Below are 55,327 nucleotides of genomic sequence, written 5' to 3' on the forward strand. Positions count from 1 at the left end.
AAATCATCCCGCAAGCTAATCGATGCTCCCATGTCACCTCCTCCAAATGAAGAACAACATAGAATCAGACTTTCAACCGATTGGGAATCCCAAATCTGAGTCAGCATCAGCGCACGCTGGTATAAGGGTTTTCAAGCAATTTAAGCGCCACAACATATTTGCACTATAGGCGCCTGCAATAATCAGTTGACGTTTTGGGCAAATTGATGTCGCTGACAGTCATGTGAGTAAGAGAGGAATGATCATAATGTCGACAGCACAAAAAAGCATTTTCATCACAGGCGCCGCGTCCGGCCTTGGTCGCGAAGTTGCGCGGTATTTTGCAAATGTGGGCTGGTTTGTCGGCCTGGCGGACATTGATGAAAAAGGTTTGGACCAAACCGCTGCCTTGTTACCAAAGGACGGTTATTCGCGTCACAAATTGGACGTCACTGACCGCGCGCAATGGAAAAAGGCGGTCGCCGCATTTGCCAAGCACACCAACGGCCAAATGACCGTTTTGTTCAACAATGCAGGGATCGGCGCTGGCGGCCCTATCCAGGACATGACCGACGAAGATATTGATCGCATGATCGCAATCAACCTGACGGGCGTGATCAGCGGCACGCGGGCGTGTTTCGACCTTTTGAAGAATACGCCGGACGCATGTGTGCTTTACACCAGCTCTGCTGCGGGTATTTACGGGTCGGCAGGCTTAAGCGTTTACAGCGCTACCAAGTTCGCGGTGCGTGGACTGGCCGAAGCGCATGACATTGAATGGCGTCCATATGGCATAAAATCTCGCAGCCTGATGCCCGGATTCATCGACACCAACATCATCGGCAATGTCGACGCCGGCAGCAACATGACGGGCAAGGAAAGACTTCAATCAGCTGGCGTTGAAGTCAGCCCCGTTTCAATCATTGGCCCTGCGGCGTGGGAAGCCATTCACGGCGACAAGGTGCATATGCCGGTTAACAAAATGGCGAGGCAACTGGCCTTTTCCGCGCGCTGGTTTCCAAACCGTTTGCGCAAGCAATTGGGCCTATTGGGCGGCCTTGGCGACGTTGTACAGACGAAGCCGTGATTGCGACCTAAGCCGTAATCGCGTCTATTTTGCTAGCAAGGTCAATATCGCGTTGCGACAGGCCATCCGCATCATGGGTGGTCAGCAAAATTTCAACGCGATTATAGACGTTGAACCATTCGGGATGATGATCCGCTTTTTCGGCCAAAATCGCTACGCGAGTCATGAAACCGAACGCTTCTGCAAAATCGGCAAAGCGCAATGTTCGGCGGATACCCTTGGCATCTGCGTCATATGTCCATTGCGGCAGCAATTGCATGGCGATATCGCGGGCGGCGTCTTCCAGTCTTGAAATGTGCATAACCTCATCCTGCTTTTGCAATTGAACGAATATCTGCCTAAGTCGCGATATGTCTTCCCGTCAAGCATCCTTGCCATCGCTTAGCCTTGACCATGTCGCCGTCATGCGCGGCAACCGCATGGTGCTGCGCGGTCTTTCGGTGGCGGCGCGCGCAGGTGACATCATCTGGATCAGGGGTGCCAATGGATGCGGAAAATCTACATTGCTGCGCCTTGTCGCCGGATTGCTGACAGCAACCTCTGGTGCAATCCATTCCAAAGGTCGCATGGCGCTCACGGACGAAAATCTGGCGCTGGATGGAAATGTCACCGTTAAGGACGCGCTCCGCTTTTGGGCTGATATGGACGGCGCATCGGCCGACGCACGCGAGGCGGCCCTAATCGATATGGATTTGCAAGACCTTGCTTATATTCCCGTGCGCTTTCTCTCCACAGGACAACGCAAGCGCGCTAGCATCGCGCGCGTCCTTGCCTCCCATGCAGATATTTGGTTGTTGGATGAACCCTATAACGGCCTCGACAGTGCAAGCTGCGTGCGGCTTGATCAGGCGATAATTGCGCGTGCGGCCTCGGGCGGAATTGTCCTTGTTGCCGCACATCAACCGCCGTCCATCAATGTTGCAACAAGCCTATTGCTCGACGGCCAAGGCGCAACCGCGTGAAGGCGTTTGTTGCTCTGGTCGCCCGTGAGGTGCGTTTGGCATGGACAGGCGGCGGTCTATGGCTTCCGGTGGTGTTTTACCTCGCTGTAGCGACATTATTCCCCTTTGTGACGGGCCCCGACAAGGCATTGCTGGCGCGCACAGGCGGCGGCATTTTGTGGATCGCTGCGCTGCTCGCGACGCTCCTGCCCATTGAACGGCTTATCCTACCCGACCGTCAATCCGGCGTGCTTGATCAGCTTGCTTTGCGGGGTTGGTCGGATGAGCTTGTCGCGACAGCCAAGATCGCAGGGCATATTGTAGCATTCGCTTTGCCATTGCTATTGGCAACGGTGGTTGGTTCTGCACTGATTGGCTTGCCAGAGGCGCAATTGGGTATCTTGCTCCTTGGCCTTGCTTTGGCTTTGCCCGCTTTGTCTGGCCTGTCGGTGATGATTGCAGCCCTCACCGCTGGCCTAAGCGGTGCAAGCGCGCTTGGCGGGTTGTTGTTGGTCCCCATCACCATTCCATTGCTGATCTTCGGCGCAGGCACCTTGGCCGAAGATCCCGGTAACGCGATGCAGTTGCTCGCGGCGACGTCTTTAGTCATTACGGCGCTGTCCCCCTTTGCCGCTGGCGCAGCCCTCCGCGCAGGCCGAACATAGGGTCAGCTTATCGCGCAGATATTTTCTTGGCGTAGCCGTCGGCGACCATAGCCTCTACCATGTCAAACAGCTTTTCCGGATCCTGCGCGCGCAGCACAGGTATTCCGGCCTCCACCCCTTCGGCAATGACGATTTCGCGCTTACCATCACGCACTGCCTCCCAAATGAGGCTTGCGACTCTATCTGGGTCAATACCATTGTCGATCGCTGCGTCGCTGACGCCCCGCACGGAACCATCGGCGTTGAGCGCGTTAAGTGAGACATTGGTTTTGACCGACCCTGGCGCGACGACAAGGACTTTTACACCCTGCCCCGCAACTTCGCTACGCAGCGCGTCGGCATAGCCGATCAAGCCATGTTTTGCCGCGCAATAGGCCGTGCGCATCGGAATTCCCGCCTTACCCGCCACGCTGGAGATCATCACGATCTGACTGCTACCGCGCGAAACCAAGTGCGATAACAACGCTTGCGTGAGCGCGATAGGCGCGAGCAAGTCAACATCGACAATCCGTTGATAGACCGAAAAATCGGTATCCAATGCAAGCGACCGTTGGGAGATGCCCGCATTGTTGACCAGCACGTCGACATGGCCCTGAAACGCGATAGCTTCGGCTACTTTGTGCGCCAAGCTATCATAATCCACCGTATCAAATGGCAAAATCAAACAGCGTTCCGCCGCATTTGTTTCGGTCGCAACGCGCTGTAGCTCCGCGACATTGCGCCCAGACAATATCGCATAGCCGCCGCTAGCAACAAACGCCTTGGCCAAGGCTTCGCCAATGCCAGACGATGCCCCTGTGATCCATGCGGTTTTGTTCGGTTGATCTGTCAATTTTGCTCTCCTTATCCTCCATTCCGTCAACGCAGGCTTGGCCGCTGTCAAGACATTCTGGCTTGCACTTTGTGAGCGACCGCACCACATGCGGAGAATGCTGATAGAAACTGAACTCACACCCAACCCTTCGACCATCAAATTCCTGCCCGGCCTTGTGGTCATGGACACAGGAACACGCGACTTTGCTTCGCCAGAAGAGGCAGAGGCTTCTCCCCTGGCGGAAGCGCTCTTCGCGCTTGGTGACGTTACTGGCGTATTTTTTGGCCATTCCTTTATTTCGGTAACGGCAGCGCCCGGCGTTGAATGGGCAAGCCTCAAGCCGGACGTGCTTGGTATATTGCTAGACCATTTCAGCGCCAACATGCCTTTGTTCAAGCCGGCCTCCGCTGGTTTCTCGGTCCCGTCAGGTGCAGCAGACTATCCGTTGGATGACCCTGCGGATGCCGATATTGTGGAGCAGATCAAGGAGCTGATCGAAACCCGCGTCCGCCCTGCTGTCGCCAATGACGGTGGTGATATCATCTATCGCGGCTTTCAGAAGGGCGTTGTGTTCCTGCAAATGCAGGGTGCCTGTGCCGGCTGCCCATCATCGTCTGCCACGCTGAAAAACGGTATCGAACAACTGCTGAAGCATTATGTGCCTGAAGTCAGTGAAGTGCGCGCAGCTTAACCTCCTATATTCCAAAGGTATATATCATGTCACACCCCCTGAACGATGCTGCCCTTGATCAGCTTTTTCGTGAAGCGCGCAGCTATAATGGCTATTTAGATACGCCAGTGTCGTCCGCACAGCTGGAACAGATTTGGGACCTGATGAAATTTGGCCCGACATCGGCCAATTGCCTGCCTGCGCGAATCATTTGGTGCAGCAGCGAAGAGGCTAAGCAGAAACTTGCCGCATGTTGCATGCCAAGCAATGGCGAGAAAATCCTTCAGGCCCCCGTGACCGCGATCATTGGCATGGATCTCGAATTCTACGAAAATCTGCCAGAGCTTTTCCCGCACGCCGACGCGCGCAGCTGGTTTGCCGGCAATGACGTCGCTATAGAAAAAACCGCCTTCCGCAACAGCAGCCTGCAGGGCGCATATTTCATGCTCGCGGCGCGCGCACTCGGGTTAGACACTGGCCCAATGTCAGGGTTCAATAATGACGCGGTGGACGAGGCGTTTTTTGCAACTACTAAAGTGCAATCGAACTTCATCTGCACCTTGGGCTATGGCGACAAAGCGAGCATTTTCGAGCGCAGCCCAAGGCCCGCGTTCGACCGCTTTAACAATATCCTCTGATCCAGCGGCCAACGAACGGTCATGCGGACATTGGTCATCGATACTGCGACACGCGCGTGCTCGGTCGCTTTGTTTGATGACGAGAATGTTATCGCCGCTGCGCATGAAATCATCGGGCGCGGCCATGCCGAACGCTTGCTTCCGCTGATCGCGGCTTTGCCCGATAATGGTAAGGCGGATCGGGTCATGGTAAATGTCGGACCGGGCAGTTTTACAGGTATTAGGGTCGGCGTGGCCGCCGCAAAGGCTTTGGGCTTGGCATGGCATATTGATGTGCATGGCTATGGTTGCCTCGCTTTGGTTGCCGCAATGGCGCGATCGCAGTTGGCGGAACCTGCACCAATAGACGTTGTCATGACTGGCGGCCATGGCGAGTATTTCTTTGAGGCATTTGATGCGCAAGGGCATTCGCTGGCCCCTGTGCGCTCCGTCCTGCCCGCCGATCTGTTGAGCCTTGCCACGGCCAAATTGGTGGCAGGCGACATTGAACCCCAGCGGGACGACCGCCACTGGCTGGATATGCTACCTGATGCGCGCCATTGGACGCATTTGCGGGCACAGCATCTGCTTGCGGCAACGCCAATTTACGGCAGGGCGCCGGACGCAAAGCCCACATCCCACACCAAATGATTGGAGTCGTCGAAGGCGGTGCCGGAGACATTGCGGCCATGATGACGATCATGAACGACGCATTCGACCCTCAATTTGGCGAGGCATGGACCGCCGCACAATGCCTATCCACTTTGGTGCTTCCCGATTGCCAATTATTGCTTGCTAAAGACGGTGAAGGCGTCTGCGGTTTTGCCATGAGCCGCTGGGTATTTGATCATCAAGAATTATTGATGATTGGCGTCGCCCGGCGACTTCAGGGCCAAAATATCGGAAAACTTTTGTTATCCGAAACAATCCATCGGGCGCGCGAGGCGGGACGAACCAAAATCTTCCTTGAAGTTCGCGATGGCAATAATGCGTACGATTTTTATCTTAAATCTGGGTTTACCACGATTGGGCGCCGGAAAAATTACTATAAAAATGCCGACGGCATAAGTCCCGATGCGATCACGATGCTATTGGAACTATAATGCAGCGTCGATGTTTGACCTTGAGTTGACGATTTTTTTTCGATGATGTACACAAACCTGAAATACAAAATAATAATAACTGGGTCTGGAGTTTTAAAATGTCACAAGAAGGTAACGAGTCTGCCGAACTGTTAATTACGCTTACTGCTGATATTGTCGCCGCACATGTCAGCAACAACAGCGTTGCAGTGTCGGATGTATCCACTTTAATCTCTAACGTACACGCCGCACTGTCCGGAATATCCGGACCTGCTATTGTCGTACAAGCAGCCTTGGAACCAGCCGTTCCTATCCGTAACTCTATCAAGCGTGATTACATCGTCTGTCTGGATGATGGTAAAAAGCTAAAAATGCTAAAACGTCACCTTATGACGCATTATGGCATGACGCCGGATGATTATCGCGCGAAGTGGGGATTACCCGCCGATTATCCGATGGTCGCCCCTGCTTATGCAGAGCAGCGCCGCGAATTGGCTAAGGCCATTGGCCTTGGACGCGCGCCGGGTTCAGGCCGAAAAAAGAAAGTGAGATAAGCCTTTTGCTTATCCGCAGAAAAATAAGGCCGGGACACCCCCGGCCTTTTTCTTTGACGAATCACGGGGCGGCACTAAACGTTACATCCAATGGATATCAAAATTGACATCGAAGCGCTCTGTAACGAACGGGGCCTGCGCATAACCGATCAGCGGCGCGTCATCGCGCGCGTGATTTCCGATGCAACCGACCATCCCGATGTGGAGGAGCTTTACCGACGTTCATCGGCCATTGACCCCAAAATCTCAATTGCCACCGTATATCGGACTGTTCGCTTATTTGAAGAAGCTGGCATATTGGATCGGCATGATTTTGGCGATGGCCGCGCGCGTTATGAGGCATCGCCCGAGGCGCATCACGACCATTTGATTGATGTCGAAACTGGCAAGGTCGTCGAATTTGTCGACCCAGAGCTTGAGGCATTGCAGAAAATCATAGCCGAACGCTTGGGTTATCGTTTGGTCGACCATCGTATGGAGCTTTATGGCGTCGCCATCGACCGCAAGGATTGAACGACGCAACCGGACAGCTTTTGTCACGGGCCAGTTCTTGTTTTTGACACGGTTGCTGCTGATGGCGGCCAGCCTGTCCGCAAGCTTGCTGTTGCATAATGTCTGGCGGATAATCCGCAAACCGTCGCCTTGGCCGCGCTTGTTTTTGCTTTCGATTAGCTGGACCAGCGGCATTGCGACCGCCACCACGGGTACCCGGATACGCAGCAATGTATTCTATGCCGCAAACCACCATAGCTGGATAGATATTCCCGTTATGTCTGGCGTGACGGGCTGCACCTTCGTGGCCAATGACGGCATTGAAAGCTGGCCACTGATTGGCTGGCTGTGCAAGATCAACAACACTATTTTCGTCAACCGCGAAAACCGCGCCAGCGTTAGCAATCAAGTCAATTATTTACGCGCGGCCATGACCGGCGACCAGCCGGTGACCATCTTTCCCGAAGGCACAACGCATGATGGATCGGGCCTATTGCCGTTCAAACCGTCTTTGTTCGCCGCTTTGGTTCCGCCGCCCGCTGGCATGCTCGTTCAGCCTGTCTATCTCAGCTATGGCCACCATACGCCCCGCGTGGCTTGGGTTGGCGACGAAAAAGTGACTGAGAATTTCTGGCGTTTGTTGTCTTATCTCAAACCGATAACCGCGACCCTGCATTTTCTGGAACCATTTGATCCGCTCCATTATCCGGACCGTAAAGCGATTTCCGCCGAAGTGCGGGCGCGTATTGGCGCTGCGATGGAGGGTGGCGGCAACGCGGCGCGCATAGTATAGGCGCGCATTATGAGCATGGATTCCCCAAAAACCTATTCAATCAAAAATTACGGCTGCCAGATGAACGTCTATGATGGCGAGCGCATGGCCGAGATGTTCGAAAGCCAGGGCATGTCGCCTGCGGATGACAAGGCGAATGCCGATCTTGTCGTCCTCAACACATGCCACATCCGCGAAAAAGCAGCGGAGAAGGTCTATTCCGAGATTGGACGTCTGCGCCGCAAAGATGGGACCAGCCCCGTCATCGCCGTCGCAGGTTGCGTCGCACAGGCCGAAGGCGGCGAGATTAGCCGCCGAGCGCCCGAAGTTGACATTGTTGTTGGTCCACAAGCCTATCACAACCTGCCCGAAATGGTGGCAGCGGTCGGACGCGGCGAACGTGTGGTTGACCTCGACCTGCCCGGCCTCGACAAATTTGGCAAGCTGCCGGCCCGCCGCAAACAGCCGCCATCGGCGTTTCTGACGGTGCAGGAAGGGTGCGACAAATTCTGCACTTATTGCGTCGTGCCCTATACCAGAGGCGCCGAAATCTCCCGCGGCTGGGCCGATCTCATCGATGAAGCCAAAGCGATAGTCGATGCGGGCGCGCGCGAAATCACCTTGCTTGGCCAGAATGTCAACGCATGGGACGGCGAAGATGACAAGGGCAAGCTGCAAGGCCTAGATGGCCTTATCCGCGCGCTCGACAAAATACCGGAGCTTCGTCGCATCCGTTACATGACGAGCCACCCGAACGACATGACCGAAGGGCTGATTGCCGCGCATGGTGACGTTGAAAAGCTGATGCCATTTCTGCATCTGCCCGTTCAGTCCGGATCAGATCGCATTTTAAAGGCAATGAACCGCAGCCACAGCCGCGACAGCTATATGCGTATCTTGGACCGCGTGCGCGCTGTGCGACCCGATATCGCCTTTTCCGGTGACTTTATTGTCGGCTTCCCAGGTGAGACTGACGCCGATTTTGAGGATACGTTAAGCCTCGTGCGTGAAGTTGGCCATGCGCAAGCTTATTCCTTCAAATATAGCCCACGCCCCGGCACACCTGCTGCCGACATGGCCGACCAAATACCCATGGAAATCATGGACGAACGGCTGCAACGGCTTCAGGCGCAAATCGTGGCGGACCAGACAGCATTCAATGATCGCACCATTGGCCGCACCACTGATGTCCTGTTGGAACGGCCCGGAAAATTCGCAGGGCAACTCATCGGCAAATCGCCTTGGCTCCAATCGGTACATGTCCTTGCGCCGGACCTTTCAATCGGCGATATTGTTACCGTAGAGATAACCGATTCTGGACCGCTTAGCTTGAAAGGTGAACCAACGATGAGAGCAGCCGCCTGAATGGCAAAAAAAGCCCAAGCGCAAGCCGGTGACTTGTCCCGGCTGGAAATGAGCTTCGATAAGCCGCATTTGATTAACGCGGTTTTTGGCGAATTTGACCGCAATCTGGTCACGATTGAAAACCGCCTCGGGGTTTACATCTCGGCCCGTGGCAATCGCGTACAGATTGAAGGTGAAGCTGGCGCCATTGGCCGCACCCGCGACGTTCTCAATGACATTTATTCCCGCCTATCGCGAGGACAGGATATGGATACCGAAGCTGTGCAATCCATCATCGCCATGACCGCTGAACCCACTTTAGAAGGCATAGTTCGCAAGGATGCAGCCGACGCGCCGGGCATCATGATCCGCACGCGCAAGAAGACTTTGGTGCCGCGTTCGGCGACACAAATTCCCTATATGGAGGCATTGGCCCGCGACGAGATTATCTTCGCGCTTGGGCCAGCAGGCACCGGCAAAACCTATCTGGCGGTGGCGCAGGCCGTGGCCATGTTGATTACTGGCGCGGTGCAACGGCTCATCCTCTCCCGTCCGGCGGTTGAGGCTGGCGAGCGGCTGGGTTTCTTGCCCGGCGATATGAAGGAAAAGGTCGATCCTTATCTGCGGCCGATTTACGATGCCTTATATGATTGCTTACCCGCCGAACAGGTCGAGCGGCGAATTGCCTCTGGCGAAATTGAAATCGCCCCCATCGCCTTCATGCGCGGGCGGACGTTGGCTGATGCCTTCATCATTTTGGATGAGGCGCAGAATACCACAGCGGCACAGATGAAGATGTTCCTGACCCGTTTTGGCATGAACAGCCGCATGGTCATTTGCGGAGATCCGCATCAGGTGGATATTCCCGGCGGGGAACGCATGTCGGGCTTGAATGATGCGGTGCAACGCCTTGACGGTGTCGATGGCATAAGAACCATCCGCTTCAACAGCAGCGATGTCGTGCGCCATCCACTCGTCGGCAAGATTGTAGACGCCTATGAGGGCGGGCATGGTTGATGTCGAACTCGACATGGGCGTAGTTTGGAGCAAAAGCGATTTCGGGAGTTGCGAAGTTGAAAAGGCAGTAGATGCCGCGATCCGCTTTGCAGCCATTGCTGAACTAGCTGATCCCGTTGTTCCCGTCAGCGTCAGCATCAAGCTTTCCGATGACGCAGAAGTCCAAGCGCTCAACCACGAATGGCGCGAAAAGGACAAGCCAACAAACGTGCTGTCCTTTCCTATGCTGGATGATGAGGAATTAGAGGCCTTGCTCACCGGCACCTATAATGCCCCCGAAATCATGCTCGGCGACATCATACTGGCTTATGAAACCTGCGCTGCCGAAGCGGCAGAAAAAGAGATCCCCATCGCTTATCATGCAACGCATTTGGTCATCCACGGCATGCTCCATTTGCTTGGCCATGACCATATCGAGGAGGACGAAGCGGAAATGATGGAGGCGCTTGAGGTAAAAGCGCTTGCATCTATGGGCCTTCACAATCCATATAATGATCAAATCGAACAATAAGAGGCCAGTACGCGTCCATTATGCCTGAGGGTGACAGTTTTAGCGGTTCGAAAACCGCAACCGACGACGATAACGACGGACGAATATGGCAGCGGCTGAAGACGATGTTCTTTGGCCGCGACCACGGGCCGACTTTGCGCGAACAGCTTGAAGAAGCGATTGCAGAGCATGAGGAAGATAGCGACGATAACGGGCAATCGGACGCCGATGGCGACTTGACCGCCGTCGAGCGCACGATGTTGCGCAATTTGCTCCATTTCAGCGAGCACCGCGTTGATGACGTCATGGTTCCGCGCAGCGACATTATCGCGATTGAAGAAAGCGCTGGCTTTGCCGATTGCATCGCCGCCTTCGCCGAGCATGGCCATAGCCGCCTGCCGGTATACCGCGACACGTTGGATAGCGTCATTGGCATGATTCATATCAAGGATGTGTTCGCTGTTCTGGCTTCAGGTCAGGACCGTCCCGACAGCCTCGAATCCTTCATTCGCCAGCCACGATTCGTGCCACAAAATATGAGCGTACTTGCCTTGCTCGACGAAATGCGCCGGACCCGCACCCATTTGGCCATCGTATTGGATGAATATTCGGGAACCGAGGGCCTGGTCACGATTGAAGATTTGGTCGAGGAAATCGTCGGCGAAATCGAAGACGAACATGATGACGAGCCCGAATTGCTGTTCACGCAAATGGCCCCCGAATTGTGGGAAGCCGACGCCCGCGCAGAGCTAGACGATCTGGCCGATGCCATCGACCCGAAGCTGGCGGAAGTGGATGAAGACGTCGATACACTTGGCGGGCTTGCCTTTGTCATTGCCGGCCAAGTCCCCGATATCGGCCAGATGTTGGTACATGAGGCCAGCGGCTGGACTTTGGAAATATTGGAAGCCGACGAAAAACGCGTCACCCGCATACGCCTCTACGCGCCTGCGTCTGATAGGGACGATTTCAGCGAATAAGCGCCGGGGAGACTGACCACATCCTTTTAGGTCGTCACCCTATCCTTTTAGGTCGTCCCCCTTTCCTTTTAGGTCGTCACCCTGAACTTGTTTCAGGGTCTATCGTGCGGCAAAGCCAGAGCAAGAATGGGTAATGGACCCTGAACCAAGTTCAGGGTGACGGAGTGTGACTTTTCAAAATCATACCCTGCCAGATCGTTCATGTTGAGTTTAGGCAGCGGGCATTGCACTTCTCTGGAACAAGGATCACCCCGCCAATTTCGCCGCCCTAGCCCGCCAGCTTTCCGCCATTGTCTCCAGCGCGGCAAGCGCCCGCAATTCTGATGTGGCGCCTTCCGAACGATGCCCGCCGCCAATCAACAGATGAAAGCTTCGGGCAATGGTCCAATCATGCCCAGCCGCGTGCACCTGTTCTATACAATCGCCCGGTGCGACTTCGCCTTCTTCAATCACACGGAAATAGCCACCGCAACGGCCAGTTTTTATGACTGCGCCTGATAGGCCATGCACATCGAAATGATGATCGAGTTTCCAGCATGGTTGCCGCCCCTGCGCGACTTCAACCACGGCGCGCCCAAGGCGAAACTGGTCGCCAATACGCAAATTGTCCTCCAAAAGTCCGCCTGCGCTAATATTCTCGCCAAATGCGCCTGCTTGGTCGAGCAGAGGATGAACGAAATTCTCCGCCGCAAAATGGGCAATCCATTTGGGATAATGTTCCGCTGGATAAAAATGCACCGCCTTGTCCGCGCCGCCATGTACCGTCGGGTCGGCCACTTGGTCCCCCACAAAGCCATGCTTGCCCAGAAAGACGGGTCGGTCCACCGCTGTGCGCGCGATAGCGCTCATCGTGCCGTCGGCGTGAAACGCTTTGGGTTGCCCTATCAGCAAAACATCGATCTGACTTGATATCATAATGGATGCATATCGCACCAAATGCACCATTCCCATTGGCATTTTGCGCTGTCGCCGATAAAAGCCAAGTTATGCAAACCAGCGACCTTCGCATTGCGCTCTTCAGTGGCAATTATAATTATGTCCGTGATGGCGCAAACCAGGCTTTGAATCGGCTTGTTGGCTATCTTTTGAGGCAAGGCGCATCGGTGCGTATTTATTCCCCAACGGTTGCGGAACCTGCTTTTGTTGCAACCGGCGACCTTGTGAGCGTCCCGTCCGTGCCAATACCCTTTCGTCCGGAATATCGCCTGCCCTTATCCTTGTCGGCAAAAGTCAGGCGCGATCTGGAGGCATTTGCCCCCAATGTCGTCCATATCGCAAGTCCGGACCGCGTTGCGCGTCAGGCGGTCAAATGGGCGCGACAACGCAACTTGGCCGTGCTGTCTTCCGTGCACACACGTTTCGAAACCTATTTTCGATATTATAATATGTCCTTCGCCGAACCCATGGTGGAGGCGTGGCTGCGCCGATTATACCGCCAATGCGACGCGTTGGTCGCGCCATCCGAGAGCTTTGCGCAAGTTTTGCGTGCGCAACGGATGAATTACGACATCGACATCTGGTCACGCGGCGTGGACCGGGAGATTTTCAATTCTGGCCGCCGCGACCTGGCATGGCGGCGCGCGCAAGGCATGGCTGACGAACCTGTTGTCATCGGCTTTCTGGGCCGCTTGGTCATGGAAAAGGGCTTAGACGTCTTTTCGGACGCGATTGACCAGTTACAGCGCCGCAATGTTCCCCATCAGGTCATGGTCATTGGCGAAGGTCCGGCGCGTGGCTGGTTTGAAAGCCGCTTGCCCCATGCCCGTTTTGTGGGTTTCCAAGGGGGGCAGGATCTGGGCCGCGCGGTGGCGTGCATGGATCTCTTGTTCAACCCTAGCGTGACCGAAACCTTTGGCAACGTCACGTTGGAGGCTATGGCCTGCGGCCTGCCTGTAGTTGCGGCCAATGCAGCAGGCAGCGAAAGCCTCGTGCAGGACAATGTGTCAGGCCGCCTAATCACGCCGGGCGCAATCCAGAAATTTGCCGACAGTTTGCAATTATATTGCACCGATGCCGACTTGCGCGCGCAGCATGGCGCAGCTGGCGAGCAACGATCGCTCGATTTCAGCTGGGATGCGATTAACCAGACCGTCGCCGACACCTATATCCGCCTCATCCGGCAACGTGCTGCGCGTGCGACCGCAGCGCATTAAGCCTGTGGCAAGCGGGCGGTCGCGTTCCGGAACTTGTCCGAAGCGATTATGCTTATGTCATCACGCACGGCGGAACGGGCGTTGCCCATGAGCGATCTTTTTGGCGACGGCCCCATTATGCCTGCATCTATGCCGGAAAATGCTCCGCTTGCGGACAAGCTTCGTCCCGCCAAATTGGACGAGGTGATAGGTCAGGAACATCTGACGGGCCCCAATGGCGCGATCGGTCATATGGTCGCTGCGGGCAAATTATCCTCAATGATCCTATGGGGACCACCGGGCACCGGTAAGACCAGCATTGCCCGATTGCTGGCGGACACCGTCGACATGCATTATAAGTCGATTTCGGCGGTATTCTCGGGCGTGGCTGATCTAAAAAAAGCCTTTGCCGAGGCTGAGGCCATGGCACGAACGGGCAAGCAGACATTGCTGTTCGTGGACGAAATCCATCGTTTCAACCGCGCGCAACAGGACGGATTTTTGCCCTTCGTCGAAAGCGGCGTGGTCACGCTCGTCGGGGCAACGACGGAAAATCCGTCGTTCGAACTCAACGCCGCCTTGCTGTCGCGCACGCAGGTGATGGTACTGCAACGTTTGGACGAAACCGCATTGGCGACGCTGCTGACCCGTGCAGAAGCCATATTGGAACGCCCTTTGCCCGTCACCGACGATGCTAGGTCTGCATTGATCACCAGCGCCGATGGTGATGGCCGCTTTTTGCTCAATCAAGCCGAAACCTTGTTCGCCATTCACATTGAAAACCCGCTTGACCCGCAAGCCATGGCCGCACTGTTGCAGCGCCGGATGCCCGTTTATGACAAGGATCGGGAGGGGCATTATAATCTGATATCCGCGCTGCATAAAAGCTTGCGCGGCTCCGATCCGCAGGCGGCCTTATATTGGATGGCGCGCATGTTGGTGGCGGGCGAAGAGCCTCTATATGTGCTGCGTCGCTTGGTCCGTTTCGCCAGTGAGGATATCGGCCTCGCCGATCCGCAGGCTTTGGCCCAATGTCTCGCCGCCAAACAGGCCTATGAATTTTTGGGCAGTCCGGAGGGCGAAGTCGCGATTGTGCAAGCATGTCTGTATCTCGCCACTGCACCCAAATCGAATGCCGTATATGCGGCGCAGAAATCAGCTTGGAAAATGGCGCGGGATACAGGCTCACTCATGCCACCAGCGCACATCCTCAATGCCCCGACGAAGCTGATGAAGGACATCGGCTATGGCGCAGGCTATGCTTATGACCATGACAGCGCGGACGGATTTTCGGGCGCGAATTACTGGCCCGATACGGTGCAACCCACCGCTTTATATCAGCCCGTCGAACGTGGCTTTGAACGTAAGATAATTGAACGGCTGCAATATTGGGACCGGCTGCGCGCCCGTAATACAGGGCCGGACACGCAATAATGCCGCGCTTCACGCGTTTCGCCTGCGCCGACTGGTCGGGCGCGAAAGGCAGCCGACATCCCGGCATCGCGCTTGCGGTGTGTGCCGCAGGCGACGAAGCCCCGCACCTCGTGACCCCGCCCGACAAAGTCTGGTCGCGCCAAGCCATTGCCGACTGGCTGTTGGCGCAGGATGATGATTTGCTCATCGGTTTCGATTTCAGCTTTGCCCCGCCCTTTATAGAACGCGGCAGTTACCTGCCGGACGATGATGTTCCCACATCTGCGCGTGAATTTTGGGCTTATGTCGACCATGTCTGCAACGACCCGGATTTGGGTGCAGCGTCCTTCCTTGAACAGCGCCACCGCCGCCATTTCTATTTCGGCGCGGCAGATGGCACAAAATCCGACTATCTGTTTTGGCGGCAATGCGAGTTGCTGAACAAAAACAGCAGCGGCAAGGCGTCAACCGTCTATGACGCCATTGGCGCGTCGCAAGTCGCTAAGGCCAGTTTTGCGGGTATGCGCCTGCTGCACCAACTGCGCGATGCTGTAGCTATTTGGCCCTTCGCTCCCCTGCCCGAGCGCGGCAAGGTTGCCTTAGAGATTTACACCACCATCGCCGCCCGCGCGGCTGGCGTGGCAAAGGGTCGCAGCAAGATACGCGACGCCAGCGGACTCGATTTGGCGTTGGAAACGCTTGGATCAAAACCGCATTTGCCCTTAAACCGCTACACAGACCACGCAACAGACGCCCTGATAACCGCCGCATGGCTCCGTAATGTTGCCGGAAATCCGCAACTTTGGGCACCTGATGCACTAAATTTTGAAATTGCTGCAACTGAGGGCTGGACCTTTGGCGTCTTTTGACGCTATGGGACGCGCCGAGTGCCGGCTTAGCTCAGTTGGTAGAGCACCTGATTTGTAATCAGGGGGTCACGAGTTCGAACCTTGTAGCCGGCACCATTTTTCACATCGCGTATGACTTTGATCCTGTCCGCAGCCTTCTGCTGGTGCTCGGCTATCGCGCCTTGCGGCACCGGTCCGAACAATAAAGAACATTATCCCAATCCTTCGCCCATTTCTTACGCCACGCGAACGGCTTTGCGCAGGCCGCGCATATTTTTGATGGAAGGTCAGATTTTTTGACCATTTTGGGCATTTGCTATCCAGATCGCTATGGGGCTGTAAAAGATGTTCGTTACATTTATATCGCATATGGGACTATATTTTTGCGAATGACACTAAGCAATTGCTGCGCAGCATTTGTCTCGTTAATACCACAACATGCTTAACGGCGGCTCGGGGGGGTGCGGGAGGCAATTTTAAATCTCATCCCCAATAAGAACCCTGGTAAAACAGGATAGATTGAACAACAGGAGAGTGAATATGAAACTGGGAAATCATCTGCTGAAGGCGGCTATGCTGTCGACGATCAGCATCGCTTCGCTGAGCGTTGGTTCAGTTGCCTTTGCACAAGACAACGCGCCACAAGCCAGCGACGACGTTGATGAAAATGTCATCATCGTGACCGCGACGAAGCGTGAACAGACGCTGGAAGAAGTGCCTGTCGCCGTTTCGGTAACATCCGCTGCGGCCATTGAGCGCGCGCAAGTTCGCGATCTGAGAGATTTGCAGACGTTGGTTCCATCGCTGCGCGTCAGCCAGCTGCAAAGCTCGGCCAACACTAACTTCATCATTCGTGGCTTCGGTAACGGCGCGAACAACCCCGGGATCGAAGGATCGGTCGGCGTATTCATCGACGGCGTTTACCGTTCGCGCTCGTCTTCGGCGATCAGCGATCTTCCCAACCTGCAACGCGTCGAAGTGTTGCGCGGCCCACAATCGACCCTGTTCGGCAAAAACGCCTCGGCTGGTGTTATCTCGATTGTTACCGCTGCACCAAGCTATGAATTCGGCGGATCGGCTGAACTGAGCTATGGCAATCGTAACGCAATCGTCGCGAAGGCCGACGTAACTGGCCCGCTTGCCGACAATGTTGCTTTCAGCCTTGCTGGCGGCATCAACAAAGCTGACGGTTACGGCACCAACCTGACCGACGGATCAAAAACCAGTGAGCGTAACCGCTGGTATGGCCGCGCGCAGTTGTTGGTCGAACCTTCCGAAAGCTTCAAGCTCCGCTTCATCGGTGATTATGACAAGATTGACGAAAATTGCTGCTTCGTTGGTAACATCTTGGACGGCCCGACGGGTAATGCTGTTCGCGGCATCGGTGGCAAGGTAAACTCGGCGGGCATCTTCAGCTATGGCGAATATCAGAATTTTTCATCGGAAAATGATATCACCAATGCCGGTGTCTCGATGCAGGCGGACTATGAAATGGGCTCGTTGAGCCTCACCTCCATCACTGCATATCGTGAGTCACGCTCTAAAACGAACGCCGACAGCGATTTCACGAGCGCGGATTTGATCGGCGCAAACCGTGGCGATGTGGATATCAGCACAAAAACGCAGGAATTACGTTTGGCGTCGGATTTTGACGGTCCATTCAACTTCTTGCTGGGTGGTTATTATTTTGATGAGAGCATCAACAACAAGCAGGCTTTGACGTTGGGTAAGGATTTCCGCAATTATGCAAACCTTCTCACCGCCGGTTCATATATTTCACTTGAACCAACCATTCGCGCATTGGCAGGCGTCCCTTCGTCTGCGGCTCAATTTGGTGGCCAAGGACAAGGTCGTTTTGAAGATTGGGATTATAAGAACAAAGCTTACTCGGTCTTTGGAACCGCCGATTTGGAACTTACCGATGGTCTCGTTCTGACAGGTGGCTTCAACTATACCAAGGACAAGAAAAATCTTGTGAGCGACATTCGGATTACGGATGTGTTCTCTGCGGTTGATCTCGTAACCGTAGGTCAGAATGCCGGATTGCCTGCAGCACTTCCAGCAGGTTTTGTACCTGCAGGTGGCACGGCACTTTCCTCCGGACTGTTCCCGCGGATCAATAGTTGCGCCACTGTGACCAATGCGCCTGCTGCTTCAACGCCAAACCCGACGCGTTCCGGCACCTGCAACCCGTTCCTTGGTCTTCAAGCGTTGCAATTCTTGCCGCCATTCCTGAACATCCCGAATGCGGTTGAAAATGGCCGCACCAGCGATGGCAAGTTGACCTATTCGGTACGTTTGGCGTGGGAAGCGACGGACAGCATCAACCTGTACGCCAGCTATGGCACAGGGTTTAAGGCAACGTCGTGGAACATGTCGATTGACTCGCGTCCGTTCGGATCGGATTTTGTTGCAGGTTCCCCATCGCAAGGCGCACCTTTGACGCCCTCAAAAATCCGGACAGCGGGCCTTGCCACAGCCAACCTCACCAGTGGAACGCGTTATGCGCTTCCTGAAGAGGCAAAGGTTATGGAATTGGGCTTGAAAGCAAAATGGGACAGCGTTGCGTTCAACCTGACAATTTTTGATCAGTCGATCAAAAATTTCCAGGGCAACAGCTTCATTGGAACAGGCTTTGTTTTGTCCAACGCCGGTAAGCAGTCGGTGAAGGGGATCGAATTTGACGGCAGCGTCAACCCGATCGATGCATTGCAATTGCGTGCGGCGTTCGTTTATCTCGACTCCAAATATGACAGCTATGTCGGTTCGCAATTTGGTGACGTCAGCGGCCAAGCGGTCGCTGGAATTCCCAAATTGTCGACGACATTGGGTGCAACCTACACAGCAGACTTGAACGACGGCAAATCGCTGATCCTCAACGTCGATTATCACAATGAATCGAACGTCGTAATCAACGAAAACCCAGCTTGGCGTCAGTATAAGCGCGAAGTAAATGATCTAAGCGCCGCTGCAACGCTGCGTTTAGACAGCGGTCTGCAATTCTCGCTTTGGGGCCGTAATTTGACGAATGCGAAATATCTCGCTGTCATCTTCCCAAGTGTTGTGCAATCCGGTTCGATCTCGGGCTATCCAAACCAACCACGCACTTATGGTGCTTCGGTGAAGTACAAATTCTAATATCCTGAATTCTTCAGGGCAAAAGAAGCCGGGGCAGCCATCGCTGCTCCGGCTTTTTCTTTAGGGACGGTATATGTTCGCGCATTATCTTGAAGTTGTTTGTGCCCCGCACGCCTTTGGCGCGGGAATGGTGAAATGCCGTCGCCTGTTATCCTGAAATAAATTCAGGATGACGACGGAATTATAAAGCAGGCAACAATTCACAACATAACGATATCGTCATCCCGAACGCGTTTCGGGATAACGCACCAACGTCGCCTGTTATCTTTACCGGAAAAATGGTGCCCGAGGGCGGATTTGAACCACCGACACGCGGATTTTCAATCCGCTGCTCTACCCCTGAGCTACTCGGGCTACACGGTGAAAACCGCGTGGGAGCGCAGCCTATAGAGAGGCGATACGCCTCTTGGCAAGCGCAAAATCAGTCGCCGCCATCGGAACCGATACTATCTTCATAATCCGCCAGCGGCCCCGGCACGCGATAGCCTTCGTCTAGCCATTTCAACAGGTCGCGATCCTTGCATCCCTGACTGCAAAAAGGCTTGGATTCAGCCACTACGGGCTTTCCACATAAGGGGCATAGATTAGCTTTGCGCGACATGGACATGGCCATAGCCTGCGGCCTTTTCATCTGCAACCACGACCATATCCGCGCCCGCAAGACGAACAGCCTGCCCGCGCCAAGCGGCCCAACGTTCGGACTGCAGCAATGTCGCAACATCTGGCTGCGCTGTCACCGTCCGCGTGCCAAAGCCCGTTGACTGGGCCACTGCGCGTAACAGCCAATAGCCTTGCGTCTCGTCCGACAGTGCAGCGATACGCGTGCCGAACAGTTGGTCGAGAACAGACGGCCTTGGCCGCGCCCGCACGACTTGCATCATGCCATAGCCATTAATGGCCGTGCGCTCAAACGGACGCGGGTCCGCCAAGGACGCGGCATCAAAGGCTTCAGCAATCTGCGTTCGTTGGGCCTTGGACTCCATCGACACAAAATCGATCAGGGCCATCGCGCCGACTTGGTAGAGACGCAGCAGGCGGGCAACTTCGGTGGCGGCGACCATATTGATGGCGAACGCATCGCCGATACCGTCAATGTCGAACACCAACCCCGCCTTGGTACGCTGAAAGCTTATGCTAACGTCGCCGAGTTGTGACTCGCCAGCAATGGCGACGTCAAAGCCATCGGCAATGGACGCGTTCATGACAGATTGGCCAAGAGACGCCACACGCGCGTCCCACAGGGCATCTTTGCCGATCAGGGGGTCGTGCGGGCTATCCCGCAATGATATCTCTGGTGGCTTATGACGCCCCGGCTCAGCTATGGCTTCGCGCGTCACTTCAAAAGATATACGCGCGCCGTCTGGCTGGTTGATCTTGCTGCGTAACAAAAGCGTGCTTCCATCGTCGGCAACAACATAAGCGCCCGATGGTGTTTTGCGGTCGATACGGCCCACGCCACATTCGCCCAAAGCCCATGAAGCGTCGCGCTGAATATGGATTTCAACAATATTTCCGTTTTCGACAACCGCCGCGCGGCGCTCGCCCGGCGCGTCATCGCGATATATATCAGTCAAGCGGATAGCCCGAAGCGCGCAATAAGGCGCGCGTCTCATATAAAGGCAGACCAATCACGCCCGAATGGCTGCCTGCCATCCAATCGATTAACGCCTCTGCCCTGCCCTGAATGGCATAGCCACCGGCCTTACCCAAGCCTTCGCCGCTATCGATATAGCTTTCGATTTCGTCTGCCGACAGACGTTTGAAACGCACGATGCTGTCGCAAATCCGGCTATGCATCCGGCCATTTCCGTCAATGACGGCGACGGCGCTGAGAACATGATGGCGGCGGCCGCTGAGCAGGTTCAGGAAGCCGCGTTGCATGTCGGCATCTTCAGCCTGCTGCAATATCCTGCGGCCAACGGCGACCGTAGTGTCGCCCGCGACCACAATCTCGCCAGCGGCGCGTTGCACGGCAACAGCCTTCTCCTGTGCCATGCGCAGCGCATAGACACGCGGGACCTCGCCCTTGCAGGGTGTCTCGTCAATATCGGGGGACGCGATTCGCGTAGGCGCGATGCCCAACCGCCCGAGAAGATCTCGGCGGCGCGGGCTTGATGAGGCCAATATGAGCGTGGGGTTCAGACCCAAGGTCTGCCGCCCTTATTTAAAGCGGTACGTGATCCGGCCTTTGGTCAGATCATAAGGGGTCAGTTCGCACAACACTTCGTCACCCACGAGAACGCGGATGCGATTCTTGCGCATCTTTCCAGCGGTATGGCCCAAAACTTCATGGCCATTTTCAAGCTCGACACGGAACATAGCATTGGGCAGCAATTCCCGCACTGTCCCACGCATTTCGAGTAATTCTTCTTTTGCCATTCGGCCCCTTAAATCTTTAAAAATTCAACGTTGCAGCGCCTGTAAACCTAATGTTGGAAAAAGGGAAGAGCTACAGTATAATCGCTTATTTGCTAGAAAAAGCGAAGCAGTTTACACGCACGGCCTTGAATTTTGCGTTATGCTTCCGACTTAGCACCGATATAAACTGAGCTTCTCCCCATGCCAATTTCCCGTTTGAGTGCAATCTTGCTCGCGTCAACCGCTGTTCCCGTTATGGCGTTGGATGACGTCCAAAACACGGGCAGCACCGTCGCTATTGCCAATGAAGATGTCGAAGAAGCTGTTCAAGCCCCACCTTCGCGCGAAATTGTCGTTACAGCGGAACGCATTAGGGGTTCGGTGGACACCGACGTCCCGCCCGTTGAACAACTAAACGAAGCAGATATCACGGCCTTGGGCGCATCATCGCTAACTGACCTTGTCGCCGCGGTTGCACCGCAGACCAATTCGGGGCGTGGACGCGGGGGCGGCATGCCGATCATCTTGCTCAATGGTCAGCGCGTATCCGGTTTCCGTGAGCTGCGTGACCTGCCGCCCGAAGCCATTCGTCAGGTTCAGATTTTCCCGGAAGAAGTTGCGCTAAAATATGGTTTCCGTCCCGATCAACGGGTTATCAACTTCATCTTGAAGGACAATTTTGCCTCCTTCGCCACGGAATTTGAACAGGCCCAGCCGCAAGACGGTGGCTTTGTCACAAATGAATTTGAAACGACGCTGACGCGTATTGGTAAAACCACACGATTTAACTTGGATGTTGAACTGGAACGCTCGACGGCATTGACCGAGAGCGAACGCGACCTGATTTCTTCGGATAGTTCGCTATTGGCGCGTGGCGGCAATATCAGCGGCCTTGGGCTTAATGGAGAGATTGCGCCCGCCTTAAGCAGGCTTGCCGGAAGCAATGTGACCAAGGCTGGCGTTCCGTTGGGCATATCCAACCCAAATTTGGCGCAATTTGCTGGCACGGCAAATCGCCTGAATGACCGGAATATCGGCGATGTCCGGACATTGCTTCCCCGCACCGAACGGCTTGAAATGAACGGCACATGGAGCCGGTCGCTTGGTCCACAAACAATATTGTCGTTGAACGCCAATTATGCCCTGACAGGCAGAGAATCCTTGCTAGGTTTGCCCGGCGCAAGCTTCATCCTGCCCGGCAGCAGCCCGTTTTCACCCTTTGGCCAGGATGTTACACTCAACCGCTATTTCGACACGCCACGCCCCCTTGAACGGGAAAGCGAAACACATGTGTTCCAGACGGGCAGCACGTTCAACCACGCGCTGGGCGGGTGGCGCTGGACATTAACGGGCAATTATGCCCGCACCGCAAATGACACACGCACCACGCGCAACGCAGATTTTACCGCATTGCGCGCCGCTGTGCTTGCAGGAACCATCAACCCGTTTGCTGCGGATTTCGGTGCGAATTTGCTGTTTCTGGCGCCCGATATCGCCAACAGCCTGAACCAGAATATGGACCTGCGCAGCACCCTTGCTGGAACAGTGCTGAAATTGCCCGCAGGCGATGTGCAAATGACATTGGCGTCGGGACTTACCCGGCAAACTCTGGACAGCGAAACATGGCGTTCTGGGGTCACGACCGATATCTCCTTGCGCCGGAACATCATGAACCATTCGGTCAATGCCGAACTGCCGTTAACGGGCCGCGATTTTGGCCTTGGCGCCGCGATTGGCGAGTGGTGGATCAATGGCAATATCGGCTATAGCGACCTATCCGATTTCGGAAAGCTGCTGGAATATGGCGCTGGTCTGCGCTGGGCCCCTGTGCGCAACCTGACATTTCAGGCATCGATCACAGGCGACGAAAACGCGCCGGGCATTGGTCAGTTGGGTAACCCGACTTTGGTGACGCCCAATGTGGCGACCTATGATTTTACCCGCGGCGAAAGCCTGTTCATCAACGTCATTACCGGCGGCAACGCGGCCTTGGTCGGCGAAAAACGCCGCGATCTCATATTGAACGCGAATTGGAATCCCGAATTCATTAAGGATTTCGCGCTGCAATTTAGCTATTTCAAAAACAACAGCCGCAACACAACGGCGGCATTTCCCTTGCTGACGCCAGAGATTGAAGCCGCCTTTGCCAGCCGCGTCGTGCGTGATATCAATGGCCGCTTATTCAGCATCGACCAACGCCCCGTAAATTTCGACCGTGAAACGTCACAGCGGATCCGCTGGGGCTTTAACGTATCGGGCAATATCGGCGCGGCCGCGCCCCCGCGCGGACCAGCAGGTGGCCCTCCTCCTGCTGCTGCTGCGACAGGCGCGCCCGCTGCGCCTCGGGCCGCAGGCGGCGGCTTTGGTGGCGGTGGACGTTTTGGCGCACCCGGCGGCGGTAGCCGTTTTGGCGCACCGGGCGGCGGCCAGCCCAGCCGCTGGAACATCGCCTTATACCACAGCTACCGCATAGAAGACGAAATCCGTATCCGTCCCGGCGTGCCTGTGCTCGACCTGCTCGATGGTTCAGCCACCAGCAGCAATGGCGGCGCATCACGGCATGAGGTCGAGCTTTCAGGCGGCCTGTTCCACAAGGGCTTTGGTTTCCGGCTGCAAGGGACTTACAAAAGCGCCACGACTGCCAACGGCACTGGCCTTGTCGGCAGTAATGACCTGCGGTTTAGCGACATTGCCGCCATCAGCGGGTTTCTGTTCATCAACCTTGACCAACAAGCGCGCGTCATAAAGGCCGTGCCGATGCTGAAAGGTAGCCGCATTTCGTTCCGGGTCGAAAACATCCTGAACGATATTGTCGATGTCCGCGACCAGAATGGAAATGTGCCTTTGGGGTATCAGCCAGGCTACACAGACCCGCGCGGGCGGGTATTTGAATTGAGTTTCAGAAAGCGGTTCTAAACTATCGGGCCAGCGTATAAAAAACCCCGCCGGAATTGCTTCCAGCGGGGCCTTAAAGCTTAATTTTCTTTAGGCGTTACATGCCGCCATGGGCCAGTGCCGCCAAGAGGAGCAAGGCCACGATGTTCGTGATCTTGATCATTGGGTTTACGGCTGGGCCAGCGGTGTCCTTATATGGGTCACCCACGGTGTCGCCAGTTACAGCTGCCTTATGGGCCTCCGAACCTTTACCGCCATGGTTGCCGTCTTCGATATATTTCTTGGCATTATCCCATGCGCCGCCACCCGAAGTCATCGAGATCGCAACGAACAGACCGCCCACAATCACACCCAGCAGAAGCGCGCCGAGAGCAGCAAAGCCCTCCGCTTGACCTGCAACGGCAGTGATGATGAAATATACCGCAATTGGCGTCAACACGGGCAGCAAAGATGGAATGATCATCTCTTTAATCGCTGCTTTGGTGACGAGATCGACGGTACGCGCATAATTCGGCTTTGACGCATAGGTCATGATGCCGGGGTCGTTTGCGAACTGGTCGCGCACGTCCTTCACCACTTCACCCGCTGCACGCCCCACTGCCGTCATGCCCATCGCCCCAAACAAATAAGGCAGAAGCGCACCGAGCAAAAGCCCGACGATGACATAAGGGTTTTCAAGGCTGAAATTCACCTGAAGATCGGGGAAATATTCCCGAAGGTCGGCGGTGTAGCATGCAAACAGCACCAATGCTGCCAGACCCGCCGAACCAATGGCATAGCCCTTGGTCACAGCCTTTGTTGTGTTGCCCACAGCGTCCAACGCATCAGTCTTTTCACGGACAGAATCGTCAAGACCAGCCATTTCGGCAATACCACCGGCATTGTCGGTAACTGGGCCATAAGCGTCGAGCGCCACGACCATACCCGCCAACGCCAACATCGCGGTCGCGGCAAAGGCAATGCCGATAACGCCAGCCAACTGATAGGCGATGATGATACCTGCACAGATCACAATCGTTGGCATCGCGGTGGATTCAAGGCTGATCGCCAGACCTTGAATAACGTTGGTGCCGTGACCCGTTTCAGATGCCTTCGCAATCGAACGGACCGGACGGTAATTGGTGCCGGTATAATATTCGGTGATCCAGATGATCAGGCCAGTGATGACAAGACCAAGCAACGAGCAATAGAATAATGTCTGGCCAGTGAACCCGCCAACATCATTTTTCATGCCGCCCAGGGCGAAGTCGATGGCGAACCAGATTGCCGGAACCGACAATATGGCCGTAACCAAAAAGCCCTTGTACATGGCGCCCATGATATTCTTTCCGCCGCCAAGACGGACGAAATAGGTGCCAATGATCGAGGTGATGACGCACACGCCGCCAATCAACAATGGCAAGCTCATAAGGTTCATGAACAACGCATTGTCCGTCACGCCCTGCACCAGCAAAGCGATCAACACCATCGTTGCACCAACGGTCACAACATAGGTTTCAAACAAGTCAGCAGCCATACCAGCGCAATCGCCGACATTGTCGCCGACATTGTCGGCAATAACGGCAGGGTTGCGTGGATCGTCTTCGGGAATGCCTGCCTCAACCTTGCCGACAAGGTCAGCACCGACGTCAGCGGCCTTGGTAAAGATACCGCCACCCAAACGTGCGAAGATCGAGATCAACGATGCGCCAAATGCCAATGCGACCAGCGCATCGATCACGGGACGGCTGTTCGGGGCCATCATGGCAATGTCTGTCAGATACCAAAAGAACACGGCAATCGCGAGCAAAGCAAGGCCCGCCACGAGCATGCCGGTAATCGCACCTGCGCGGAACGCCATGGTCAAACCGGCCTGAAGCCCGGTCTGCGCCGCGGCGGCCGTGCGTACGTTTGCACGCACCGAAATGTTCATTCCGATATAGCCTGCAACGCCCGAAAGCACCGCGCCGATCACAAAGCCGACGGTTGGAATGACCCCCAGGAACAAAGCCACCAACACCGCAACCACGACGCCCACAATGGCGATCGTCCGGTATTGACGGCCGAGATAGGCTTTTGCGCCTTCCTGAATGGCCGCAGCGATTTCCTGCATTTTATCATTGCCGGCCGGTGCACTCAGCACCTGGCGGCTGGTTACAAAACCATATACAATGGCCAGCAACCCGCATAATATTGCGATAATTGTCAGAGACATGAAATTATCTCTCCCCTCCTGTTTTCATAAACAACAATTGATGCCACTTCTCCTCCCGAGAAGCGCAGGCCGAGCGGGTATAAGGCGCGCTTATGAACTATGGCAACCCATAAACGCCGCATATGTCTCCGTTTGTATCATTGATGTTGATAACCAAGGGTGGGCGGCAGTTTTACCGGATTCCCGCCTTGTTTCAAAATCAAGCCGCCGCCGGCAACCACATGGCCAACCGCCGTTGCGCGCAATGGTATCGGGACGTCGGGCGATGCGGTGAACAGCAATTGATAATCATCGCCCCAGCTTGCCGCCTGCATCCGGCTTTCAAGGCTGTCACTACGATAGCTGATATAAAGCGGCGATAAAGGCACGCACGCAAGATCGATTTCTATGCCAATCTGGCTGGCGGTCGCCAATCGTTCGGCATCAAGCAGCAAACCATCCGACACATCCATCATCGCGGTGACAATCGGCGCAAGCTTTTGGCCGTCGGCCACCCGCGCGACGGGCCGGTTAAACGCATCCGCCAGCGGGCCAACTTCGTCAAAACCAGCGTCAATCAGCTCAAATCCCGCCAAAGCATCGCCGAGCGTCCCCGTTACATATATTATGTCACCAATTTGCGCGCCCGACCGTGAAGGGACCGGACGATGCGTTGCCCTGCCCAAAGCGGTCAGCCCAAGCGCACGTTTATCCCCGCGATTGGCAACGGTATCTCCGCCAAGCAAGGCGACATTATAATGCTTAAGTGCCTTATCCAGCCCAGCGGCAAACGCCCTGTCCCACGCATCATCGCCCAGCATGAAGCCAAGCAGCACGCCGATGGGCGCTGCGCCCTTTGCGGCCAAATCGGACAGGTTCGTCGCCAATAACTTCCACGCAACATCGGCTGGATTGGCGTTCGACCGGAAATGCACGCCCTCCGCCATCATGTCATGCGTAATAATCAACGCCGCATCGCCAATGTCGATCACCGCAACGTCGTCCATCAATCCACGCGCCGCAGGGTCAGTGGCAAAGCCACGCAAAAGATTGATGAAGCTGGATTCGCTGGTCATGGGGAAACGTTACCGCATTGCGAGGACATGCAGAACTATATTCAAGTCAGCGCCGTTCAGCGAGCGCGCACGTCCTTTGCAACGGCGTCCAGCAAGCCATTGACGAACTTTGCGTCTTTCTTATCAAAAAACGCATGGGCGACGTCGAGATATTCGTCGATGACTGTCGCGGTTGGCACATCTGGCCGCGCGATCAATTCATAGGTGCCGCACCGCAAGATTTGGAGCATCGTCTTGTCCAGACGGTCCATCTTCCATTTCTCACCCAGCTTGCCATCGACCAGTCCGTCGATTTCCACACGCCGCGCATCCACGCCCGAGACAACATCATCGAAGAAATCCGGGTCGGCATCGGCATATTGCGCGTCTTCAATTTCCTGCCCCAGACGGTGCGAATGAAATTCATTCAAAAGCCGCGCGATACCGATGTCTTCCATATCCATTTGATATAGCGCCTGCACCGACGCTAGACGCGCCGCCGAGCGGGATTTGGATTTGGCACTGGCGTTATTCGCACTCATAATCTTTTCCTGACACTCGCCGCATGGGCGGGTAAACCTTCGGCATCGGCAAGCGTTGCTGCTGCCGGACCAATTTTATGGATAGCGCACTGATCAAGCGCAATGAAGCTTGTCCGCTTCATGAAATCGAGCACAGACAGGCCAGACGCAAAGCGCGCGCGCCGTCCGGTGGGCAATACATGATTTGGTCCGGCGACATAATCGCCAATCGCCTCGGGCGTCATACGGCCCAAAAATACCGATCCTGCGTGACGGACGAGGGCAAACAGCCGTTCGGCGCGGTCATCATCGACCGCAAGCTCCAAATGCTCCGCCGCCAGCCGGTTGACCAAAGGCATCGCGCCTTCCAAATCATCGACCACGATAATCGCGCCAAAATCCGTCCAGCTGGCCCGCGCAACCGCGCCGGTGGACAGCGTAGCAATCTGCGCGTCAACAGCCGCCGCGACTTGGGTGGAAAATTCGGCATTGTCCGTGAACAATATCGACTGGCTCGTCGGGTCATGTTCGGCCTGACTTAACAGGTCCGCTGCAATCCATTCAGGGTCATTTTGCGCATCGGCCACCACGACAATTTCCGATGGTCCAGCCACCATGTCGATGCCGACGACACCATAAAGCTGCCGCTTTGCCTCGGCCACCCAAGCATTACCGGGGCCCGTGATGACATCCACGGGACGGATACGTTCTGTTCCATAAGCCAAAGCCGCGATTGCCTGCGCCCCGCCGACGCGCCAGATTTCGTCGACACCCGCGACATAAGCGGCGGCCATAACGGTCTGGTTGGTTTCGCCGCCGGGTGTTGGCGTGACCATGACGATGCGTTCAACGCCAGCCACCTTGGCCGGAATGATATTCATCAAAACGGAGGATGGATAAGATGCACGGCCGCCGGGGACATAGACCCCCGCCGCATCAACCGCCGACCAGCGCGCGCCTAAACGCACATTGTCACTGTCTCGATAATCGCGGTCCTCTGGCAATTGCGCCTTGTGATAGGCCTCAATCCGCTTCGCCGCGAGCGTCAGCGCGTCGCGCAGTTCAGGCTCTAGCGCGTCATAGGCCGCCTTGCACTGCGCCGCGTCAATCTGCCACCCTGCTTTGTTCAGGTCAAAACCGTCAAAACGCTGCGTCATTTCCGCCAGCGTCACATCACCATGCGCGCGCACATCGCGGATCGTTTGCGCCACAGCGCTCGACACATCGGCATCCGCCTCACGCCGGCCATTTACCAACGCGTCAAATGCATCCGCAAAACCAATGTCAGAGGAATCAAGCCGCTGCACGGGCGCCCGTCAATTCCCGGAAACGTTGCACCATAGCCGGAATAGTCCCGCTCATCATCTTATACGCAGCACGATTAACGATCAGCCGCGCCGACACTTGGGAAATGACAGCCGTTTCGACGAGGCCATTTTCCGCCAAAGTTTTGCCCGACGACACCAAATCCACAATCCGTCCCGAAAGCCCAAGCGAAGGCGCCAGTTCCATCGCGCCGTTCAACTTCACACATTCGGCCTGAATACCACGCGCGTGATAATAGCGGCTGGTCGTGCCGGGATATTTGGTGGCCACGCGGATATGCCCGCCATTGACATCGTCAGGCACGCCCTGCGGCATCGCCACCGATATGCGGCAACGGCCAATGCCCAAGTCGACGGGCGCATAAAGTTCCGAATAATCAAATTCGTCGATGACGTCCGAACCGACAATACCAATTTGCGCCGCGCCATGGGCAACAAAGGTTGCGACGTCGAATGCGCGAACGCGAATGATGCTGATCGCAGGATCATTGGTCGCGAACAAAAGCGCGCGGCTGGCGTCGTCGAAAAACGCCGCTTCAGGCTGAATGCCCGCCGCTTGCATCAACGGCAAAGCCTCGTCAAGAATCCGTCCCTTGGGGATTGCAAAGATGATTGGTTCAGTCACAATGACCGCGCTTTACGGGTCGCAGGCGGAAAGGGCAATATGGCAGAAAATATAGGCGCCTATGATTTAGGGTCAGGTTTATTCTGCGCGCAGAACGTTTAACCCAAAAATGCGTCCATCGCCGCGTTAACCGCATCGGGCTGTTCCCAAATCACGAAATGCCCGCAATTTTCGACCGGTACGATCGTTACGTCGGGCACAAGCTCTTGTATGCCGTCAATGTTGCTGGACGGCAAAGCCAGGTCATCCATCGCCCACACTACTAAGGTCGGGGTCTTCAACTGCGGAAACGCGCCCGCAGCAAAGGCTGGGATTTCGGCATCTTCATCCATCGCGGGCACATATAATGCAGACGCGCGGTACCAATTGAGCATCCCGAAACAGGCGTCACGGTCCGTCCAATCGGCCAGCAACGCGGCGCGCTCCTCGGGCTCCATCGCGTTGGGCTTGTCCCATTTAATCGTTTTCAACATCAAGCCTGTCAGGCCCTGTTCCTGCACCAACGCATCATTGGCTGGATCGCGAAAGGCGCGAATATATTGGCTGGATTCGCGCTGGTTCATGTCGGTTATCAACAAGCGCTGGAAAATATAGGGGTGCGGCGCATTGGCGATAATCGCACGCGGCACCCGCCCTGCCCACGCGGGATTGAACGCGCCAGCTTGCCCATTTAACGCAACACTCCACGCAATCGCGCCGCCCCAATCATGGCCAGCGATGATGAATTGCTGCACATTAAGCGCATCGGCCAGCGCAAAAATATCGGCAGTGAGCTTATCCGCGGTGTAGGCATCCACCTCTTTAGGCTTTGACGTACCGCGATAGCCGCGCTGATCGGGCGCGATGCAATAAAAACGGTCGGCGAAATGCGCGATTTGGTGCCGCCAAGTCCGGTGTGATTCGGGAAAGCCGTGCAGAAAAATAATTGCCGGATTCTGCGGATCACCGGCCGTAAACACATCCATGTCGATGCCCGTCGACAGCGACAGGCGATGCGGGGTAAGTGCGATCATATCCTATGGCCCTATTACTTAGCTAACCCGCTTCACGCGGATGCCCCGGCCATTCATCACCAGCATGAAGCTGCCGAGCGCGCCGCGTTTGATGATAAAGGCTTTACCATCCTTCAACAGCAAGGGTGTGGCTTCCATGGTCTGCCAAACCCCTGCATCTTTGACGGTGAATTGGTATTTGCCGGCACCTATGGATCGCACGCCCGCAAGATCACCTTCGACCTGTTTGAATTCGGCTTCCTGCTCTGCGTCGCTTTCTCCAAAAAACGGAATTTTGGGTAAGGAAAAACCGAACAAAGACTTTTTGGTTTTGCGGACATCATCTTGGTCCAACATCACAATCTGCCGATTGTCGGTGGCATCTTCCAATGCCTTCGTTGCCGCATCGAAGCACGCAAGACGCGCGGTGGCATCGGCCACGGCGCGACACGCGACAATGTCTGTATACACCTTTGGCCGGTTCGTCTCGGTATCGGCGGCAAAAGCAGGCGAAGCGCATAAAGCAACCAAAAGAACAGCTTGAGTCAATTTAGGCATATATTCGTCTCCTATATGGGCCGATGTTTTGCTGTCGTGGAATAGCTAAATCTCGCCGGGTGCACTAGCCTTGATGGCCAGCGCATGGACGCGCGTTCCGGGAATATCACCCAGCGCCTTGTTCACCATACGCTGCCGCATCAGGCGGGCAACGCCGACAAAGGCCGCGCTTTCGATTTCGATGGTGAAGTGGGATTCGCCCGACCCATCATCGCCGCTATGGCCGTGATGTTTGGCGCTGTCGTTAATGACGGCAAGGCGGGTTGGCGCAAATGCTGTTTCAAGCAGCATTTCCATTTCAAGTTGTGCAGGACCTTTTTTCATGACCTGCTCTTCCCATATGGCAGGTTTTTCGCCAAGGAAAATCATGGCCTCCGAGCGTTCCACTGACCGATTTCACGGCCGCGTTCACGGCGCGGGGCGGCCATGCGCCTATCCGCGCTGCCATGAAGCGGGGGAATTTCGCGCGCCTGATCCGAAAGGACAGGCCGCATCGGCCAACGGCCCGGGTGACTATCAATATCTCTGCCTTGACCATGTGCGGCAGTTTAACGCGGGCTATAACTGGTTTGCGGGCATGACCGCCGATGAAATTTCCATGGCGCAAAGTCCAACACAATTCTGGCCCAGCGAAGCGCGCGCTTTTCGCGCCAATGGCAATGTCGATTCGCCACCGAAATGGGCGGACTTTACAGACCCGCTGGATGCAATCTCCACACGGTTCCGTTCGCGCCTACCCAAAGAGCGTGCCGATGGCCATTTTCTGTCTCTAGAGGACCGCAAAGCCCTGCGAACGCTAGGGCTTGGCGAGGATGCCGACCGCCGCGCCTTGCGCAGCGCCTATTCAGCGAAGGTGCGCGCTTATCATCCAGACAAAAATGGCGGCAACCGCTCTTATGAAAAGGCTTTGCAAGACGTGATTGCTGCCTATACGCACCTTAAAACTTCGCCCGCTTTCATTTGACGAGAATAATATGACTGACATCCCAAATATCCAACCCGATAGCCGCGAAACGACCATCCTCGCTGCCCCTGACAAAATGGTCAGCGTGCGTGAATTGTTCGGCATTGATGTGGATATGGAATGCCCCGCTTTCTCCATTGCCGACGAACGGGTGCCTGACACCGACGACAGCTATGTGTTTGACCCTGACACCACCCTCGCGATCCTCGCTGGCTTTGCCCATAACCGCCGCGTGATGGTGCAAGGTTATCATGGAACGGGTAAGTCCACGCATATTGAACAGGTTGCCGCGCGTCTGAAATGGCCTTGCATCCGTATCAACTTGGACGCGCATATCAGCCGTATCGACCTTATCGGCCGCGACGCCATTGTTTTGCGCGACGGGCAGCAAGTGACCGAGTTCCGTGAAGGCCTGTTGCCTTGGGCATTGCAAACGCCGACGGCATTGGTGTTCGACGAATATGATGCTGGCCGCCCTGATGTGATGTTCGTGATCCAACGTGTATTGGAAACCGAAGGAAAGCTGACGCTGCTCGACCAAAACCGCGTCATTCGCCCCAACCCCTATTTCCGCCTGTTCGCAACGGCCAACACCGTTGGACTTGGCGATACCAGCGGCCTTTATCATGGCACGCAAGCGATCAACCAAGGCCAGATGGACCGTTGGAACATCGTTGTCGGCCTGAACTATCTGCCTGCGCAGGTTGAAAGCGAAATTGTTTTGGCCAAAGCATCGGGCACGGATGCCGCCACCGTCGCCAATATGGTAAAGGTCGCCGAAATGACACGGCAGGGCTTCATCAACGGTGATATCTCAACAGTCATGAGCCCGCGTACAGTTATCACTTGGGCGCAGAATACCGCGATTTTCAAAAATGTTGGCTTTGCCTTCCGCCTGTCATTCCTCAACAAATGCGATGATGCGGAACGCGCCTTGGTTGCCGAATATTATCAGCGCGTTTTTGGCCAAGATCTGCCGGAAAGCGTCGTTGGCAAAACACAGTAAGTACCGGCTATTTCGCCACTTCGGTTGAAGGAACGCATTATGAAACGCTTCGCACTTGCTCTTGCACTTATGTTGTCGGCATCACCGGCATTTGCCGCGTTAAAACCCGGAACACGCGCAACCGACTTTACGACGCAAGCCGTGCTGGCCGGCAAGGCCGACACCTTCAACCTGAACAAGGCTTTGAAAAAAGGGCCTGTGGTGCTGTATTTTTATCCCAAAGCGTTCACATCAGGCTGCACGGTTGAGGCGCATGAATTTTCCGAGGCCGCCGATGACTTTGCCGCTTATGGTGCGTCGATTGTGGGTATGTCGGCGGATAATCTGGAGACGCTAAAACGCTTTTCGGTTGAGGCCTGCCGCAACAAATTCATGGTCGGCATCGCAACCAAGCCCATGATCAAAAATTACAAGGTCAGCATGCCGATGATGGGCGGCACCAACCGCACGACTTATGTCATCGCGCCTGATGGCAAGGTGTTATTTGCCTATGCGCAGCTTGGCGTGAAGGGCCATGTTTCCGGCGCGCTGAACGCGGTAAAGGCATGGCATGCGTCGCACGCCAAGCGGAAGTAATGCGTAAACTCTCTTTCCTGCTTTTGCCAATGCTCCTGTCTGGTTGCACCGTGGCCGTCGCCTATGGCGATGTACCGCACAGCAGGCTGGTGGAAAATCCGCGTTGCAATCCATCGCAGAATGATAGCGCCGCGATAGCCGGCAAAGACCATTTCATCGTCACAAGCCGGCTGCCAGACTGCCGCGGCGACATGATAGTCCTGACCAACCACAGGGCCGACCGCGTGCGCTACGCCCGCTTTGCGCCACCCGAAAAGATCAAGCCGGTAAAGGGCGATACGCAAGTGGTAGTGCCACTTGCATTCCAACCAGAGGATGCATGGTGGGATGGCCTGCGTGATGCGGCGAACCTGCGCAAAGGCCGTGTGCTATTATATGTCCACGGCTATCGCGAAACGCTGGCGACTACGGCGCGCGACGCGGTGCAGATTGGCGCGACGAGCAATTTTGACGGGCCAATCGTCCATTATAGCTGGCCCTCACAAGGCAATTTACTGAGCTACGCCGTTGATGAAACCAACATGTATTGGGACGAACGCAATTTTCGCAATTTCCTGACCAAATTGGCGCGGACGGAGTGGGTCAAGGAGATCGTCGTCGTCTCCCATTCGCTTGGCGCGCGGCTTGTTATTCCGGCTGTTGAATATGTCGACCGCACGTCGACCAACGCCGATTCTAGCAATATTTCCAATATCATATTGACCTCGCCCGATGTGGACCGCGAAGATTTTGAACGCGATATCGCAGAAGAAGTCCTCGCCGCGCGGCGCGTCAACAATGACCGGCGGGTGACTGTCTATGCCTCGCTTAGCGACCGCGCTTTGGCCTTATCGCGCGCGGTGCATGGTTACCCCCGCTTAGGCTCGCCTTTTTGCTTCAACCCTTTTGAGGCAAAGGAATTAAAGGCAAAGGGCCTGCCGCAACGCTGCTTTGCGACCAAGACGAAATATCAGACCGAGCCTGCCAAAACTGGCTTTACTATTGTCGACACGACCGATGTTTCCGGCGGCGGCGCGGGCCATAGCGATTATTTGCGTAGCTTTGCCGTCTGCAAGGATTTTGCCGCCGTTGTAAACGGTGCACGCACAACCGAGGACCGCGTGGCGACCAAGGATGCACATGTCTTCACGCTACGCGCGCCTGCGAAACCAACGAAGGAAGACATTGCCGCGATGTGCAAGAGGCTGCCCGATTAATGTCCAGCGAATCCCCTCTTGAACTATTTAAACAAGTGCTGACTGGCACTGCCCGTGCGCTCGCGCATGAGCCGGAGGTGGAATTGGCCTTCACCGCCGACGCGCCAAGCCAGGCGGGCAAGAATTTCAAGGTCCCCATGCCGGGCCGCCTTCTTCCGCCCGATCAAGTGGCTGAAGCGCGTGGTTTCGCCGACAGCTTTGCGTTGAAGTTAAAGCATCATAACCCCGCCCGCCATGCCGCACTGCGTCCATCCGAAGTCATTGCCGGCGCCGCATTTGACGCGGTGGAGAATGCACGCGTTGAGGCGCTGGGTTCGCGCGACATGGCGGGAATTGCCGCAAACCTTGGCTATGCGCTTGAACTCAAAATGCGCACCGACCCGATTGCCCGCGCACAAGCCCCTGACGAAGTGCCCATTTCTACGGCCTTATCGTTGATCGTGCGCGAACGGCTGACCGGCGCACCCGTGCCAGCAGGAGCCGCCGCAGGCGTCGATATGCTGCGCGGCTGGATCGAAGAAAATGCTGGCAGTGATCTTGATGCGCTGGCGCTCGCGCTGGACGATCAAAGCGCCTTTGCCGCGCTGACCCAGTCCATGCTGGAGCATCTGAACCTTACCGAAGGTGATGTTGATCCGTCCGATGCCGACGATGGCGGCGACGATGCCGAAGATGCGCAAGACCAAGACGGCGACAGCGAAGATGATGGCGAAGGCGAAGCTGGCCAAGCCGAAGCCCGTGCCGAACCACAGCAAGGCGAAGGCGAGGAGACTGAGGCCGATTATGACGGCGAAGACATGGACGACCAAGATGGCGCCGATGGTGAAATGGGCGATGACGGCATGCAGCCTGTCACGCCGCAGCGCCGCAATTGGGACCATTTGCCGCAAAGCGATTATAAAATCTGGTCGACCAAATTTGACGAGACAATCACCGCGACTGAGCTTGCCGACGAAGAAGAGCTGAACCGGCTACGCGCCTATCTCGACCAACAATTGTCAAACCTGCAATCGGTGGTGACAAAACTCGCCAACCGCCTGCAACGCCGCTTGATGGCGCAACAAAACCGCAGTTGGGATTTCGACCAAGAAGAGGGCATGCTCGACGCCGCGCGCCTTGCGCGTGTCGTGGTATCCCCCGGCAGTTCCTTGTCCTACAAAATCGAACGTGAGACTGATTTCCGCGATACTGTGGTCACATTGCTCATCGACAATTCAGGCTCCATGCGCGGACGGCCAATCAGCATTGCCGCGATTAGCGCCGACATTTTGGCGCGCACGCTGGAACGCTGCGGGGTCAAAACCGAAATATTGGGCTTCACCACCCGCGCGTGGAAAGGCGGACAGGCACGAGAAGACTGGCTTGCCGCTGGCCGCCAACCCATGCCCGGCCGCCTCAACGATTTGCGCCACATCATCTATAAAAAAGCCGATGAGCCATGGCGTCATGCCAAGCGCAATTTGGGCCTGATGATGCGTGAAGGACTGCTGAAAGAAAATATCGACGGCGAAGCCTTGCTTTGGGCGCATAACCGCTTGATCGCGCGCGCCGAAGACCGCCGCATCTTAATGGTCATTTCGGATGGCGCGCCTGTGGACGACAGCACTTTGTCGGTCAACCATGGCGGCTATCTGGAACAGCATTTGCGCAAGGTCATCGAGATGATCGAAACGCGCTCACCTGTGCAATTGGTCGCCATCGGCATCGGCCATGACGTCACGCGTTACTATAAACGCGCCGTGACGATCATGGACGTCGAACAACTTGGCGGCACGATGATTGAGCAACTGGCTGGGTTGTTTGACGAGGAATAAGCTTGCCTTTCCCGCCCCGCTTAATATGATTTAATCAAACGATTAAACCTGCGGGGAAATAGAGATGAACGTTACCGAAGCCGTCACCTCACGGCGCTCTGTCCGGCAATTTCTGGATAAACCCGTGGATCAGGCCATACTCGAACGCGTTCTCGCCAAGGCGCAGCGTTCGCCGTCTGGTGGCAATACGCAGCCTTGGAATGCCGTCATCCTCACAGGTGCGCCGCTGGCTGACCTGACCGCGAAGATTAAGGCCAAGGTTGCCACTGCGCCATTGGGCGATGGCCATGAATATAGCATCTACCCCAAGGGCTTGGATGGCCGATATGAAGAGCAACGGCGCGGCGTTGGCAAGGCGATGTTCGATGCGCTTGGCCTTGCGCGTGAAGATGGTGCTGGCCGCCTCGCGCAGGTGGGCAAAAACTGGGACAGCTTTGGCGCGCCGGTGCAATTATTCACCTACACCCGTAAATATATGGGTCCGCCGCAATGGTCGGACATGGGCATGTGGTTGCAAACGGTGATGCTATTGCTGCGCGAAGAGGGCCTCGACAGTTGCGCGCAGGAAATCTGGGCGATGTATGGCACGACAATGCGCGAAATTCTGAATATTGATGATGACCATATCTTCTTCTGCGGCATGGCGATTGGCTATCGCGATTCAGACGCCGCCGTGAACAACTTTAGTGTGCCCCGCGTGGAGATGGATCAAGCGATACGCTGGGACGGGTTTTAGCAAACTACGTCATACTGAACTTGTTTCAGCATCCATTATGCCACGCAAACCGCAGGGCAGAGAAGCCAAATGGACCCTGGAGCCGCAGGCGTGCAGAGCACAAACAAGTTCAGGGTGACTTTGAAAGATTGGAGGTGGGTTGACCTCCGCACCCATTTCCAGCATCGCCATTCCCATGTCCGAGCTTAAACTCTTCAACAGCCTGACCCGGCAACTGGAAACCTTCACCCCTGTCCATGCGGGCGAAGCGCGGGTGTATACGTGCGGGCCGACGGTGTATAATTACCCGCATATCGGCAATATGCGCGCTTATGTCTTTGCCGACACGTTGGGCCGCGTGTTGTCTTACAAGGGATATAAGCTTACCCATGTCATCAACATCACCGATGTTGGCCATTTGACCGACGACGCCGATGCGGGCGAAGACAAGATGGAGAAAATGGCGGCGGAGAAAGCCCAGTCGATCTGGGATATCGCCCGCCATTATACCGAAGCGTATTGGGCCGATATCAAGGCGCTGAACATTCGTCAGCCCGCGCATTGGTCGATTGCCACCGATTATGTCCCCGCCATGATCGATTATGCCGTCAGCATTGCCGACACGCATTGCTACGAACTCGACAGCGGCCTGTATTTCGACACATCCACCGTCGCCCATTATGGCTCATTGGCCCGCGTCAAAACCGAGGATGGTGAAGGTCGGATCGAAGAAGTCGATGGCAAACGCCACGCTGCTGACTTTGCCATTTGGCGGAAGACGCCAGCGGGCGAAACGCGGCAGATGGAGTGGGATAGCCCATGGGGCAAAGGCGCGCCGGGCTGGCATCTGGAATGTTCGGTCATGTCAGAGGCGTTGCTTGGCCTGCCCTTTGACATTCACACCGGCGGCATTGACCATCGCGAAATCCACCATCCCAATGAAATCGCGCAAAACCAAGCGCGTTGCGGCAGCGACCATAGCGGCGCGCAATTTTGGATGCACAATAACTTCTTAATCGAACGCAGCGGCAAGATGAGCAAATCATCGGGCGAATTCCTGCGCGTGCAATTGCTGATCGACAAAGGCTTCCACCCCCTCGCCTACCGCCTGATGTGCTTGCAAGCGCATTACCGCAGCGAGTTGGAGTTTAGCTGGGAAGGTTTGCAGGCCGCGTTTGTGCGGTTGAAGCGGATGGTGATGGGGGTTGAGAAGATCCGTGAATTCACAACGTCGCGCCCTGACGGCAATTCTGCTGACGATGCCGGTTTTTTGTCATCTTTCGAAGAAGAAATTTCTAACGACCTGAACACTAGCAACGCTCTCGCAATCTTCGAAATAGTGTTGGGCCGCACGGACGTTAAACCTTCAGAGCGCTTGAAAGTTCTTCAAGCCATGGATGCCGTTCTTGGCTTAAATGTTTTAGTCGTTAATCGCACTGACCTACGTATCCGGCCCAAAGCTGCAATCATCACCGAAGCCGAAATCGAAACCGCCCTCACCGCCCGCAAGGAAGCCCGCGCTGCAAAAGACTTCGCCAAGTCCGACGCGATCCGCGACGATCTTATCGCCAAGGGCGTTGAAGTTATGGACGGCGACCCGCTGGGTTGGGATTGGAAGCTTGATATATGATGCTCAAAATTGCTTGGCTCATCCTTGCGGCTATCCACGCGTTGCCCGCGCTGGCGCTGTTCCGTCCGGCGATGATTGGGCAACTTTACCGCGTCGCTAGCGATAACCCCTTGTTTCTTCTGCTGCATCATCGTGCGGCGCTGTTCCTCGTTATCTTTCTGCTTGCTGTCTGGGCTGCTTTTGACCCTGCGAGCCGCCGCATTGCCAGCGTTGGCGTCGGCGTTAGCATGGTGTCATTCTTGGTACTCTATTGGTCTGCAGGCTCCCCGCCCGCGCTGAAAACCATTGCGATGACCGATCTTGTCGGCATCCCCTTCTTAATCTTTGTAACTTGGAAGGCTTTTGCCGCATGACCAAAACCAAACTCGTGATGTCGGGGCTTGTGCGTCCCCTCATTGAACCGCGTTTGCCCGACTGGATTGAACCGCATTTCTTCATGTCCAAAGAGGAGGCGCTTGCGCTCGCGCCGCAGGCCGAAATTGGCTGGTTTGATATGTATGACAAAGGCGACATGGCCACGGTCATCGGCGCCGCCACCCGCATGAAATGGCTGAACAGCATTTATGCCGGCGTCGACGGCATGCCGCTAAACCAGTTGAAGGCGCAAGGCTGCGTTGTGACAAATGGTGCGGGCATCAATGCCATCACCATTGCCGAATATGTGGTGATGGGCATGCTGACCGTCGCCAAAAACTATCGCGAAGTCGTGCGCGCGCAAGAACGGCGTGAATGGTTGCTGGATTCGCCGGGCAAGGTTGAGCTGTTCGGGTCAAAAGCATTGCTGCTGGGCTATGGTGCGATTGGCAAGCTGATCGAAGAGCGTCTCAAGCCCTTTGGCGTCGATGTTACCGTGGTGCGCCGCTCGGCGGGGCCAAATATGCTGCCCCCCGACCAATGGCGGGCGCAATTGGGCGATTTTGACTGGGTCATCCTCGCCGTCCCCGCAACGTCGGAAACCGACAATATGATTGGGGCGGACGAGCTTGCCGCGATGAAACCGAGCGCAACGCTCATCAACATCGCGCGCGGGTCGGTTGTCGATCAAGACGCTTTGGTCACCGCATTGCAAGCCAAGCACATCGCCAACGCGTTTCTTGACGTCACCACGCCAGAACCGCTGCCCGCAGACCATATCCTTTGGACGCTGGATAATGCCCATGTCACCATGCATTTGTCTGGCCGCGCGCAGGACAAGATGTTCGTCCGGTCGGCCACGCGTTTCTTCGAAAATCTCGAACGCTATCACAAGGGCGAGGCGCTGACCCCTATGGTGAATTTGGATCTGGGATATTGAACATGCCAAACCCCGCCGAAATCTGGCACAAGGTTGCCTTGTCTCGCGATGTCGACACAATCGCCGCGATCCTGCATGATGACTGCATTTTCGAAAGCCCCGTTGTCCACACGCCGCAATTGGGCAAAGCTATCACCGCCAAATATCTCGCGGCGGCGGGCCATACGCTGGGCAATGCGGAATTCAAATATGTCGGTGAATGGCACCGGGAAAATAGCGCAATTTTGGAATTTCAAACCGTCATCGACGGCGTTGCCATTAACGGCATTGATATGATCACCTGCGATGATGACGGCCTGATCACCCATTTCAAAGTCATGGTCCGACCGTTAAAGGGCATGAACATGCTGCACCACAAAATGGGCGAAATGCTGCAGCAGATGACGCGCTAATTGCGGTCAAGTCATTCCGGGATAAGTGACGGCGACGGCGGTTTGTTATCCTGAAACAAGTTCAGGATGACGAATTTTCACGCGATGCCGGGGGTCGCCCCCTCTTCGTCATCCCGAACTTGTTTCGGGATAACATAAATAGAGCCAAAGCCATGCTCTGCCCCCTATGGCGCTAGGGTGACGCCTAAAAAACCATAGCTACACCGAAAAAACAAAAAGGCCGGAAGGTTTCCCCTCCGGCCCGTTTTGTTTCAGCATGCGCCGAGCGTTTGGACTTAGAAGTCCATACCGCCCATGCCGCCCATGCCGCCCATGCCACCTGGCATGCCGCCAGCGCCAGCGGCTTTGTCCTCTGGCGCGTCGGAGATAGCAGCTTCAGTGGTGATCAACAGACCAGCAACCGATGCGGCATCTTGCAACGCGGTACGAACGACCTTGGTTGGGTCGATAACGCCCGAAGCCACAAGGTTTTCATACACATCGGTTGATGCGTTGAAGCCCATGGTCTCGTCATTTTCGCGCAACAAATTGCCCGAAACAACCGCGCCGTCATATCCGGCATTGGCGGCGATTTGACGCAATGGAGCGACAATTGCCTTGCGGATGATGTCGACACCACGTGTCTGGTCGTCATTGGCGCCCTTAAGGCCTTCAAGTGCCTTTGTTGCGTACAGAAGCGCGGTACCGCCGCCAGGGACGATGCCTTCTTCAACGGCTGCGCGGGTTGCGTGCAGCGCGTCATCAACGCGGTCCTTGCGCTCTTTCACTTCAACTTCGGTCGAACCACCGACCTTGATCACAGCAACACCGCCAGCGAGTTTCGCAAGACGCTCTTGCAGCTTTTCCTTGTCATAATCCGACGTGGTGTTTTCGATTTGCGCACGGATCGCTTCTACGCGGCCCTTGATCGCATCGGTTTCGCCAGCACCGTCGACGATGATGGTGTTGTCCTTGTCGATGGTGACGCGCTTGGCTTGGCCAAGCATGCCCAAGGTAACGGTTTCAAGCTTGATGCCCAGATCTTCGCTGATCATTTCACCCTTGGTGAGGATCGCGATATCTTCCAACATCGCCTTGCGACGATCGCCAAAGCCAGGAGCCTTAACCGCAGCAATCTTCAAACCGCCACGCAGCTTGTTGACGACCAGAGTTGCAAGCGCTTCGCCTTCAACATCTTCCGCGATGATGAGCAATGGACGACCCGACTGCACCACAGCTTCGAGGATTGGCAACATGGCTTGCAAGTTGCCGAGCTTCTTTTCGTGGATGAGGATATATGGGTTGTCCAACTCGACCGACATCTTCTCGGTGTTGGTGATGAAGTAAGGCGACAAGTAACCGCGGTCAAACTGCATACCTTCGACAACTTCGAGCTCGCTTTCACGGCCCTTAGCTTCTTCGACGGTGATAACGCCTTCCTTGCCGACCTTTTCCATGGCGTCTGCAATCATCTTACCGATTTCAGCTTCACCATTGGCAGAAATTGTGCCGACCTGTGCGATTTCCGAAGAACCCGCAACTGGCTTCGAACGCTTAACAAGGTCAGCAACAACAGCGTTTACCGCTGAGTCGATGCCGCGCTTCAGGTCCATTGGGTTCATGCCCGCTGCAACCGACTTCATGCCTTCGCGAACGATTGCTTGTGCCAATACTGTTGCAGTGGTCGTGCCGTCACCGGCAATGTCGTTGGTCTTCGAAGCAACTTCGCGGACCATCTGTGCACCCATATTTTCGAACTTGTCTTTCAGTTCGATTTCCTTGGCGACGGTAACGCCGTCCTTGGTGATGCGTGGTGCGCCAAAGCTTTTGTCGATAACAACGTTACGGCCCTTTGGACCAAGCGTTACTTTTACAGCATCAGCAAGAATGTCTACGCCGCGCAGGATGCGTTCACGCGCATCGCGGCCGAATTTCACGTCTTTAGCAGCCATGATAATTTTTCCTTTAGTGAGTTAGTCTCTGAATTCTCGTCATCCTGAACTTGTTTCAGGATAACGCGCCAACGTCGTGTGTTATCCCGAAACAAGTTCGGGATGACGATGGCTGAGTGCGCTTAGGAAACGATTCCCAAGATATCCGATTCCTTCATGATCAACAGGTCTTCACCGTCGATCTTGACTTCGGTGCCCGACCATTTGCCGAACAGGATCTTGTCGCCAGCCTTGACGTCGAGCGCGGTTACCGTGCCATCGTCGGCGCGTGTGCCCGTACCCACGGAGACGACTTCGCCTTCCTGTGGCTTTTCCTGAGCTGTATCAGGGATGATGATCCCGCCAGCGGTTTTTGCTTCGGCCTCGACCCGACGGACGAGAACGCGATCATGCAATGGACGAAATGCCATGTTGAACTATCCTTTTTCTGTTTCGCCATCCCGCCACGCCTACAACAAGCAGGGGACGGCAATGAATGTGCGTTGGCACTCATGTAGGACGAGTGCTAACGGAGCCCAGATAGGGTGTTTTTATGACAGGTCAAGGACTCGGGGTGCAAATTTTTTCATGCCGATGATGTCTCAAAAGCCCTGCTCTGCGGACATATGGCATGACGGCAAATCTGTAACGACGGCGCCTCGTCATCCTGAACTTGTTTTGGCTTTGCCAGCCTTCGGCTCCAGGATAACAATCGACGGTGGTGCGTTATCCTGAAACAAGTTCAGGATGACGAAATATTCTTTAGTCCCGCGCAGGCAATCCCGCCGCCCGCAACGCCGCATGGGCATCGGCGATGCTATATTGGCCGAAATGGAATATCGATGCCGCCAGAACCGCGCTGGCATGGCCTTCGCGCACGCCAGCGACCAGATGCTCCAAATTACCCACGCCGCCGCTGGCTACCACCGGAATATTGACCGCATCGGCAATCGCGCGGGTAAGTGCAAGGTCATAGCCGTCGCGCGTGCCGTCGCGGTCCATGCTCGTTACCAGCAATTCGCCCGCACCGAGTTCAGCGAGCTTCACCGCATGTTCCAATGCATCAATGCCCGTCGGATTGCGGCCGCCATGGGTGAAGATTTCCCATCTATTGCCCGTCCGCCGCGCATCGACCGAGGCCACCACGCACTGGCTACCAAAACGTGCGGCGATATCCGCGACTACCTCTGGCCGCGCTACCGCCGCGCTATTGACCGCGACCTTGTCCGCGCCCGCCAACAATAACGCCCGCGCATCGTCTGCACTGCGCACGCCGCCGCCCACGGTCAGCGGCATGAAGCATACTTCCGCCGTGCGCCGGACCACATCAATAATCGTGCCGCGCCCTTCATGGCTTGCGCCGATATCTAGAAAGCAAAGCTCATCCGCGCCCGCTGCATCATATGCCTGCGCCTGCTCCACCGGATCGCCCGCATCGCGCAGGTCAACAAAGTTTACGCCCTTGACCACGCGGCCATTGGAGACGTCGAGGCAGGGAATGACGCGGACACGGACGGTCACGCGCGCTCCGCCACTTTAATCGCCGTCGCCAGATCCAACCGCCCGTCATAAATCGCCCGGCCCGTAATCACGCCTTCAATGCCGTCCTTGGCATGCAGCGCGAGCATGTGGATATCGTCAATGCCCTTCACCCCGCCGCTGGCAATCACCGGAATGTTCACCCGCCGCGCCAGATCAACCGTCGCGTCGATATTGCAACCGGTCAGCATCCCGTCGCGGCCAACATCGGTGAATAGGATCGACGCAACGCCCGCATCCTCAAATCGGCGCGCCAGATCAATCACGGGCATGTCGGATTTTTCGGCCCAGCCTTCGGTCGCGACAAAGCCGTCGCGCGCGTCAACGGCAACGACGATACCGTCTGTAAATTCGCGCGCCATGTCTTTCACAAATTGTGGGTCTTTAAGCGCCGCCGTGCCAATCACCAGCCGCGCCACACCCATGTCGAACCAGCGCTCCACCGTCTGCGGATTACGAATGCCGCCGCCCAATTGGATGTAACCGGGGAAATTTTCGATAATCCCTTCAACCGCTTCGGCATTTTCGGGCCGTCCGGCGAATGCACCGTCAAGATCGACCACATGCAGAAATTGCGCGCCTTGTTCGGCAAACAGCATCGCCTGCGCCGCTGGATCATCGGCATAGACCGTCGCGCGGTTCATATCGCCCTCGGCCAAGCGCACAACTTCGCCACCCTTCAGATCAATCGCGGGGAAGACTATCATGCAAAATACTTTCTTCTTTGTGTCTTTGCGTCTTTGCGTGATAAAATTTGTTCGCACAAAGGCACAAAGACAGGAAGATGTTTGCGCGTTTTGGTCATGGCATCCATTCCAAAAAATGTTTCAGAAAATTGATGCCATAAGCCTGGCTTTTTTCAGGGTGAAACTGAACGCCCATGATATTGTCACGCCCGACCGCTGCAACGAGAGGACCGCCATGGTCCGTCCTCGCCAACACATTGGCTGCATCCAATGCATCAAAATGATAGCCATGCAGGAAATAAGCTTCGCCGCGCTCTATCAACGGTGCATTGTCGTGGGGCACGACATCATTCCAGCCCATATGCGGGATTTTCAGGTCCGCCGCTGGCGCAATCGCGCGCACCGTTCCGCCAATCCAACCCAGCCCGTTTGTGCTTCCATGCTCAACGCCTTCATCGGCGAGCAATTGCATACCGACGCAAATGCCGAGAAAAGGCGCAGCTTCCACCCGAACGCGCTGCTCCATCGCGGCGGTCATGCCATCAATGGCGGACAAGGCCTCCATACAATGCGCAAAGGCGCCTACGCCGGGCAGAACAATACGGTCAGCCGTGGCAACAATAGCGGGATCAGCGGTCACGCGAATGTCGATCGCGCCCGCCGCCTTCAACGCATTATGCACCGAATGCAGATTGCCCGCGCCATAATCAATCAGCGCAAGCGACACGGCCTACAACGTCCCCTTAGTCGACGGAATCGCATCCGCTTTGCGCGGGTCGATCTCAACCGCTTGCCGCAAAGCGCGGGCCAAAGCCTTATAACAGCTTTCCACAATATGATGGTTGTTCGAACCATATAGATTTTCGACATGCAACGTAATGCCCGCGCTGGTCGCGAAGCTGTGGAACCAATGTTCGATCAGCTCCGTATCCCATTCGCCCAAGCGCGGCATGCCCAGCGACACTTTCCACACAAAATAAGGCCGCCCCGAAATATCAAGCGCGCACCGCGTCAATGTTTCGTCCATCGGCGCATAAGCGGAGCCATAACGGGTAATGCCGCGCTTATCGCTTAATGCCTGCAACACTGCCTCGCCAATGGCGATGCCAGTATCTTCGGTCGTATGATGCTGGTCGATATGCAGGTCGCCTATCGCCTTGACCTTCAAATCGATAAGCGAATGGCGCGACAATTGCTCCAGCATATGGTCCAGAAAGCCAATGCCTGTGGACACGTCATACACACCAGTGCCGTCGAGGTTGACCTCAACATCAATGGACGTTTCGTTCGTCTTGCGACTGATAGAGCCTGTACGCATGGCCGCCGATATAGCCGCCTGCGCGCATTTGGCAAGTTGGCTTACGGCAATAAGCGTCTTGATTTCGGGCTCTCGGCGGTCCACCTAGCGGTGATGACCGAAGAGCATGTTGATAGCCTGATTCCTTATGATGATGTTGTGCAAGAGGCATTGCGCGCCGTGGTGGGCCGCGTGCTCGGCGATGTCGCCCGCGATGGCCTACCTGGCGACCATCATTTTTACATCACTTTCAAGACGCAAGCACCCGGCGTTTCCATTCCGCAACATCTGCATGAACGCTTCCCTGACGAGATGACCATTGTGCTTCAGCACAAATATTGGGACCTGAAGGTGGAGGCATCGCATTTCGAAGTTGGCCTGTCTTTCAACCAAATTCCATCGCATCTGTTCATCCCATATTCCGCAATCACCGCCTTTGTTGACCCAGCGGTGGACTTCGCGCTGCAATTCCATGTGGACGCAGGTGAAGGCACGCCCGAACCGCATGAAGAAGCCGGCAACGACGGCCCCTCCGTTGTCGTCGAAGACGGCTCCAACGTCGTCAGCGTGGACTTCGGACGGAAAAAGTGACGGGGCAATCCCGCACGGAAACCGACAGTTTTGGGCCCATTGACGTTCCTGCAGAGGCCTATTGGGGGGCGCAGACGCAGCGGAGCATCGCCAACTTTCCCTTCCCGGCGCATGAACGCATGCCGATGGGCATTATCTATGGCCTTGCGCATGTGAAACGGGCGGCGGCGCTGACGCATAAGGCATCGGGCGCGCTGCAAGCCGACATATCTGATGCCATCATTGCCGCAGCAGACGCGATATTGATGGGCAATTATGACACGCAATTCCCGCTCGTCATCTGGCAAACAGGCAGCGGCACACAATCGAACATGAATGTGAATGAGGTGATTGCAAGTATCGCCAATGAAACACTGACGGGCACGCGCGGTGGCAAGTCACCTGTGCATCCCAATGACCATGTCAATATGGGGCAATCGTCGAACGACAGCTTTCCCACCGCTTTGCATGTCGCAGTCGCCTTGGCGGTGCATCATGGCCTCTTACCCGCGATGGTCCGCCTGACCGATGCACTTTCTGCAAAATGCACGGCTTGGGACGACATTATCAAAATCGGCCGCACCCATTTGCAGGATGCGACCCCGCTGACGCTGGGGCAGGAATTTTCCGCTTTTGTCGCACAATTGATAGCTTGCCGAGCGCGGATCGAAGGGGCGGTGGTGCATGATGTCCAGAAATTGGCACAAGGCGGCACGGCGGTTGGCACAGGGTTGAATGCGCCAAAGGGGTTTGACGTCGCCATCGCCGCCGAAATATCGGCCGCAACTGGCATTGTTTTTGCGCCTGCCGCCAATAAGTTTGAGGCTTTGGCCTCTAATGACGGGCTGGTGCAGATGTCGGGCACGTTGAATACGCTTGCGGTTAGTCTGACCAAAATTGCCAATGACATCCGCTTATTGGGGTCCGGCCCGCGCTCCGGACTTGGCGAGCTAATCCTCCCCGAAAACGAGCCCGGCAGTTCGATCATGCCCGGCAAGGTCAATCCGACGCAATGCGAGATGTTGACCATGGTGGCCGCACAAGTCATCGGCAACCATCAGGCGGTGACCGTAGGCGGGATGCAGGGGCATCTTGAGCTTAATGTGTTCAAGCCGCTTATCGGTGCAAATGTCCTGCGTTCGATTGAACTGCTCGCCATTGGTATGGATAGCTTTGCCAAAAACTGCGTCGATGGCCTTGAACCCGACCGCGCGCGCATCGCCGACTTGGTCGACCGATCGCTCATGCTTGTCACCGCGCTTGCACCAATTATCGGCTACGACAATGCCGCGAAAATCGCCAAACAGGCACATCGCGACGGAACCACCTTGCGCCAAGCGGCATTGTCATCCGGTCTGGTTGACGAAGCAACCTTCGATACCCATGTCAGGCCAGAGGATATGGTTTAAGGCATTGCACCGTCATGCTGAACTTGTTTCAGCATCTTAGTTTTTTGACGGTGGCGATTTAAGTAAGATCCTGAAACAAGCCACCGCCGCATGTTATGCTGAAGCAAGTTCAGCATGACGACGGGAGTGGAACAAGAAGCGACGAGAATAATCTCGTCATCCCGAACTTGTTTCGGGATAACGGACCACCGCCGTATGTTATGCTGAAACAAGTTCAGGATGACGAAATTTGAGGGATCGGAAAAAACATATGCTAAAATCCATCGCAGGAGCCGTCATCGGCGAAGTTATTGGACGCAAGCAGGGTCATGGCTTGCTAGGCGCGGGCATTGGTCTGGTGGCCACACGGCTGGCGACCCGCTCTATTCCCGGCCTTTTGCTGGTCGGTGGCGCGATTGCAGCCAAAGCCATCTATGACAAAAGCAAAGAGCGTAAGGGCGGCTAACCCGTTTTCGCCATCCAGGCCTGCGCTTCCCTCTTGACGCCGCCCTGCCCTTTCGCGCAGTAGCGGCTATGGCCCATAATGACCCTCATAAGCCGCATGAATTAGAACGCCGAGGCCTTCTGTTCGTCCTTTCATCGCCCTCCGGCGCTGGCAAATCTACGCTTTCGCGCATGTTGCTGGATGCAGATGAGAAGATCGCTTTGTCGGTATCCTACACAACCCGCCCTCCCCGACCCGGCGAGATTGAAGGCGTGCATTATCATTTTACCGATGTCGCCACATTCAAGCAAATGGCCGCAGACGGGGAATTTCTGGAATGGGCGCATGTCTTTGGCAACCGTTACGGCACGCCCAAAGGCCCCGTTGAGGAAAAGCTTGCGGCCGGTTGCGATGTCCTGTTCGACATTGACTGGCAAGGGGCGCAGCAATTATATCAAGAGGCTGGACCGGATGTCGTGCGTGTATTCATCTTGCCGCCATCGATTGAAGAGCTCGAACGCCGGTTATTCAGCCGCGCGCAGGATAGCGAAGCGGTAATTTCCGACCGGATGAGCCGCGCAAAGGCCGAAATCGGGCATTGGGATGGCTATGACTATGTGCTCATCAATGATGATGTGCAGGCCTGTTTTGAAAAAGTGCGGCAGATCCTTGCCGCCGAACGCATGAAAAGGCGGCGGCAAAAGGGCCTGATCGGTTTCGTGCGCGATCTTGCCGCCTCTTAAGCAAAGCCCGCCAGCAACAAGGTTAATCCGCCCAGCCCAATCGACAAATGCCAGCGCAGCTTCATCCAGCCAGCGGGCAAGGCACAGCGCACCGCCAACCAGCGGTCTCCCAAGGGCGATAGCAGCACGAAAAATCCAAGCCACGCCAAAGACGGGCCGGGCCAAGGCAGACCCCATATCCACGGCACATAAGTGGCAAGCGCCAGCAAGCTGGGTGCAACGGCAAGCGCGAAGATAGCATTGGCCGACATATCATCTTTACGGGTGGTCACGCCAAGCGCCCACCACATGCCGCCAATGAAGCTGAAGATAAATGCGGCATAGCCATAAGCCAAGGCAAGGCCAGTCCATTGATATTCGGAACCCGATAGCACCATGATGGCGGCAATAATCTGCGGCAATAATCCGGCATAGCCCGCGACAAAGGCGGCCTTTGGAATGGGGTGGAGTGTAAATGTCGCGCTATCTGCCATGGCTATAATCCTTGTATGCACCGCGTCACTGCCCGCTCTTATCGTTCCCGACGAGATGGGTTTTAACCTAGGGCCAGCAGGTCGAGAAAGCGCGCAGCCGCCATAAATTCGCCTTCGCGGTCGCTGCGGTTTTTTTGCGCCCAATGGTCAGCGCCCCATAATTCTTCCTGCCACAGTTCATCAAGGCAGGCGGCGCTCCATATGTCTTCGGGCTTGCCGGCGCGTTCGATCACCGCCAAGCTTGCAACAAGTGACCCCGACAAATGCGCAAGCTTCGCCATGGCGGCCAGTTCAAATGCCCCGCGCGCAGCGACCGCTCCGCGCAATGTTTCCAGCGTTGCGGCAGGTTGCGGCTGGTGCATGATGCCTTCGACAATTACGAAGCTGATGTCATAGCGCGCTTTCGCCCAATTCAGCCAATGGTCCCAAATCTGGGCCTGCCGTTCGGCAAAAGCTTCGCCAGCCGCCGCGCGATAGCAGAAAAGGTCGGTTTCGCCATAAGCAGCGATGGCGGCGGCAAAGCCCGCATGATCGGGCGCAATACGGTCAATGGCGGCATTGGCAAAACCCGTCACCGGCATCATGATCGGGTTGAGCGTTTTTTCCACGGCTTCCCATTCCGCCACGACTGCATCCGCCATTTTCTGCGTCGGCAGCGCGAGCGCATTGCCCGTTGGCGTCTTTACCGGACGCCCGTCGAGCCGGACAGCCTGACCCAATGGCGTGGATTCAAGCGTAACCTCTTTCCAAAACCGCCTCATAAATCAGGCTTACTTTTCCATCTTTTCGACAGGAATACAGGCAGGAGGAGAAAGTTGAGCATACCGACCAGAAACAGCAGATATCCCGCCGCCTTGGGGATTCCAAACGTCTCCCGCGCGATGACGGCAAGGCCCAGCACCAACAAGATCGCGCCTATAATCCGGCACAGGTTGATGACCAAAAAGCGATATTGCGCCTGCATTTCTGCACGGGCCTTGTCATCGATTGGTGTCATGCAAAATCCTTTAGATACGCGTTCAGATCGTCCATGCTTTCGGCGATATAGTCTGCCCCTGCTTCGCGCAACTCCGCAACGCTGTGATAGCCCCAATTGACACCCACGGTCCGCGTTCCGGCCGCGCGGCCCATATGAATATCATATACCGTATCGCCAATAACGACCGCATCGCGCGCATCAACGCCGGCATCGGCCAATGCCTGATACACCATCGACGGGTGCGGTTTGGACGGGTGACGGTCGGCGGTTTGCAATGTAACAAACAGGCCCTTGATTGCATGATGGTCCAAACACCGGATCAGCCCGCGGTCGGACTTGCCCGTCGCCACGCCCAACATCCACCCATCTTCGTCCAATTCCGACAATAATGCGGCCATGCCGTCATATAAGGGCTCATCCACCAAGCCATTATTGCGCAATGTCAGGAACGCGGCCCTGTAATGTTCGGCCAGATCATGATGGGTTTTGTCATCGGCATCGGGCAACAATACACGCATCGATTCCACTAAAGACAGCCCAACCACGCGCCGTATATCATGCCGCAACGGTGGCCGCAGCCCCGCGCCTTCAAACGCATGCTCCATCGCCATGCAAATATTGGCTTGGCTATCGACCAAAGTCCCGTCGCAATCAAATATGGCGAGGCGTGTGCGCGATTTGATCACTAACTTGGCTCCCCGTCATATTAAACTCTTACCCGTCACTCCGAACGATTACCATCGGCACGTCAAACAATTACCATCGTTACCCTAGAGCTTTACCCGTCACCCTGAACTTGTTTCAGGGTCCATTTCTCTTCCGCAACCGCCGGTCGTGTGGCGCGATAGACCCTGAACCAAGTTCAGGGTGACGAAAAGGAGGACGTCATCAGCATAACTATAGGATGCGGTAAAAAGCGACATCTTCGTGTCTTCCTATCTTCATGCGAACCAACAAACATGAAGGTTCGCACAAAGACATAAAGACGTAAAATCTATTTCTTCGCCGCAGGCTTCTTAACCACTGCCCTTTTCGTCCATGCTTTTACCGTCACGGCACATTGCGCATCAAGTCGGCGATACCGCGTGTGCCTGCGCCCTCGGCACCATCGGCAGCGGCGTTGCGGGCGGCGTCGGGCTTATTCTGCCCTAATTTGCGCGTGCCGCGCCACGCGCTGATGTCCATATTAAAGCCCAATATGCCCCGCAGCATCTTTTCAAAATGACCATCCGCCATTTTTGACCGGTCCCAAATCGGCTTTGGCGCCAATTTCGATTCCTGAAACAGGCTCAGCGCATCGGATTGGGCGATCAACTCAGCTTCGTCCATTTGGCGGATATTGCCCTGCATCTCTATTGCGCAATAATTCCAAGTGGGCACCTGATTATCCATGCCATACCAATCCGGACTGATGTAACCGTCCGGACCATTCACAACAAATAATGCCTCTGCGCCATCCAGATATTTCGTCATCGCATTGTTGCGCGCGATATGAAAACCAACGCGATTGTCCGCCAGAAAAACAAAAGGCAGATGAGCCACGCGCAGGCCTTCTGGGGTGACCATAAAGAGCGTGCCAAAGCCGATATCCTGCGCAAAAACACGCAGCGCATCACGATCATCCCAAGCAAATGCAGCATTTGGATGCATGTTGTTCGTTCCCCTGTCGTTCTGATTAGCGATCAGAATCTCAAATCCACGCCCTTTATGCTGAAACAAGTTCAGCATGACGAGAGGGAAGTTGCATTCCCCCTTACCCGTCTCTCTAAAGCCTTACCCGTCGCCCTGACCCGTCTCTCTAAACACCTACCCGTCACCCTGAACCCCTACCCGCCACCCTGAACTTGTTTCAGGGTCCATTTTTCCACCGCAACCGCCAGTCGTGTGGCGCGATAGACCCTGAACCAAGTTCAGGGTGACGAAGGGAATAGAGAAACGACCTATTTCTTCCCAGCAGGCTTCTTCACAGGTGCCCTTTTCGCAGGTGCTTTCCCAGCCACGGCCTTCTTAATCACTGGCTTTTTCGCCGCAATTTTTTTGCCAGCGGCCATTTGGCTGCGCTTATTATCCTTGGGCTTGTCGGACACCGATCCGCGCGATCGGCGTTCGCCCTTGCGTTCTTTGCGCGCTGACTTGGCGATATTGGCGGCAACGCGTTTTTTGCCCTCGGCAGTTTCGCTAAACTTGGGCGCGTCCAAAACCAAAGCATCGCCCAATTCAATATCAAAGCCCAAATCGTCAAAGCTGGCCTTCATATGTGGGGGCAAATCGGCGCGGACGTCGATTTGATGGCCGGACGGATGGTCGATGCGGATGCGGCGGGCGTGAAGATGCATTTTGCGGCTGATTGTGCCGGTTAGAAACGCCTCCTTGCCGCCATATTTGCCATCGCCGACAATCGGGTGGCCAATGGCAGCCATATGCACGCGCAACTGGTGCGTACGGCCAGTATAAGGCTGCAATTCGACCCATGCGGTTGCATTACCTGCGCGCTCCACAATGCGATAGCGGGTGCGCGCCGATTGCCCGTCTTTTTCATCGACATGCATTTTTTCGCCACCGCTTCCGGGTTGCTTGCCTATCGGCAGGTCAATGAAACCATCGGCAATGTCGGGCACGCCGACGACTAAGGCCCAATATACCTTGCGCGCGGTGCGTGATGAAAATGCCTTGGCAAAATGCCCCGCCGACCGCGATGTCCGCGCCAGCAATAACGCGCCCGATGTGTCCTTGTCCAATCGGTGGACAAGCTTTGGCCGGTTATCGAGCTCAAAGCCCAAGGCATCGAGCAAGCCGTCGACATGATTCTCGGTCTTGGTTCCGCCCTGCGTCGCAAGGCCGGCTGGCTTGTTAATCACCAACGCCGCGTCATCCTTGTGGATGACCATGCTGAGCGCAAATTCCATTTCGTCTTCGGTCAGGTCACGGCGCTTGCGCACGGGCCGCGCGCTTGAGGATGCAGACGTATCCGCAGGCGGAACCCGTAAAGTCTGTCCAGCCAGCAAGCGGTCACCGGGCGTTGCCCGCTTACCATCGACGCGCAATTGCCCCGTGCGCGCCCAGCGCGACACGATGTTGAACGATGCATCGGGCAAATGGCGCTTAAACCATCGGTCCAATCTTATGCCGTCATCATCGGGAGCAACGATAAATTGTCTTATGCCCTTATCGTCATTCTTGCTCATGCCCAAATTGCCTTTGCTATCACCATACCGGCGAAAATTGCGCCAAGCGCCAATGTCACCGACGCGAACGCATATATTGCCGCCATGCCCATTTGCCCGCGTTGCACCATCTGCGCCATTTCAAGACTGAAGGCGCTAAATGTCGTAAACCCGCCCAAAACGCCAACGCCCAGAAACAGACGTAACGGTTCCGCCGCATTGTCCCCGCGCAGCATCCAGTTCGCCAATATACCCATGCACAGCCCGCCCACGACATTGGCCGCAAAGGTCGGCCATGGCCAGCCCGCAGCGCCGACAGGCAAGGCGCGGGAGAGGCCGTAACGCATCGCTGCGCCGATGGCTCCGCCCGACATGACAAGGATGATGGGGTTCATGCCCGCGCTGTAGCGGGACAAAGCCTGCTTTAGCAAGCCTTGCCGCCGCGCAGGGTCATAAGGCGGGATTATGCTTTGCCCAAAATGCCGCCATCGACGACAGCGCTTGCATCAACAACAGCAATATAATCCGGCCTGCCTCACACTTGAAATGATGGTCGGCAAGCCGCATGCAATGAATGGCAGGGTAAAAAGGTTAAAGCCGCGGGGGGTGCGCGGCAAGTTTTGATAACGCCGAACGCATCAACTTCCTATCACCGGTTTGCGACCCGATGGATGTTTCGGCGTAACCCCCGCCACGATCCACGATTGACGCATGCATCATGACAGATCCCGAGCCCAAGACAAAACACGCCAACTGAGGGAAATTGGCAATTTCACCCACCCGATATGGACCATGTTGACCGGGGGAATTATCGATTATCGCTGAACTCGGGTTCTTAACCTTAGATATATAGCCTTTGAGAGTGCACGGAAGTAACCTTCGGGCAACAACTGCGCCTGCGGCATAAATGCCTTTTTTATCTGGAACTTGTTGGCCTGCAATAGGTTTATCAACTGAGGCAAAAGGCACATTGAATTGCCGTTACATACCCCATGTAACGGTCCCAGCA

62 protein-coding genes and 2 tRNA genes are annotated in these 55,327 nt (G+C 55.8%); 34 read left to right on the forward strand and 30 right to left on the reverse strand.

The window, feature by feature from the left end; all coding sequences use genetic code 11:
• Nucleotides 1-247: 247 nt before the first annotated feature.
• Nucleotides 248-1,066 (forward strand): SDR family oxidoreductase, encoded by an 819-nt coding sequence (locus ACILP3_RS00720; RefSeq protein WP_395614765.1) that lies wholly within the window; start codon nt 248-250, stop codon nt 1,064-1,066.
• 7 nt (nt 1,067-1,073) lie between these two features.
• Here the strand turns inward: ACILP3_RS00720 and ACILP3_RS00725 are convergent, their stop codons facing one another.
• Entirely contained in the window at nt 1,074-1,367 is a 294-nt protein-coding gene (locus ACILP3_RS00725) for a 4a-hydroxytetrahydrobiopterin dehydratase (RefSeq protein ID WP_395614766.1), read from the reverse strand.
• Between the two features lie 49 nt (nt 1,368-1,416).
• Here ACILP3_RS00725 and ccmA point away from each other — a divergent pair, with 49 nt between their 5' ends.
• Nucleotides 1,417-2,028 (forward strand): heme ABC exporter ATP-binding protein CcmA, encoded by a 612-nt coding sequence (gene ccmA, locus ACILP3_RS00730; protein ID WP_395614767.1) that lies wholly within the window; start codon nt 1,417-1,419, stop codon nt 2,026-2,028.
• Nucleotides 2,025-2,672 carry a heme exporter protein CcmB gene (locus ACILP3_RS00735; RefSeq protein ID WP_395614768.1) on the forward strand — a complete coding sequence of 216 codons (648 nt, stop codon included), beginning with the start codon at nt 2,025-2,027 and terminating at the stop codon, nt 2,670-2,672. Before ccmA ends, ACILP3_RS00735 begins: the two co-directional genes overlap by 4 nt.
• 7 nt (nt 2,673-2,679) lie before the next feature.
• Here ACILP3_RS00735 and ACILP3_RS00740 read toward each other — a convergent pair whose 3' ends face one another.
• Nucleotides 2,680-3,504, reverse strand: coding sequence for an SDR family NAD(P)-dependent oxidoreductase (locus ACILP3_RS00740; RefSeq protein ID WP_395614769.1), 825 nt, complete (start codon nt 3,502-3,504; stop codon nt 2,680-2,682).
• Between the two features lie 97 nt (nt 3,505-3,601).
• On the opposite strand from ACILP3_RS00740, the gene ACILP3_RS00745 reads away from it, so the two are divergent.
• The 11 genes from ACILP3_RS00745 (at nt 3,602) to ACILP3_RS00795 (ending at nt 11,504) form a co-directional block, all read left to right on the forward strand.
• The gene (locus ACILP3_RS00745; protein ID WP_395614770.1) at nt 3,602-4,177 is read left to right on the forward strand and encodes a NifU family protein; all 576 of its coding nucleotides are present in this window, start codon (nt 3,602-3,604) and stop codon (nt 4,175-4,177) included.
• Nucleotides 4,178-4,203: 26 nt separating this feature from the next.
• Nucleotides 4,204-4,794 (forward strand): malonic semialdehyde reductase, encoded by a 591-nt coding sequence (locus ACILP3_RS00750; protein WP_395614771.1) that lies wholly within the window; start codon nt 4,204-4,206, stop codon nt 4,792-4,794.
• A 21-nt stretch (nt 4,795-4,815) separates the two neighbouring features.
• The gene (tsaB, locus tag ACILP3_RS00755) at nt 4,816-5,424 is read left to right on the forward strand and encodes a tRNA (adenosine(37)-N6)-threonylcarbamoyltransferase complex dimerization subunit type 1 TsaB (protein WP_395614772.1); all 609 of its coding nucleotides are present in this window, start codon (nt 4,816-4,818) and stop codon (nt 5,422-5,424) included.
• Nucleotides 5,421-5,876, forward strand: coding sequence for a ribosomal protein S18-alanine N-acetyltransferase (gene rimI / locus ACILP3_RS00760; protein WP_395614773.1), 456 nt, complete (start codon nt 5,421-5,423; stop codon nt 5,874-5,876). Before tsaB ends, rimI begins: the two co-directional genes overlap by 4 nt.
• A 98-nt stretch (nt 5,877-5,974) precedes the next feature.
• The gene (locus tag ACILP3_RS00765; RefSeq protein WP_395614774.1) at nt 5,975-6,409 is read left to right on the forward strand and encodes a MucR family transcriptional regulator; all 435 of its coding nucleotides are present in this window, start codon (nt 5,975-5,977) and stop codon (nt 6,407-6,409) included.
• A gap of 90 nt (nt 6,410-6,499) precedes the next feature.
• Nucleotides 6,500-6,922: a Fur family transcriptional regulator gene (locus ACILP3_RS00770; RefSeq protein WP_295492172.1), complete on the forward strand. Its 423-nt coding sequence runs from the start codon at nt 6,500-6,502 to the stop codon at nt 6,920-6,922.
• Nucleotides 6,894-7,694 (forward strand): lysophospholipid acyltransferase family protein, encoded by an 801-nt coding sequence (locus ACILP3_RS00775; protein WP_395614775.1) that lies wholly within the window; start codon nt 6,894-6,896, stop codon nt 7,692-7,694. The genes ACILP3_RS00770 and ACILP3_RS00775 overlap by 29 nt, the downstream gene beginning before the upstream one ends.
• A gap of 9 nt (nt 7,695-7,703) precedes the next feature.
• Nucleotides 7,704-9,038, forward strand: coding sequence for a tRNA (N6-isopentenyl adenosine(37)-C2)-methylthiotransferase MiaB (gene miaB / locus ACILP3_RS00780; RefSeq protein WP_395614776.1), 1,335 nt, complete (start codon nt 7,704-7,706; stop codon nt 9,036-9,038).
• Nucleotides 9,039-10,034 carry a PhoH family protein gene (locus tag ACILP3_RS00785; protein WP_395614777.1) on the forward strand — a complete coding sequence of 332 codons (996 nt, stop codon included), beginning with the start codon at nt 9,039-9,041 and terminating at the stop codon, nt 10,032-10,034.
• Nucleotides 10,027-10,545 (forward strand): rRNA maturation RNase YbeY, encoded by a 519-nt coding sequence (ybeY, locus tag ACILP3_RS00790; RefSeq protein ID WP_395614778.1) that lies wholly within the window; start codon nt 10,027-10,029, stop codon nt 10,543-10,545. Before ACILP3_RS00785 ends, ybeY begins: the two co-directional genes overlap by 8 nt.
• A gap of 20 nt (nt 10,546-10,565) precedes the next feature.
• Nucleotides 10,566-11,504 (forward strand): hemolysin family protein, encoded by a 939-nt coding sequence (locus ACILP3_RS00795; protein WP_395614779.1) that lies wholly within the window; start codon nt 10,566-10,568, stop codon nt 11,502-11,504.
• Between the two features lie 246 nt (nt 11,505-11,750).
• On the opposite strand, the gene ACILP3_RS00800 is transcribed toward ACILP3_RS00795, so the two are convergent.
• Entirely contained in the window at nt 11,751-12,419 is a 669-nt protein-coding gene (locus ACILP3_RS00800) for an MOSC domain-containing protein (protein ID WP_395614780.1), read from the reverse strand.
• Nucleotides 12,420-12,490: 71 nt separating this feature from the next.
• On the opposite strand from ACILP3_RS00800, the gene ACILP3_RS00805 reads away from it, so the two are divergent.
• The 4 genes from ACILP3_RS00805 to ACILP3_RS00820 all read left to right on the forward strand — a co-directional run bounded on the left by ACILP3_RS00805 (nt 12,491) and on the right by ACILP3_RS00820 (nt 16,014).
• A complete protein-coding gene (locus ACILP3_RS00805; protein WP_395614872.1) occupies nt 12,491-13,657 on the forward strand; it encodes a glycosyltransferase family 4 protein in 1,167 nt (388 codons plus the stop codon).
• An 87-nt stretch (nt 13,658-13,744) separates the two neighbouring features.
• The gene (locus tag ACILP3_RS00810) at nt 13,745-15,070 is read left to right on the forward strand and encodes a replication-associated recombination protein A (protein WP_395614781.1); all 1,326 of its coding nucleotides are present in this window, start codon (nt 13,745-13,747) and stop codon (nt 15,068-15,070) included.
• Nucleotides 15,070-15,918: a hypothetical protein gene (locus ACILP3_RS00815; RefSeq protein ID WP_395614782.1), complete on the forward strand. Its 849-nt coding sequence runs from the start codon at nt 15,070-15,072 to the stop codon at nt 15,916-15,918. Before ACILP3_RS00810 ends, ACILP3_RS00815 begins: the two co-directional genes overlap by 1 nt.
• Nucleotides 15,919-15,938: 20 nt before the next feature.
• Nucleotides 15,939-16,014, forward strand: a tRNA-Thr gene (locus tag ACILP3_RS00820).
• Nucleotides 16,015-16,069: 55 nt separating this feature from the next.
• Here ACILP3_RS00820 and ACILP3_RS00825 read toward each other — a convergent pair.
• Entirely contained in the window at nt 16,070-16,210 is a 141-nt protein-coding gene (locus tag ACILP3_RS00825; protein WP_295490638.1) for a DUF2256 domain-containing protein, read from the reverse strand.
• A gap of 227 nt (nt 16,211-16,437) precedes the next feature.
• On the opposite strand from ACILP3_RS00825, the gene ACILP3_RS00830 reads away from it, so the two are divergent.
• Complete coding sequence (locus tag ACILP3_RS00830; protein ID WP_395614783.1) at nt 16,438-19,035, forward strand: TonB-dependent receptor; 2,598 nt, start codon at nt 16,438-16,440, stop codon at nt 19,033-19,035.
• 279 nt (nt 19,036-19,314) lie between these two features.
• On the opposite strand, the gene ACILP3_RS00835 is transcribed toward ACILP3_RS00830, so the two are convergent.
• The 5 genes from ACILP3_RS00835 to infA form a co-directional block, all read right to left on the reverse strand.
• Nucleotides 19,315-19,389, reverse strand: a tRNA-Phe gene (locus ACILP3_RS00835).
• Between the two features lie 67 nt (nt 19,390-19,456).
• The gene (locus ACILP3_RS00840) at nt 19,457-19,636 is read right to left on the reverse strand and encodes a DNA gyrase inhibitor YacG (protein ID WP_395614784.1); all 180 of its coding nucleotides are present in this window, start codon (nt 19,634-19,636) and stop codon (nt 19,457-19,459) included.
• Entirely contained in the window at nt 19,620-20,609 is a 990-nt protein-coding gene (locus ACILP3_RS00845; RefSeq protein ID WP_395614785.1) for a ribonuclease E/G, read from the reverse strand. Before ACILP3_RS00845 ends, ACILP3_RS00840 begins: the two co-directional genes overlap by 17 nt.
• Complete coding sequence (locus tag ACILP3_RS00850) at nt 20,602-21,177, reverse strand: Maf family protein (RefSeq protein ID WP_395614873.1); 576 nt, start codon at nt 21,175-21,177, stop codon at nt 20,602-20,604. The genes ACILP3_RS00845 and ACILP3_RS00850 overlap by 8 nt, the downstream gene beginning before the upstream one ends.
• A gap of 18 nt (nt 21,178-21,195) precedes the next feature.
• Nucleotides 21,196-21,414, reverse strand: a complete 219-nt coding sequence (gene infA / locus ACILP3_RS00855) for a translation initiation factor IF-1 (RefSeq protein ID WP_125230427.1) — start codon at nt 21,412-21,414, stop codon at nt 21,196-21,198.
• 180 nt (nt 21,415-21,594) lie between these two features.
• Between infA and ACILP3_RS00860 the strand changes: the two genes are divergently transcribed.
• Nucleotides 21,595-24,309, forward strand: coding sequence for a hypothetical protein (locus ACILP3_RS00860; RefSeq protein ID WP_395614786.1), 2,715 nt, complete (start codon nt 21,595-21,597; stop codon nt 24,307-24,309).
• A gap of 76 nt (nt 24,310-24,385) precedes the next feature.
• On the opposite strand, the gene ACILP3_RS00865 is transcribed toward ACILP3_RS00860, so the two are convergent.
• The 8 genes from ACILP3_RS00865 to ACILP3_RS00900 all read right to left on the reverse strand — a co-directional run bounded on the left by ACILP3_RS00865 (nt 24,386) and on the right by ACILP3_RS00900 (nt 31,861).
• Nucleotides 24,386-26,482, reverse strand: a complete 2,097-nt coding sequence (locus ACILP3_RS00865) for a sodium-translocating pyrophosphatase (RefSeq protein WP_395614787.1) — start codon at nt 26,480-26,482, stop codon at nt 24,386-24,388.
• Between the two features lie 137 nt (nt 26,483-26,619).
• Nucleotides 26,620-27,537 carry a thiamine-phosphate kinase gene (thiL, locus tag ACILP3_RS00870; protein WP_395614788.1) on the reverse strand — a complete coding sequence of 306 codons (918 nt, stop codon included), beginning with the start codon at nt 27,535-27,537 and terminating at the stop codon, nt 26,620-26,622.
• Between the two features lie 56 nt (nt 27,538-27,593).
• Nucleotides 27,594-28,058, reverse strand: a complete 465-nt coding sequence (gene nusB / locus ACILP3_RS00875; protein WP_395614789.1) for a transcription antitermination factor NusB — start codon at nt 28,056-28,058, stop codon at nt 27,594-27,596.
• On the reverse strand, nt 28,055-29,344 hold the full coding sequence (gene hisD / locus ACILP3_RS00880; RefSeq protein ID WP_395614790.1) for a histidinol dehydrogenase: 1,290 nt from the start codon (nt 29,342-29,344) through the stop codon (nt 28,055-28,057). Before hisD ends, nusB begins: the two co-directional genes overlap by 4 nt.
• A complete protein-coding gene (gene hisG / locus ACILP3_RS00885) occupies nt 29,331-29,987 on the reverse strand; it encodes an ATP phosphoribosyltransferase (RefSeq protein ID WP_395614791.1) in 657 nt (218 codons plus the stop codon). The genes hisD and hisG overlap by 14 nt, the downstream gene beginning before the upstream one ends.
• A gap of 98 nt (nt 29,988-30,085) precedes the next feature.
• On the reverse strand, nt 30,086-31,000 hold the full coding sequence (locus tag ACILP3_RS00890) for an alpha/beta fold hydrolase (RefSeq protein ID WP_395614792.1): 915 nt from the start codon (nt 30,998-31,000) through the stop codon (nt 30,086-30,088).
• Between the two features lie 18 nt (nt 31,001-31,018).
• Nucleotides 31,019-31,537, reverse strand: coding sequence for a hypothetical protein (locus tag ACILP3_RS00895; RefSeq protein WP_395614793.1), 519 nt, complete (start codon nt 31,535-31,537; stop codon nt 31,019-31,021).
• A gap of 45 nt (nt 31,538-31,582) precedes the next feature.
• Nucleotides 31,583-31,861: a BolA family protein gene (locus ACILP3_RS00900; RefSeq protein WP_395614794.1), complete on the reverse strand. Its 279-nt coding sequence runs from the start codon at nt 31,859-31,861 to the stop codon at nt 31,583-31,585.
• A gap of 43 nt (nt 31,862-31,904) precedes the next feature.
• On the opposite strand from ACILP3_RS00900, the gene ACILP3_RS00905 reads away from it, so the two are divergent.
• The 10 genes from ACILP3_RS00905 to ACILP3_RS00950 all read left to right on the forward strand — a co-directional run bounded on the left by ACILP3_RS00905 (nt 31,905) and on the right by ACILP3_RS00950 (nt 41,124).
• The gene (locus ACILP3_RS00905; protein WP_395614795.1) at nt 31,905-32,501 is read left to right on the forward strand and encodes a J domain-containing protein; all 597 of its coding nucleotides are present in this window, start codon (nt 31,905-31,907) and stop codon (nt 32,499-32,501) included.
• Between the two features lie 10 nt (nt 32,502-32,511).
• The gene (gene cobS, locus ACILP3_RS00910) at nt 32,512-33,507 is read left to right on the forward strand and encodes a cobaltochelatase subunit CobS (RefSeq protein ID WP_395614796.1); all 996 of its coding nucleotides are present in this window, start codon (nt 32,512-32,514) and stop codon (nt 33,505-33,507) included.
• Nucleotides 33,508-33,546: 39 nt separating this feature from the next.
• A complete protein-coding gene (locus ACILP3_RS00915; RefSeq protein WP_395614797.1) occupies nt 33,547-34,083 on the forward strand; it encodes a peroxiredoxin in 537 nt (178 codons plus the stop codon).
• On the forward strand, nt 34,083-35,279 hold the full coding sequence (locus tag ACILP3_RS00920) for an alpha/beta hydrolase (protein ID WP_395614798.1): 1,197 nt from the start codon (nt 34,083-34,085) through the stop codon (nt 35,277-35,279). Before ACILP3_RS00915 ends, ACILP3_RS00920 begins: the two co-directional genes overlap by 1 nt.
• Entirely contained in the window at nt 35,279-37,093 is a 1,815-nt protein-coding gene (gene cobT, locus ACILP3_RS00925; RefSeq protein ID WP_395614799.1) for a cobaltochelatase subunit CobT, read from the forward strand. Before ACILP3_RS00920 ends, cobT begins: the two co-directional genes overlap by 1 nt.
• A gap of 64 nt (nt 37,094-37,157) precedes the next feature.
• Nucleotides 37,158-37,829 (forward strand): nitroreductase, encoded by a 672-nt coding sequence (locus tag ACILP3_RS00930; protein ID WP_395614800.1) that lies wholly within the window; start codon nt 37,158-37,160, stop codon nt 37,827-37,829.
• A 175-nt stretch (nt 37,830-38,004) separates the two neighbouring features.
• Complete coding sequence (gene cysS / locus ACILP3_RS00935) at nt 38,005-39,438, forward strand: cysteine--tRNA ligase (RefSeq protein WP_395614874.1); 1,434 nt, start codon at nt 38,005-38,007, stop codon at nt 39,436-39,438.
• Complete coding sequence (locus ACILP3_RS00940; RefSeq protein ID WP_395614801.1) at nt 39,435-39,791, forward strand: hypothetical protein; 357 nt, start codon at nt 39,435-39,437, stop codon at nt 39,789-39,791. The genes cysS and ACILP3_RS00940 overlap by 4 nt, the downstream gene beginning before the upstream one ends.
• A complete protein-coding gene (locus tag ACILP3_RS00945) occupies nt 39,788-40,732 on the forward strand; it encodes a D-2-hydroxyacid dehydrogenase (protein WP_395614802.1) in 945 nt (314 codons plus the stop codon). The genes ACILP3_RS00940 and ACILP3_RS00945 overlap by 4 nt, the downstream gene beginning before the upstream one ends.
• Nucleotides 40,733-40,734: 2 nt before the next feature.
• Nucleotides 40,735-41,124: a nuclear transport factor 2 family protein gene (locus ACILP3_RS00950; RefSeq protein WP_395614803.1), complete on the forward strand. Its 390-nt coding sequence runs from the start codon at nt 40,735-40,737 to the stop codon at nt 41,122-41,124.
• A gap of 275 nt (nt 41,125-41,399) precedes the next feature.
• On the opposite strand, the gene groL is transcribed toward ACILP3_RS00950, so the two are convergent.
• The 6 genes from groL to hisB form a co-directional block, all read right to left on the reverse strand.
• Nucleotides 41,400-43,055: a chaperonin GroEL gene (gene groL / locus ACILP3_RS00955; RefSeq protein WP_295494525.1), complete on the reverse strand. Its 1,656-nt coding sequence runs from the start codon at nt 43,053-43,055 to the stop codon at nt 41,400-41,402.
• A gap of 122 nt (nt 43,056-43,177) precedes the next feature.
• Nucleotides 43,178-43,465 carry a co-chaperone GroES gene (groES, locus tag ACILP3_RS00960; RefSeq protein ID WP_125230447.1) on the reverse strand — a complete coding sequence of 96 codons (288 nt, stop codon included), beginning with the start codon at nt 43,463-43,465 and terminating at the stop codon, nt 43,178-43,180.
• A 331-nt stretch (nt 43,466-43,796) separates the two neighbouring features.
• Nucleotides 43,797-44,555, reverse strand: coding sequence for an imidazole glycerol phosphate synthase subunit HisF (hisF, locus tag ACILP3_RS00965; protein WP_395614804.1), 759 nt, complete (start codon nt 44,553-44,555; stop codon nt 43,797-43,799).
• Nucleotides 44,552-45,280 carry a 1-(5-phosphoribosyl)-5-[(5-phosphoribosylamino)methylideneamino]imidazole-4-carboxamide isomerase gene (gene hisA, locus ACILP3_RS00970; RefSeq protein ID WP_395614805.1) on the reverse strand — a complete coding sequence of 243 codons (729 nt, stop codon included), beginning with the start codon at nt 45,278-45,280 and terminating at the stop codon, nt 44,552-44,554. Before hisA ends, hisF begins: the two co-directional genes overlap by 4 nt.
• 94 nt (nt 45,281-45,374) lie before the next feature.
• A complete protein-coding gene (hisH, locus tag ACILP3_RS00975) occupies nt 45,375-45,986 on the reverse strand; it encodes an imidazole glycerol phosphate synthase subunit HisH (protein ID WP_395614806.1) in 612 nt (203 codons plus the stop codon).
• Between the two features lie 3 nt (nt 45,987-45,989).
• Nucleotides 45,990-46,577 (reverse strand): imidazoleglycerol-phosphate dehydratase HisB, encoded by a 588-nt coding sequence (gene hisB, locus ACILP3_RS00980; RefSeq protein WP_395614807.1) that lies wholly within the window; start codon nt 46,575-46,577, stop codon nt 45,990-45,992.
• Between the two features lie 93 nt (nt 46,578-46,670).
• On the opposite strand from hisB, the gene ACILP3_RS00985 reads away from it, so the two are divergent.
• From ACILP3_RS00985 to gmk, 4 genes are all read left to right on the forward strand, one after another.
• Nucleotides 46,671-47,147, forward strand: coding sequence for an SspB family protein (locus ACILP3_RS00985; RefSeq protein ID WP_395614808.1), 477 nt, complete (start codon nt 46,671-46,673; stop codon nt 47,145-47,147).
• Nucleotides 47,144-48,535 carry a class II fumarate hydratase gene (gene fumC, locus ACILP3_RS00990; protein WP_395614809.1) on the forward strand — a complete coding sequence of 464 codons (1,392 nt, stop codon included), beginning with the start codon at nt 47,144-47,146 and terminating at the stop codon, nt 48,533-48,535. The genes ACILP3_RS00985 and fumC overlap by 4 nt, the downstream gene beginning before the upstream one ends.
• 250 nt (nt 48,536-48,785) lie before the next feature.
• A complete protein-coding gene (locus tag ACILP3_RS00995) occupies nt 48,786-48,980 on the forward strand; it encodes a hypothetical protein (RefSeq protein ID WP_395614810.1) in 195 nt (64 codons plus the stop codon).
• Between the two features lie 68 nt (nt 48,981-49,048).
• On the forward strand, nt 49,049-49,702 hold the full coding sequence (gene gmk / locus ACILP3_RS01000) for a guanylate kinase (RefSeq protein ID WP_395614811.1): 654 nt from the start codon (nt 49,049-49,051) through the stop codon (nt 49,700-49,702).
• Here the strand turns inward: gmk and ACILP3_RS01005 are convergent.
• The 7 genes from ACILP3_RS01005 to crcB form a co-directional block, all read right to left on the reverse strand.
• A complete protein-coding gene (locus tag ACILP3_RS01005; protein WP_395614812.1) occupies nt 49,699-50,175 on the reverse strand; it encodes a DUF3429 domain-containing protein in 477 nt (158 codons plus the stop codon). The genes gmk and ACILP3_RS01005 overlap by 4 nt on opposite strands.
• Nucleotides 50,176-50,237: 62 nt before the next feature.
• Entirely contained in the window at nt 50,238-50,936 is a 699-nt protein-coding gene (locus ACILP3_RS01010; protein ID WP_395614813.1) for an ATP12 family chaperone protein, read from the reverse strand.
• Nucleotides 50,933-51,172: a hypothetical protein gene (locus tag ACILP3_RS01015; RefSeq protein WP_395614814.1), complete on the reverse strand. Its 240-nt coding sequence runs from the start codon at nt 51,170-51,172 to the stop codon at nt 50,933-50,935. The genes ACILP3_RS01010 and ACILP3_RS01015 overlap by 4 nt, the downstream gene beginning before the upstream one ends.
• Nucleotides 51,169-51,840 carry an HAD-IA family hydrolase gene (locus tag ACILP3_RS01020; protein ID WP_395614815.1) on the reverse strand — a complete coding sequence of 224 codons (672 nt, stop codon included), beginning with the start codon at nt 51,838-51,840 and terminating at the stop codon, nt 51,169-51,171. Before ACILP3_RS01020 ends, ACILP3_RS01015 begins: the two co-directional genes overlap by 4 nt.
• Before the next feature lie 364 nt (nt 51,841-52,204).
• The gene (locus ACILP3_RS01025; RefSeq protein ID WP_395614816.1) at nt 52,205-52,804 is read right to left on the reverse strand and encodes an FMN-binding negative transcriptional regulator; all 600 of its coding nucleotides are present in this window, start codon (nt 52,802-52,804) and stop codon (nt 52,205-52,207) included.
• A gap of 290 nt (nt 52,805-53,094) precedes the next feature.
• Nucleotides 53,095-54,339 (reverse strand): RluA family pseudouridine synthase, encoded by a 1,245-nt coding sequence (locus tag ACILP3_RS01030; RefSeq protein WP_395614817.1) that lies wholly within the window; start codon nt 54,337-54,339, stop codon nt 53,095-53,097.
• The gene (gene crcB, locus ACILP3_RS01035) at nt 54,336-54,713 is read right to left on the reverse strand and encodes a fluoride efflux transporter CrcB (RefSeq protein ID WP_395614818.1); all 378 of its coding nucleotides are present in this window, start codon (nt 54,711-54,713) and stop codon (nt 54,336-54,338) included. The genes ACILP3_RS01030 and crcB overlap by 4 nt, the downstream gene beginning before the upstream one ends.
• Between the last annotated feature and the right edge of the window lie 614 nt (nt 54,714-55,327).

It is taken from the genome of Sphingorhabdus sp., assembly GCF_044239665.1.
GTDB lineage: Bacteria > Pseudomonadota > Alphaproteobacteria > Sphingomonadales > Sphingomonadaceae > Sphingorhabdus_B.

Excerpts from the sequence above, each read along its gene's own strand:
- crcB (WP_395614818.1), bottom strand. The coding sequence starts at position 54,713 with ATGAACCCCATCATCCTTGTCATGTCGGGCGGAGCCATCGGCGCAGCG.
- ACILP3_RS00940 (WP_395614801.1), top strand. The coding sequence starts at position 39,435 with ATGATGCTCAAAATTGCTTGGCTCATCCTTGCGGCTATCCACGCGTTG.
- ACILP3_RS00810 (WP_395614781.1), top strand. The coding sequence starts at position 13,745 with ATGAGCGATCTTTTTGGCGACGGCCCCATTATGCCTGCATCTATGCCG.
- ACILP3_RS00995 (WP_395614810.1), top strand. The coding sequence starts at position 48,786 with ATGCTAAAATCCATCGCAGGAGCCGTCATCGGCGAAGTTATTGGACGC.
- cysS (WP_395614874.1), top strand. The coding sequence starts at position 38,005 with ATGTCCGAGCTTAAACTCTTCAACAGCCTGACCCGGCAACTGGAAACC.
- ACILP3_RS00800 (WP_395614780.1), bottom strand. The coding sequence starts at position 12,419 with ATGATATCAAGTCAGATCGATGTTTTGCTGATAGGGCAACCCAAAGCG.
- ACILP3_RS01005 (WP_395614812.1), bottom strand. The coding sequence starts at position 50,175 with ATGGCAGATAGCGCGACATTTACACTCCACCCCATTCCAAAGGCCGCC.
- ACILP3_RS00745 (WP_395614770.1), top strand. The coding sequence starts at position 3,602 with ATGCTGATAGAAACTGAACTCACACCCAACCCTTCGACCATCAAATTC.
- ACILP3_RS00765 (WP_395614774.1), top strand. The coding sequence starts at position 5,975 with ATGTCACAAGAAGGTAACGAGTCTGCCGAACTGTTAATTACGCTTACT.
- ACILP3_RS00830 (WP_395614783.1), top strand. The coding sequence starts at position 16,438 with ATGAAACTGGGAAATCATCTGCTGAAGGCGGCTATGCTGTCGACGATC.
- ACILP3_RS00750 (WP_395614771.1), top strand. The coding sequence starts at position 4,204 with ATGTCACACCCCCTGAACGATGCTGCCCTTGATCAGCTTTTTCGTGAA.
- ACILP3_RS00785 (WP_395614777.1), top strand. The coding sequence starts at position 9,039 with ATGGCAAAAAAAGCCCAAGCGCAAGCCGGTGACTTGTCCCGGCTGGAA.
- groES (WP_125230447.1), bottom strand. The coding sequence starts at position 43,465 with ATGGCATTTCGTCCATTGCATGATCGCGTTCTCGTCCGTCGGGTCGAG.
- ACILP3_RS01030 (WP_395614817.1), bottom strand. The coding sequence starts at position 54,339 with ATGAGCAAGAATGACGATAAGGGCATAAGACAATTTATCGTTGCTCCC.
- rimI (WP_395614773.1), top strand. The coding sequence starts at position 5,421 with ATGATTGGAGTCGTCGAAGGCGGTGCCGGAGACATTGCGGCCATGATG.
- groL (WP_295494525.1), bottom strand. The coding sequence starts at position 43,055 with ATGGCTGCTAAAGACGTGAAATTCGGCCGCGATGCGCGTGAACGCATC.
- ACILP3_RS00725 (WP_395614766.1), bottom strand. The coding sequence starts at position 1,367 with ATGCACATTTCAAGACTGGAAGACGCCGCCCGCGATATCGCCATGCAA.
- ACILP3_RS00890 (WP_395614792.1), bottom strand. The coding sequence starts at position 31,000 with ATGATCGCACTTACCCCGCATCGCCTGTCGCTGTCGACGGGCATCGAC.
- ACILP3_RS00815 (WP_395614782.1), top strand. The coding sequence starts at position 15,070 with ATGCCGCGCTTCACGCGTTTCGCCTGCGCCGACTGGTCGGGCGCGAAA.
- ACILP3_RS00865 (WP_395614787.1), bottom strand. The coding sequence starts at position 26,482 with ATGTCTCTGACAATTATCGCAATATTATGCGGGTTGCTGGCCATTGTA.
- ACILP3_RS01010 (WP_395614813.1), bottom strand. The coding sequence starts at position 50,936 with ATGAGGCGGTTTTGGAAAGAGGTTACGCTTGAATCCACGCCATTGGGT.
- ACILP3_RS00860 (WP_395614786.1), top strand. The coding sequence starts at position 21,595 with ATGCCAATTTCCCGTTTGAGTGCAATCTTGCTCGCGTCAACCGCTGTT.
- gmk (WP_395614811.1), top strand. The coding sequence starts at position 49,049 with ATGGCCCATAATGACCCTCATAAGCCGCATGAATTAGAACGCCGAGGC.
- ACILP3_RS00930 (WP_395614800.1), top strand. The coding sequence starts at position 37,158 with ATGAACGTTACCGAAGCCGTCACCTCACGGCGCTCTGTCCGGCAATTT.
- miaB (WP_395614776.1), top strand. The coding sequence starts at position 7,704 with ATGAGCATGGATTCCCCAAAAACCTATTCAATCAAAAATTACGGCTGC.
- ACILP3_RS00950 (WP_395614803.1), top strand. The coding sequence starts at position 40,735 with ATGCCAAACCCCGCCGAAATCTGGCACAAGGTTGCCTTGTCTCGCGAT.
- ACILP3_RS01025 (WP_395614816.1), bottom strand. The coding sequence starts at position 52,804 with ATGCATCCAAATGCTGCATTTGCTTGGGATGATCGTGATGCGCTGCGT.
- ACILP3_RS00915 (WP_395614797.1), top strand. The coding sequence starts at position 33,547 with ATGAAACGCTTCGCACTTGCTCTTGCACTTATGTTGTCGGCATCACCG.
- nusB (WP_395614789.1), bottom strand. The coding sequence starts at position 28,058 with ATGAGTGCGAATAACGCCAGTGCCAAATCCAAATCCCGCTCGGCGGCG.
- ACILP3_RS00905 (WP_395614795.1), top strand. The coding sequence starts at position 31,905 with ATGGCCTCCGAGCGTTCCACTGACCGATTTCACGGCCGCGTTCACGGC.
- ybeY (WP_395614778.1), top strand. The coding sequence starts at position 10,027 with ATGGTTGATGTCGAACTCGACATGGGCGTAGTTTGGAGCAAAAGCGAT.
- cobS (WP_395614796.1), top strand. The coding sequence starts at position 32,512 with ATGACTGACATCCCAAATATCCAACCCGATAGCCGCGAAACGACCATC.
- cobT (WP_395614799.1), top strand. The coding sequence starts at position 35,279 with ATGTCCAGCGAATCCCCTCTTGAACTATTTAAACAAGTGCTGACTGGC.
- ccmA (WP_395614767.1), top strand. The coding sequence starts at position 1,417 with ATGTCTTCCCGTCAAGCATCCTTGCCATCGCTTAGCCTTGACCATGTC.
- hisB (WP_395614807.1), bottom strand. The coding sequence starts at position 46,577 with ATGCGTACAGGCTCTATCAGTCGCAAGACGAACGAAACGTCCATTGAT.
- ACILP3_RS00920 (WP_395614798.1), top strand. The coding sequence starts at position 34,083 with ATGCGTAAACTCTCTTTCCTGCTTTTGCCAATGCTCCTGTCTGGTTGC.
- ACILP3_RS00945 (WP_395614802.1), top strand. The coding sequence starts at position 39,788 with ATGACCAAAACCAAACTCGTGATGTCGGGGCTTGTGCGTCCCCTCATT.
- ACILP3_RS00985 (WP_395614808.1), top strand. The coding sequence starts at position 46,671 with ATGACCGAAGAGCATGTTGATAGCCTGATTCCTTATGATGATGTTGTG.
- ACILP3_RS00805 (WP_395614872.1), top strand. The coding sequence starts at position 12,491 with ATGCAAACCAGCGACCTTCGCATTGCGCTCTTCAGTGGCAATTATAAT.
- ACILP3_RS00825 (WP_295490638.1), bottom strand. The coding sequence starts at position 16,210 with ATGCCCAAAATGGTCAAAAAATCTGACCTTCCATCAAAAATATGCGCG.
- ACILP3_RS00795 (WP_395614779.1), top strand. The coding sequence starts at position 10,566 with ATGCCTGAGGGTGACAGTTTTAGCGGTTCGAAAACCGCAACCGACGAC.
- thiL (WP_395614788.1), bottom strand. The coding sequence starts at position 27,537 with ATGACCAGCGAATCCAGCTTCATCAATCTTTTGCGTGGCTTTGCCACT.
- ACILP3_RS00895 (WP_395614793.1), bottom strand. The coding sequence starts at position 31,537 with ATGCCTAAATTGACTCAAGCTGTTCTTTTGGTTGCTTTATGCGCTTCG.
- infA (WP_125230427.1), bottom strand. The coding sequence starts at position 21,414 with ATGGCAAAAGAAGAATTACTCGAAATGCGTGGGACAGTGCGGGAATTG.
- ACILP3_RS00900 (WP_395614794.1), bottom strand. The coding sequence starts at position 31,861 with ATGAAAAAAGGTCCTGCACAACTTGAAATGGAAATGCTGCTTGAAACA.
- ACILP3_RS00770 (WP_295492172.1), top strand. The coding sequence starts at position 6,500 with ATGGATATCAAAATTGACATCGAAGCGCTCTGTAACGAACGGGGCCTG.
- ACILP3_RS01015 (WP_395614814.1), bottom strand. The coding sequence starts at position 51,172 with ATGACACCAATCGATGACAAGGCCCGTGCAGAAATGCAGGCGCAATAT.
- tsaB (WP_395614772.1), top strand. The coding sequence starts at position 4,816 with ATGCGGACATTGGTCATCGATACTGCGACACGCGCGTGCTCGGTCGCT.
- ACILP3_RS00840 (WP_395614784.1), bottom strand. The coding sequence starts at position 19,636 with ATGTCGCGCAAAGCTAATCTATGCCCCTTATGTGGAAAGCCCGTAGTG.
- ACILP3_RS00775 (WP_395614775.1), top strand. The coding sequence starts at position 6,894 with ATGGCGTCGCCATCGACCGCAAGGATTGAACGACGCAACCGGACAGCT.
- ACILP3_RS00720 (WP_395614765.1), top strand. The coding sequence starts at position 248 with ATGTCGACAGCACAAAAAAGCATTTTCATCACAGGCGCCGCGTCCGGC.
- hisA (WP_395614805.1), bottom strand. The coding sequence starts at position 45,280 with ATGATAGTCTTCCCCGCGATTGATCTGAAGGGTGGCGAAGTTGTGCGC.